Annotated in this window: 41 protein-coding genes and 1 pseudogene (2 of these 42 running past the window's edge); 28 read left to right on the plus strand and 14 right to left on the minus strand. The window is 49.8% G+C overall.

All coding sequences use genetic code 11. From position 1 onward, the window contains the following. The 7 genes from B0D95_RS16775 to B0D95_RS16810 form a co-directional block, all read left to right on the plus strand. Positions 1-1,795, plus strand: partial view of a TonB-dependent receptor gene (locus B0D95_RS16775; RefSeq protein WP_078044975.1) — the 3' portion only. It extends 1,475 nt beyond the left edge of the window; 1,795 of the gene's 3,270 nt are visible here — the last part of the coding sequence; its start codon lies beyond the left edge, outside the window; its stop codon occupies positions 1,793-1,795. A 165-nt stretch (positions 1,796-1,960) separates the two neighbouring features. Continuing rightward, the gene (locus B0D95_RS16780; protein WP_078044976.1) at positions 1,961-3,472 is read left to right on the plus strand and encodes a tryptophan halogenase family protein; all 1,512 of its coding nucleotides are present in this window, start codon (positions 1,961-1,963) and stop codon (positions 3,470-3,472) included. 34 nt (positions 3,473-3,506) lie between these two features. Beyond that, complete coding sequence (locus B0D95_RS16785; RefSeq protein WP_078044977.1) at positions 3,507-4,523, plus strand: cupin-like domain-containing protein; 1,017 nt, start codon at positions 3,507-3,509, stop codon at positions 4,521-4,523. 5 nt (positions 4,524-4,528) lie between these two features. Then, positions 4,529-6,025: a tryptophan halogenase family protein gene (locus tag B0D95_RS16790; protein ID WP_078044978.1), complete on the plus strand. Its 1,497-nt coding sequence runs from the start codon at positions 4,529-4,531 to the stop codon at positions 6,023-6,025. A 485-nt stretch (positions 6,026-6,510) separates the two neighbouring features. Then, entirely contained in the window at positions 6,511-7,050 is a 540-nt protein-coding gene (locus B0D95_RS16795; protein ID WP_244904607.1) for a glutathione peroxidase, read from the plus strand. 645 nt (positions 7,051-7,695) lie between these two features. Beyond that, a complete protein-coding gene (locus B0D95_RS16805) occupies positions 7,696-10,839 on the plus strand; it encodes a TonB-dependent receptor (RefSeq protein WP_078044980.1) in 3,144 nt (1,047 codons plus the stop codon). A gap of 53 nt (positions 10,840-10,892) precedes the next feature. Next, complete coding sequence (locus B0D95_RS16810; RefSeq protein ID WP_149867944.1) at positions 10,893-13,571, plus strand: hypothetical protein; 2,679 nt, start codon at positions 10,893-10,895, stop codon at positions 13,569-13,571. A gap of 515 nt (positions 13,572-14,086) precedes the next feature. Here B0D95_RS16810 and B0D95_RS16820 read toward each other — a convergent pair. Continuing rightward, positions 14,087-17,584 (minus strand): hypothetical protein, encoded by a 3,498-nt coding sequence (locus B0D95_RS16820; RefSeq protein WP_078044983.1) that lies wholly within the window; start codon positions 17,582-17,584, stop codon positions 14,087-14,089. 345 nt (positions 17,585-17,929) lie between these two features. On the opposite strand from B0D95_RS16820, the gene B0D95_RS16825 reads away from it, so the two are divergent. Further along, positions 17,930-19,123, plus strand: a complete 1,194-nt coding sequence (locus B0D95_RS16825) for a class I SAM-dependent rRNA methyltransferase (RefSeq protein WP_078044984.1) — start codon at positions 17,930-17,932, stop codon at positions 19,121-19,123. 23 nt (positions 19,124-19,146) lie between these two features. On the opposite strand, the gene B0D95_RS16830 is transcribed toward B0D95_RS16825, so the two are convergent. Beyond that, a complete protein-coding gene (locus tag B0D95_RS16830) occupies positions 19,147-19,803 on the minus strand; it encodes an HAD family phosphatase (protein ID WP_078045804.1) in 657 nt (218 codons plus the stop codon). 248 nt (positions 19,804-20,051) lie between these two features. On the opposite strand from B0D95_RS16830, the gene B0D95_RS16835 reads away from it, so the two are divergent. The 11 genes from B0D95_RS16835 to B0D95_RS16885 all read left to right on the plus strand — a co-directional run bounded on the left by B0D95_RS16835 (position 20,052) and on the right by B0D95_RS16885 (position 30,593). Next, complete coding sequence (locus B0D95_RS16835; protein WP_210403641.1) at positions 20,052-20,555, plus strand: RNA pyrophosphohydrolase; 504 nt, start codon at positions 20,052-20,054, stop codon at positions 20,553-20,555. A 38-nt stretch (positions 20,556-20,593) separates the two neighbouring features. After that, complete coding sequence (gene ptsP, locus B0D95_RS16840; protein WP_078044986.1) at positions 20,594-22,861, plus strand: phosphoenolpyruvate--protein phosphotransferase; 2,268 nt, start codon at positions 20,594-20,596, stop codon at positions 22,859-22,861. Between the two features lie 78 nt (positions 22,862-22,939). Further along, positions 22,940-23,743: a prolipoprotein diacylglyceryl transferase gene (gene lgt / locus B0D95_RS16845; RefSeq protein WP_078044987.1), complete on the plus strand. Its 804-nt coding sequence runs from the start codon at positions 22,940-22,942 to the stop codon at positions 23,741-23,743. A 24-nt stretch (positions 23,744-23,767) separates the two neighbouring features. Beyond that, a complete protein-coding gene (locus B0D95_RS16850) occupies positions 23,768-24,607 on the plus strand; it encodes a thymidylate synthase (protein ID WP_078044988.1) in 840 nt (279 codons plus the stop codon). Between the two features lie 57 nt (positions 24,608-24,664). Beyond that, complete coding sequence (locus B0D95_RS16855; protein WP_078044989.1) at positions 24,665-25,171, plus strand: dihydrofolate reductase; 507 nt, start codon at positions 24,665-24,667, stop codon at positions 25,169-25,171. A gap of 272 nt (positions 25,172-25,443) precedes the next feature. Then, complete coding sequence (locus B0D95_RS16860; RefSeq protein ID WP_078044990.1) at positions 25,444-26,226, plus strand: DUF3450 domain-containing protein; 783 nt, start codon at positions 25,444-25,446, stop codon at positions 26,224-26,226. Then, a complete protein-coding gene (locus B0D95_RS16865; RefSeq protein ID WP_078044991.1) occupies positions 26,223-27,590 on the plus strand; it encodes a MotA/TolQ/ExbB proton channel family protein in 1,368 nt (455 codons plus the stop codon). The genes B0D95_RS16860 and B0D95_RS16865 overlap by 4 nt, the downstream gene beginning before the upstream one ends. 10 nt (positions 27,591-27,600) lie before the next feature. Further along, positions 27,601-28,128: a MotA/TolQ/ExbB proton channel family protein gene (locus tag B0D95_RS16870; RefSeq protein ID WP_078044992.1), complete on the plus strand. Its 528-nt coding sequence runs from the start codon at positions 27,601-27,603 to the stop codon at positions 28,126-28,128. A 39-nt stretch (positions 28,129-28,167) separates the two neighbouring features. Beyond that, positions 28,168-28,572 carry a biopolymer transporter ExbD gene (locus tag B0D95_RS16875; RefSeq protein ID WP_078044993.1) on the plus strand — a complete coding sequence of 135 codons (405 nt, stop codon included), beginning with the start codon at positions 28,168-28,170 and terminating at the stop codon, positions 28,570-28,572. Between the two features lie 6 nt (positions 28,573-28,578). Beyond that, positions 28,579-29,205, plus strand: coding sequence for an energy transducer TonB (locus B0D95_RS16880; protein ID WP_078044994.1), 627 nt, complete (start codon positions 28,579-28,581; stop codon positions 29,203-29,205). 11 nt (positions 29,206-29,216) lie between these two features. Beyond that, positions 29,217-30,593 carry a lipopolysaccharide assembly protein LapB gene (locus tag B0D95_RS16885; RefSeq protein ID WP_078044995.1) on the plus strand — a complete coding sequence of 459 codons (1,377 nt, stop codon included), beginning with the start codon at positions 29,217-29,219 and terminating at the stop codon, positions 30,591-30,593. A gap of 102 nt (positions 30,594-30,695) precedes the next feature. On the opposite strand, the gene ilvD is transcribed toward B0D95_RS16885, so the two are convergent. From ilvD to B0D95_RS16910, 5 genes are all read right to left on the minus strand, one after another. Further along, positions 30,696-32,543 carry a dihydroxy-acid dehydratase gene (gene ilvD, locus B0D95_RS16890; RefSeq protein WP_078044996.1) on the minus strand — a complete coding sequence of 616 codons (1,848 nt, stop codon included), beginning with the start codon at positions 32,541-32,543 and terminating at the stop codon, positions 30,696-30,698. 223 nt (positions 32,544-32,766) lie between these two features. Continuing rightward, a complete protein-coding gene (argA, locus tag B0D95_RS16895; RefSeq protein WP_078044997.1) occupies positions 32,767-34,080 on the minus strand; it encodes an amino-acid N-acetyltransferase in 1,314 nt (437 codons plus the stop codon). A gap of 45 nt (positions 34,081-34,125) precedes the next feature. Beyond that, on the minus strand, positions 34,126-35,280 hold the full coding sequence (gene argE, locus B0D95_RS16900; RefSeq protein WP_078044998.1) for an acetylornithine deacetylase: 1,155 nt from the start codon (positions 35,278-35,280) through the stop codon (positions 34,126-34,128). Positions 35,281-35,417: 137 nt separating this feature from the next. Continuing rightward, positions 35,418-36,692 carry an inorganic phosphate transporter gene (locus B0D95_RS16905; protein WP_078044999.1) on the minus strand — a complete coding sequence of 425 codons (1,275 nt, stop codon included), beginning with the start codon at positions 36,690-36,692 and terminating at the stop codon, positions 35,418-35,420. Between the two features lie 23 nt (positions 36,693-36,715). Further along, entirely contained in the window at positions 36,716-37,393 is a 678-nt protein-coding gene (locus B0D95_RS16910; RefSeq protein WP_078045000.1) for a TIGR00153 family protein, read from the minus strand. Between the two features lie 300 nt (positions 37,394-37,693). Here B0D95_RS16910 and B0D95_RS16915 point away from each other — a divergent pair. Next, positions 37,694-39,456, plus strand: a pseudogene (locus tag B0D95_RS16915) (GspE/PulE family protein). Positions 39,457-39,543: 87 nt separating this feature from the next. Here B0D95_RS16915 and B0D95_RS16920 read toward each other — a convergent pair. Further along, on the minus strand, positions 39,544-40,326 hold the full coding sequence (locus tag B0D95_RS16920; RefSeq protein WP_078045001.1) for a sulfite exporter TauE/SafE family protein: 783 nt from the start codon (positions 40,324-40,326) through the stop codon (positions 39,544-39,546). Between the two features lie 310 nt (positions 40,327-40,636). Then, positions 40,637-41,161, minus strand: a complete 525-nt coding sequence (locus tag B0D95_RS16925; RefSeq protein WP_212590034.1) for a glycine zipper 2TM domain-containing protein — start codon at positions 41,159-41,161, stop codon at positions 40,637-40,639. A 226-nt stretch (positions 41,162-41,387) separates the two neighbouring features. Here B0D95_RS16925 and B0D95_RS16930 point away from each other — a divergent pair, with 226 nt between their 5' ends. Further along, on the plus strand, positions 41,388-42,320 hold the full coding sequence (locus B0D95_RS16930) for a glycosyltransferase family A protein (RefSeq protein ID WP_078045003.1): 933 nt from the start codon (positions 41,388-41,390) through the stop codon (positions 42,318-42,320). On the opposite strand, the gene B0D95_RS16935 is transcribed toward B0D95_RS16930, so the two are convergent. Continuing rightward, entirely contained in the window at positions 42,311-43,867 is a 1,557-nt protein-coding gene (locus B0D95_RS16935) for a hypothetical protein (protein WP_078045004.1), read from the minus strand. The two genes, B0D95_RS16930 and B0D95_RS16935, sit on opposite strands and share 10 nt — an antisense overlap. A 205-nt stretch (positions 43,868-44,072) precedes the next feature. On the opposite strand from B0D95_RS16935, the gene glnE reads away from it, so the two are divergent. From glnE to hldE, 7 genes are all read left to right on the plus strand, one after another. Next, a complete protein-coding gene (gene glnE / locus B0D95_RS16940; RefSeq protein WP_078045005.1) occupies positions 44,073-47,057 on the plus strand; it encodes a bifunctional [glutamate--ammonia ligase]-adenylyl-L-tyrosine phosphorylase/[glutamate--ammonia-ligase] adenylyltransferase in 2,985 nt (994 codons plus the stop codon). Between the two features lie 94 nt (positions 47,058-47,151). Continuing rightward, complete coding sequence (locus B0D95_RS16945; RefSeq protein ID WP_078045006.1) at positions 47,152-48,081, plus strand: branched-chain amino acid transaminase; 930 nt, start codon at positions 47,152-47,154, stop codon at positions 48,079-48,081. A gap of 21 nt (positions 48,082-48,102) precedes the next feature. Then, positions 48,103-49,245, plus strand: coding sequence for a lipopolysaccharide heptosyltransferase II (gene waaF, locus B0D95_RS16950; RefSeq protein WP_244904608.1), 1,143 nt, complete (start codon positions 48,103-48,105; stop codon positions 49,243-49,245). A 13-nt stretch (positions 49,246-49,258) separates the two neighbouring features. Beyond that, on the plus strand, positions 49,259-51,211 hold the full coding sequence (gene rfaP / locus B0D95_RS16955) for a lipopolysaccharide core heptose(I) kinase RfaP (protein WP_078045007.1): 1,953 nt from the start codon (positions 49,259-49,261) through the stop codon (positions 51,209-51,211). Continuing rightward, complete coding sequence (locus B0D95_RS21020; RefSeq protein ID WP_256386837.1) at positions 51,192-51,323, plus strand: hypothetical protein; 132 nt, start codon at positions 51,192-51,194, stop codon at positions 51,321-51,323. The genes rfaP and B0D95_RS21020 overlap by 20 nt, the downstream gene beginning before the upstream one ends. 17 nt (positions 51,324-51,340) lie before the next feature. Next, positions 51,341-53,116: a lipid A export permease/ATP-binding protein MsbA gene (gene msbA / locus B0D95_RS16960; RefSeq protein WP_078045008.1), complete on the plus strand. Its 1,776-nt coding sequence runs from the start codon at positions 51,341-51,343 to the stop codon at positions 53,114-53,116. A 78-nt stretch (positions 53,117-53,194) separates the two neighbouring features. Next, positions 53,195-54,619: a bifunctional D-glycero-beta-D-manno-heptose-7-phosphate kinase/D-glycero-beta-D-manno-heptose 1-phosphate adenylyltransferase HldE gene (gene hldE / locus B0D95_RS16965; RefSeq protein WP_078045009.1), complete on the plus strand. Its 1,425-nt coding sequence runs from the start codon at positions 53,195-53,197 to the stop codon at positions 54,617-54,619. Positions 54,620-54,713: 94 nt separating this feature from the next. Here hldE and B0D95_RS16970 read toward each other — a convergent pair whose 3' ends face one another. From B0D95_RS16970 to htpX, 4 genes are all read right to left on the minus strand, one after another. Next, positions 54,714-55,868 (minus strand): iron-containing alcohol dehydrogenase, encoded by a 1,155-nt coding sequence (locus B0D95_RS16970; protein WP_078045010.1) that lies wholly within the window; start codon positions 55,866-55,868, stop codon positions 54,714-54,716. 105 nt (positions 55,869-55,973) lie between these two features. Then, positions 55,974-56,303 carry a Rieske (2Fe-2S) protein gene (locus tag B0D95_RS16975; RefSeq protein ID WP_078045011.1) on the minus strand — a complete coding sequence of 110 codons (330 nt, stop codon included), beginning with the start codon at positions 56,301-56,303 and terminating at the stop codon, positions 55,974-55,976. Positions 56,304-56,322: 19 nt separating this feature from the next. Further along, positions 56,323-57,366, minus strand: a complete 1,044-nt coding sequence (locus B0D95_RS16980; RefSeq protein WP_078045012.1) for a S1C family serine protease — start codon at positions 57,364-57,366, stop codon at positions 56,323-56,325. Between the two features lie 16 nt (positions 57,367-57,382). Beyond that, positions 57,383-57,671 carry the end of a protease HtpX gene (htpX, locus tag B0D95_RS16985; protein ID WP_078045013.1) on the minus strand. The gene runs 587 nt beyond the window's last position, so 289 of the gene's 876 nt are visible here — the last part of the coding sequence; its start codon lies beyond the right edge, outside the window; it ends in the stop codon at positions 57,383-57,385.

The raw sequence follows: 57,671 nt of genomic DNA on the forward strand, positions 1-57,671 counted from the left end.
TCTCCCCACTATCGAGTACCTGAATACTACGGATTTTACCGGCTGGATCAATGAAAGCGCGCTGGAGCCGGAGGTGTTTATCGGTTCGGGTATGCAACAGGAAGAACTCAATAATGCTAAATCAGACAGCTTTAAAATTGATGTGGAATACGCGCTGGATGGCATTTTCACAGCAGTCAAGGGCGGTGTTTATTTCACCGATAAATCTCTGACCGTACGTGATACTGAGTATGCTGGCTGGTCACCCATTTCTACCGCTTGGGTCAATGATCAACGTTCTGCTTCAGCGGCGGTAAATCATCCTGAACTGTACGAAAGAATTGATTTCTCAGATTTCTATAACGGCGAAGTCCTGCGGGGTGATATACAGAGCTTCCTGTTCCCTAGCGTCGATTTGGTAAAAAACTACGCTCAATCCCTGCGCGATGGTTGTGCAGCTGGCTGGTCTACCGTGGGCGATTCTGCTGGTAATGCTGCGGATAAGAGCGGCGGCTGTGCCATTCCTTATGAAGATATGGAGGAGCGTAACGGCACTCATTTTGCGCCGTATGATATAAGTGAATCCGGTGAGAAGCGTACAGAGTTTTACCTGCGTGGTGATTTCGAGTTTGCGGATCTGGCCGTACCTATTAAAGGTAATGTTGGTCTTCGCTATGTTAACTATAAATTGGAATCTACCGGTTACACGGTGTTGCCGCCTGCAGGTAGTCGTGGCAGTGCACAAACGGCTGCATTCCTGCTAGCTCAATATCCGAGTGTTTATAACCTTGCTGGTGGTGAGTCGCAATTAAGCACGGTTGAGGGTACCGACTACGATACTGTTTTGCCGAGCTTGAACCTGACCTTTGGTATTACTGATGATCTAATCGTTCGCTTTGGTGCATCCCAAGGTTTGTATTACCCAAGTCTGTTGGATACTCGCAACCGGGTGATCCTTGGCATGGATGTTGATCCGCTGCTTCAAGATGAGTCTTTGCCGCAGGATGAAACCAGCAACCCGGTTATTGGTATCGAAAGTGTTTCTCTCACCGCTCAGGCCAGCAACCCCTTCCTGGAACCTGAAGAGTCGGTCAACTTCGATTTAACCACTGAATGGTATTTTGCTCAGGCGGGTTCGGTGAGTGTTGGCGTGTTCCATAAAGAATTGGATAACATCATCCGCAACAGACAATTCGATCTGAGTTTCACTCACGATGGTGCAGAGAATGTTGTTTCTGCCTATGGTCCGGCTAATACCGGTTCGGGTACGATCCGTGGTGTGGAGTTCTCCTACTCGCAGTTCTACGATATGTTGCCAGGAGCTTGGAGTGGTTTAGGTTTACAATTTAACTATACCTTTATTGACCAAAGTGGTCTGGAAGACCCTAATGGTGCGATAGCACCGGGCACTCGCTTTAACGCCGCTGGTGAGCAGATTATTGATGAGCGTAATACCTTCCGTGTATTCAGCGGTTTGCCGTTACAAGGTTACTCTGACGAAAACCTGAATATTGTTGGTATGTATGAATACAACGATATTTCATTCCGTCTTGCGTACACATGGCGCTCTGAGTACCTGTTGACGTTGCGCGAGTCTGAAGACTTCGCGCCTGTTTACGCCAAAGCAACAGGAATGATGGATGCGAGCCTGTACTACGCCATCAACGACACCTGGAAAGTTGGTATCGAAGGCAGCAACCTGCTTAATAATGATACCAAGACGCAATATCAGATGAATCAGGAAGGTTTAAGAACTGATGCGTTAAGCTTCACCACTGACCGTCGTTACGCCTTGAGTGTCCGAGCAACTTTCTAATAGTTGTTTCATTGAAATACGCTGATAGATATGTGTGAAAAAAACGCGCCGCAGTAATGCGGCGCGTTTTTTAGTGAAGTACTATTTTGTGATTTTCTCTTTAGTTAGATACAGCTAAACGACCATGACCGTACATGGTGAAGATTTTATGGATTCGATTTTACTATGCAAAATAATTTGAACTCTATTTGTATTGTCGGTGGTGGAACAGCAGGTTGGATGGCTGCTAGTTTGTTGTCTTCCTCGCTGCAAGGTACGGGTATAAAAATTACCGTTGTTGAATCACCAGACATTGCCATTATTGGCGTAGGTGAGTCTACTGTACCCTCAATTCTGGAGTTTTTGCGTGTTTGTCGAATTAACCTGAAAGAATTTGTTCAAGCTACATCGGCGAGTTTTAAACTGGGGATTCGCTTTGAAGATTGGCTAAAACCTGGTGAGCATTATTTTCATCCTTTTGGTCGAGTTGGGCAGGATCTGCATGGTTTTGAATTTTACCAGGCATGGTTAAAAACCTGTGCTGATGGACATGTATCGCGTTGGGTTGATCATTCACCTTGCGCAATCATGGCTGAAAATCATCGATTTATGTTGCGCCCTCCGCAGGAGCAAAATTGGGTGTTGCGTAACACTGGCCATGCGCTGCATTTTGATGCAGTTTTGGTTGCTCGCTATTTACGGGAGTTTTCATTAGCTCGTGGGGTAGAGCGAATTGAAGCAACGGTTGATAACGTGATTGTTGATGAGCGCCAATTTATCAGTGCGTTAGAACTAAATAACGGTACGACAATTACTAACGATTTTTTTGTGGATTGCACTGGTTTTAAAGGTCTTTTAATTGCGGAGGCCTTAAACGTTGGCTACGAGGACTGGACCCATTACTTACCCTGCAATCGTGCAATTGCTGTGCAAACCACTAATACCGGCGAGCCTTCACCCTTTACTACTGCTACCGCCCGTGAAGCGGGTTGGACCTGGAAAATTCCATTACAGCATCGCACCGGCAATGGCTATGTTTTTTCCGGCGAACACTGTTCTGATGAAAAGGCCATTGATACCTTGTTAAAAGCAGTTGATGGTGAATTGCTTATTGAACCGCGTGTGATTCCTTTTACCACTGGTCGCCGCAAAAAAGTCTGGCACAACAATTGTCTGTCGGTAGGGCTTGCCTCCGGCTTTTTGGAACCATTGGAATCAACTGCCATTCATTTGGTGTATAAAGTATTGCTGCGTTTTATTAGTCATTTCCCCGATAAAGATTTTGATCTGCGTGTTGAGCAAGCGTTTAACCAAAAGATCAATCTTGATTATCAAGAGGTACGCGACTTTATTATTTTGCATTATTGCACCACCAACCGTGATGATACTGAATTCTGGCGCTGGTGCCAGAATATGCCTATACCTGATTCATTGAATGAAAAAATCCACTTATTTCGTGAGCGCGGTGAGTTAGAACACAGCTATGGCCAATTTTTTAGTCAGGACAGTTGGTGTTCAATTCTAGAAGGCATGAATGTACGTCCAAAAAAATATCACCCATTAATGGATGGATTTGACAGTCAGGGGCTGGCAAAAACATTGCGAGAAAATGTGCAGGATATTTACTCAACCGTAATGCAAATGCCAAAACACGGCGATTTTATCCGGCAACACTGCGCAGCAAAAAAAGTGCTGTAAACGTTGGAACCTTTCCATACAGGTAACGAATGATATGACGGTCTATAAGCAGATCCCTGAATATCGCGGGCTTCAAGCGCAACAATTTTTCGAGCAAATTGCTGTTGAGCAAAGACCCGTGGTTATGCGTGGTTTTGCTCAGGATTGGCCATTAGTGGCAGCAGCAAAAAAAACGCCGCAAGATTTTGCTGCTTATCTGGTACGTTTTTACACCGGTAAAAAAGCCAGAATTTTTGTCGCACCTCCTGCCGCTAATAAACGCTTTTATTATAACGATGATATGACCGGTGTGAATTATCTTAGCGGTGAGGAGCGCGTGGATTTATTTTTAGGGCGTTTGCTGGAATTGATGGATAGGGAAATTTACCCTGCCATCTCTATGCAAAACTCTTTGCCCAGTGAGTTGCTTCCGGGATTGAGTGAGGAAAATAAGTCCAACTTTTTTCCTGATATTGAACCGCGTCTGTGGGTTGGTAATGAAGGTATTGTCAGTACCCACTATGATGGCTCTGACAATATCGCTTGCGTGGTTGCCGGGCGCAGGCGCTTTGTGTTGTTTCCACCGGAGCAGCTTGGCAATTTATATCCAGGCCCACTCAACTTTACGCCAGCAGGTGCGCCCACCAGTATGGTCAATTTGCATGAGCCGGACTTTGAACGTTATCCCCATTTCAAAACCGCACTGGATAATGCCTATTCGGCAGAACTGGAGCCGGGCGATGCCATTTTTATTCCCATGCTTTGGTGGCATCATGTGGAGTCACTGGAAAAAGTGAATGCATTGATGAACTACTGGTGGAATGGTTCTTCTGCGAAAGGAGCAACATCACCAAGTCCGATTGACAGTTTGAATATCGCCTTGTTGGCGATGCGTGATTTAACACCCAAGCAACGCAATGCCTGGCGCTGTATGTTTGACCATTATTTGTTTAATCAGGGTATAGATCCGACTTCTTATATTCCTGAGCATCAGCAGCATGTACTGGGAAAATTGTCGCCAGAGTATATCCGGGCGGCTAAAGATTCTTTTATCGAAAAATTAAAGAAATAATAGTTATGCAAAAGCCACAAAAAATAGTGATCGTCGGTGGTGGTACAGCAGGGTGGATGACTGCTAATTTATTAGCCGCTCGTTGGGGCGGTATAGAAATTGGTTTGCTGGAATCCAGTGACATCGGCATTATCGGTGTAGGCGAAGGTTCAACACCCCATTTAAAATTCTTTTTTGATGAGGTAGGCATTGAAGAATCAGAGTGGATGCCTCGTTGTAACGCGACCTATAAAAATGGTATTTCATTTGTAAATTGGTCATCCATTCCCGGATTCGAGAGTTATTTCCATCCATTTCCTGCACAAACAGATGACATTTTTACTGTCCCGGCTTTTTTAAGCAGCATTCATGCGCGTATGCAAGGCTATAACGTGAATGCGCATCCGGATTCTTATTTTTTAGAAACCTATATTACCCAAAAAAATCTTGGCCCTATCCCAACAGAGAATTTTCCTTTTGGTGTTGCCTACGGATACCATTTTGATTCGGGTTTGTTGGGGCAATATCTTGCTGAAAAAGCTGTCAGCAGGGGTGTCAAGCGTATTTTTGGCACGGTGACAGAAGTGCTAATGAATGAGTCGGGCGAGCTTTCATCGGTGCGTCTGGATGATGATAGCCAGTTGGCGGCTGACTTTTTTATCGATTGCTCCGGGTTTAAATCATTGCTTTTACAAAGTGCATTAAAAGTCACCTATAAAAGTTTTAAAGAAAATCTCTTTAATAATGCGGCGGTAGTAATGCCGACAGCAATGGCTGAAATCATACCTCCTGAAACTAAATCAACAGCTCTTTCAAATGGCTGGGCATGGAAAATTCCATTAACCAATCGCTTTGGCAATGGTTATGTGTACAGCGCCGATTACATTACGCCAGACCAGGCCGAAGCAGAACTCAGGCAACACTTGGGTATGCTCGATAGTGATGTTGCTGCCAGACACTTGCAGATGAAGGTAGGGCGAGTTGAAAAACATTGGGCAAAAAATTGTGTAGCTGTAGGCTTGTCCCAAGGATTTATTGAGCCATTAGAAGCAACTGCACTTGCCTTGTCGTTTAATACTGTTTCGGCGTTTATTAAATGTTACGAAAAAGGCGCATATACCAATCAATATGAAGATGAATTTAATAAAGAAATGAATGCACGATTTGATGGTGTGAGGGATTATATTGTTTGCCATTACAAAGCGAACCAGCGAAAAGATACGGATTATTGGAAAGATAATGCGGCCAATACACATTTGTCAGATGTGCTAAAACAAGTGCTCCATTTCTGGCAGGCGGGTGGTGATTTTGCAAAAAATATGTATGCCAATAATTTGATAGGTAGTTATCAACCAAAATCCTGGGCCTGTTTGCTTGCAGGTTATGGTGTTTTCCCTCCATTGCGCGCTAGTGAAAATGATGATCACTACAAGTCTCTACATGATATGGCGCAATTGGCAGATTTTATTCGCCGATGCGGACTGAATTTTAAAAAGCATAATGAATTACTTCGGTTAACGTAAATTAATTGTATTGGGTAATAAAGTACGCATCTTTAGTGTAGAAAATAATAACTACCCGATCTTTTTTATGAATACTCTTCTTTTTACCGTTCGACTTTCGGCGTTACCAAAAGTCATCATTGTCGCTACCAAAAACAGCTGCTAGTGTTTCATTGAGTGGTTTTATCTGGCGAATGTTTAACGCGAGCAAGGCGATGCAAAGCAATAACAAAAAACTGATACCGGTTATGTGTTCGATCAATATCATTATGTTAATGACGTTTTTCATCGCCCTTTGGTATGTATGACTCTATTTATAAACTTCCCGTGACTTGCCAGAGCTTGCTCTGGCTTTTTTGTATCCGAGGGTTTGTGCCCAAATGGGTGGGTGTGGAGAGGTTGCTGAGCGCGTAAGGATTGGTTAAACCAATTTTTACCTACTGGCGGTGGATCCAAAAAGGCTTACACTGCGTAAACCAACTACCACACAACACGAGGATTGATTTGTGAAAAGCCTGATGAAACCACTGATTGCACTTGCTGCCCTGACCTTGGCGCAAGTGACTTATGCGGCTTGCCCGGAGTATATGCAGGGCGAGTATCGCAAGTTGCACTCCAAAGAGATGGTGAATATTTGTGAGTTGATGGAAAACAAGACAGTACTGGTGGTGAATACTGCTAGCCACTGCGGTTTCACTTCTCAATTCAAAGGGTTGGAAGCGCTACACAAGAAATACCAGGCAAAAGGTTTGGTTGTCGTTGGGTTTGCCAGCGATGACTTCAAGCAGGAAGATGCCGATGAAGAAAAAGCGGCTGAAATCTGCTATCTCAATTACGGCGTGACTTTTACTATGTTGTCACCAACCGCAGTCACTGGCGACAAGGCCAATGCCCTGTTCAAAGCCTTGGCGGAGCAGAGTGAGCAGCCAAAGTGGAATTTCAACAAGTACTTGCTGGGTAAAGATGGCAAGGTCATAGAACACTTTGGCAGCATGACCAAGCCTGACTCGGCGAAGCTGGCAGCCGCTATAGATAAGGCGTTATAAGCTTTTTAACTGCACCGTCCTGACAAATGCCCGACAATGAGTGTGCACACTCTTGTCGGGCATTTGCTTTTCCTTTCCCAGAATCCAGTTCTTTATTGACAACCTTGTCATTCTATTGCGGTTCTTTTTGATGCTGTCGACGGTTACTCATTTGTTTCCCTTGTTGGTTACCCATCTCATTTAAAATGTTACCGATGGCAACAAAAATATTGGAATCGGTTACATTTTTATTGGCCAAATATTTGTCAGTAAAATTATTTTTATATTTTGTTTGCTTCGCTTGTATAGGTATTTGCAACGGATTTTTACGCAAAAAAAGTGATTTTTTAATAATTATTAGAGGCTTGTATCACTAGTAATAGATAAAAGCTGCGTGAATTTATCCCGAATCTTCAATTTCCAATTAAAAATACAGCCGTTTCAAAATGTAACCGTTAACATATTTGTGTTGAAACCGATTACATTTTATTCCATTATCATGTCTGCCAAAAGCTATAAATGTCCCCTGAGGTTAACTGGACGGGAGGCAAATAATAAAAGCGATATACCCATGAACCAAAATCCGCGTGATATCCCTATTCGCTTTGTTGTGACCAGCAGTGCACGTTTTTTAGATATACCAATAACAATATGAGGAAGTGAGCAATGATTAAACCCAATGGTTTTAACCCCAGAAGAAAAGCCCTGGTGCTAGCGATTAGCTGCGCACTGGGTGGCTTGTCGGCCACTGCACTGGCTCAACAGGCGCCCGCTGCCGACGAGAATCTGGAAGAAGTAATTGTAAAAGGTGTGCGTGCCTCACAGGCACAAGCGATTGATATCAAACGTAATTCAACCATGGTGGTGGACTCTATTGTGGCGGAAGATATCGGTAAGCTGCCTGATACCACCATTACCGATTCGTTACAGCGAGTGACAGGGGTACAGATTAAACGTGAAGCAGGTGAGGGTACCTCGCTCAATGTGCGCGGCATGCCACAGGTATTAACTACTCTGAATGGCGAGCAGTTCCTGAGTCCATGGAGTATCAACAAAGTAGAAGCTAACTTTTCTGATATTCCTGCAGGACTGATCTCTGGTGTGGATGTGTACAAGTCACAAGATGCTTCCATGTTGGCGGGTGGTATTTCCGGCGTTGTCGATCTTAAGACTTGGGATCCAAGCAAGTTGAATGAAGGTCTTACCGTTAAGGTTCGTCTGGAGGGCGCCACAGGTGAATACTCGGGGCGCGAATATGATGAAGATGGCAGCAAATCACGCCGTGCTCCTGACTACAATCTCGGTCTGGTTGCTGGTTTTAATAATGGTGATAATTTCTCGATCATTGGCTCACTTTATGCCGCTGAAAGCTATAACGCTAACTACTCCATGTGGGAAGGCCAAACCTTTGCATTTCTCGATCAGACCGGCGGAACACCTACCGATATGTACGATCTTGATGGCGATGGTGACCTGGTTAATGACTGGTATATCGTGCCCGAGCAATTTGCGGCGAGCAGTCAGTTTGTTGAGCGGGAGCGCTTTGGCGGTTCCTTAACCGGTGTATTTGATATCAATGATAACTGGAGCGTTCGCGGCGATATCTTCTATACAGAGATGGATAAATATGATCGCGGTGTATCGGCACAATTTAACGCCAAGCAAACGCCGGATGCGTGGAGTGTAAACAATACGCCGGCTAAGGATCCCTACGAGGGTACCTTTAATGCCCTTCAGCCTGGCTCGATTGTTTCTCCCGGTTCTGCTATTTCATTTGTCGATGCTCAGGGTAATCCACGAACTATTAACATCAACACGCTTCAGGTTGCCGAAGTGTGGGCGGCGGACTTTCAGTCGGTATCCAAAAATACCGTCGAAAAAACTGCCGCGTATAACACCAATTTTGAAGTGGCCTATACCGATCATGAGTCATTCGAGGCCAAATTCCGCGTCATTCATGCCAAGGCAGAAATGCAACAGCGCAAGGCCACTTTTCAGCAGGGAACGCCTGGCTGGCTGTGGGTAGATGACGATGGCATTCCCGGTAAGGACCCGGTGGATGGCTATCATATGACCGTTGATTACCGGGGTGATTACCCTAGCTTTTCTTATGAAGGCGATGTGGCTGATGCGAACTTCCTAAAGCAGTATCAAGGTTTTGCGGAAGGATTTAACACCGATGCAGAGCTGAATGTCGCACGTATTGATGTAAAGAGTATCTTCGATGCTTCTCATGTCGAGTCTATGGAAATGGGCGTACGCTACGGTAGCCGCGAAGCTAACTACAACAAGTTCTATTACGTCACGCCTACTGGACGTTATTCCAACTATAACGATCCGCGTGTGCCTGCAGACAAGCGTTACAAGCTCTTGCCGGGTAATGCAGTTTGGCAAAAATATCCCGACTGGTACAAATTTGTATTCTCTGAAACTGATGCCAATTTGATCGATGTCGGTGGTTTGGTTGACAATGGTTTTAGCGCTGCCGATACCAGTGTGTTCTACGATTTTGGTCCCATTAAGGGCTTTGAAAACGGTGTGGCAGCGTTGGCGCCAAGTAACTGGGATTCACCTTACGATTTCATGAATCGTCTATACCCAGGTACTCGCACAGTGAACGAGCCGGGTGAAACCTATGCAGTTACCGAAGACACCATGAACGCTTATGTGCAATTCAACTTTGCCAATGATGATGAAGGTCTGTTCGGTGTTCCCTATAACGCCAATCTTGGTTTGCAGGTAGCACATACTGCCCGTGAGGTAGGTAAAAGTGTTGTACCTGAGGTACTCGACTCATTTAACTCTATTGGTTATGACGACTGGCAGAAAATTGCCTACGTCTATGAAACCGATACGATCAATCACTCATATCTTGAGCTGCTTCCATCGATCAGCGTAAACCTGTTTCCGCGCGATGATGTGATTTTGCGTGCGAGTGCAGCGCGTACCATGACCAATAACGACATGGATACTATTGGCTCATCAATGGTGCTTTGGTATTCCCGTTGTGTGAAAACTGATGAGGACGGTAATCAGGTTCAGATTCTTGATCCTAATACCGGCGCATTGGTGGCTGACTATGTAGGTTGTGTAGGTGGGGGTAGCGATAAAGGCGATCCTTACATAAAACCTTGGATGGCCAATGTGTATAACCTGTCATCTGAATGGTACTTCGATGAATCTGCCATTTTAGGTTTGGGTATTTTCTATATCGATGTTGATACTGCCGTTCAGAATTATCAAGAGCAGCGTCACTTCCTGGATATGGATGGCATGGATCGCAATCAGTACGCGACTATTTGGTCAACCCGCAATACTGGTGCAGCTGATTTGTACGGCGTGGAATTTGGCTATAAGCAGCCATTCACTATGTTTGACAGCTGGTTCAATCGTACCGGTGTTGAGCTTAACTACACTTGGTCGCATTCAGAGTCGGAAGATATGGATATTGAAGGCAACCAATTACCATTGGTATCCAACTCGGAGCATCAAGCCAACCTGATTCTCTGGTACGACTACGAAGGTCTCAATGTGCGCTTGGCCTACAACTGGCGCAGTGAAGAGTACGCCGGTATGGCTGGCGTGAATAACGCAGCAGGCAACGCTTTCAATTTGGCTAATTGGATGGAGCCTGCTGGCTATGTGGACTTGTCCGTTTCCTACAACATTAATGATTACGTCAATGTGTTTGTAAACGGCACCAACCTGACCGGCCAAAGCCGTAAAGGCTATACCCAATATGAAAGCCAATTCCACAGTCTGTGGGTTCAGGAAACCCGCTATTCTGCTGGCGTGAATCTGACTTTCTAATTAATCGAGCGGCATAAAACGATAAACCCGTTTGAGGCGATTTGGAGAATTCTATGAGAACAAAAATGACGTTATTGGCATCGTTAATCGGTGCAAGTTTGTTAGTAGGTTGTGGCGGTGGCGATATGCTGAGTCGTTCCGATTCAGAAACCCACAAGCTCACACCAGAGGTGGTAGTAGAAGATCCGTTGGCGGCTCGCCCCTCGGAGAATGCCCCCGTGTTGCGTACCAATGAAACCAAAATCATGTGGACGGATGGCGAGCGTCATGTGTTACCGGTTGGCATCGAATTGGATTACGGTGCTGATTCGACTGAGCGCTTTGGTGCGGTGAGCGAAATTGCTAAGGTGTCAGCGGGTGCTATTCGCTTGGTACTGACACCGGAAACACCAGTGGCTAATCTGGAGGCGGCATTAAATCGTGCTGCTACCGAAGGTCTCTTCATTAACCTGACACTAAACGACCCAGCGCTCTATTGTAAGGATAGCGGCGCGGAGCTATTGCGCCTGACCAAGGAAACTTGGTTTGGTAAATTTCGTCCGATCATTGCACAGGATCAATACCAATCCATGCTGATGATCAGTATTGCGCGTGGTTGGGGGCCTAAAGAGGTTTTTGATCCTACCTCCTCTGGCTATCGCGAATACATGGATTACACCAAAACCCTGATCCGTGATTTCCGTAAAGCTGGGTTCAAGTTGCCACTGGTGGTCGAAGCCCCCGGTTGTGGTGAGGATTTCAATGCCTTTGACGCAAACCGCGTACGTGAATTGTTGGCGGCAGATACCGAGAAAAATCTCATTTTTGGTTTGGCTGCCAAAGGCAAAACCTATAACACCTCGACCAAAATCTCCAACGCCGTGAATGTTATTCGCGCCCAGCGTGCACCGGTGATTATCACTGAAGTGGGTGGTAGTGATGTGGTAGAGAAGGGTGCCAAAGTAGAGCAAGTGTTGGATGGCGCATTTGGCGATGTTGCGCTGTCTGTAAATCCACAATGGCAAGGGCCGGGTGATAAAATCGCTTACCTCTTTCCCTTTGCAGCGACGCAGAATCTACAAAACACACAGCTGAGTTTTGACATCAGCTTCGACGATGCCTATCTCAACGCGGATTATCTTGCAATGGAAGGGGCAGTCTCTATGGGCTACCAGCTTTACCTGCGTGATGTGAATGATAACTATGCAAGTATCAAAGGGGATGAGGTGAAAAACGCATCCTCTGGCTGGAATAGCATTACTTACAAAATTGGCGCGAGCATGCCTACTGCTGGTTTTGTGTCTGACGGTTTTGACATGACCCAAGTGGTAGCAGTCGGTGTGGAGATTGCTGCTCAGGACAAGCCATCCTCAGTAGCTGGTCCTATCAAGTTTGATAACTTTAAGCTGATTGAGGGTACTGGGCCGGCAGTGGTTTATGCCAGCGATTTTAGTGCTGGTGTTGATGGGTGGAAAAACTCCCAATGGCAAGGCAAAACAGCCTCCATTGACGTGGTTGATGGTGAAGCTACAAAAGCGCTTTCACTTGTGCCGCAAGATGATCAGTTTGAAATTACACGCACTGGTTTGGTTGTAGATCTGACGCAACCATTTACGATGACCGCACGCATTTATATTCCTGCTTCCATTACCAATTTTGGTATGGGGATTTTTGCAGCTAACTCAACCAATTGGGCTGGCGGTGGTTGGGGTGGCGCTTGGAATCTTATTCCTGGCCAGTGGAATGATTATTCCTTTACTCCTGACGAAGCGACGCTGGCGTCGTTTGCAGCTTCTGGTGGCAATGGTTTAGGTATTCAGTTTAGTCAGTTCGCAGCAGGTCAAATTAAAGGCGATGCTATTCTGATTGAAAACTTGCAGATAGTCAGTGCAGCTGGTTCTGGCGCAACGGAAACTGAATTTGGTGTTCAATACCGTTCAGACTTCAGTAGTAGTGCAGATGGCTGGGGCAATACCGCTTGGCCGGACGATAATGGTGTTCCATCGTCACCTGTGCTTACTCCCTCGAATGGCGAGCTTGTTGTGGCGTCATCAAAAGATGGTGCTGAACGCATCAGCTTGCAAAAAAATAACCTGACGTCATTGGATTCATTGAATTTGGGCGAAGGTTTTAAAGTTACCGTGAATGTGTTTATCCCCGAGTCGCTGCGCAATACTGAGTTCAACTTTCAGATGTTCTTCCAGGATGCTAATTGGAGTCACCACAACTCACCAATCGATATGACGGGTGATGAGCTAACCTATGGCGAGTGGATGGCTATCAGTGTTGAGCCTGAGTTCCCCGAGGGCTTCGATATGACCGGAACCCCTAAATTTGTGGGCATTGATATGTTTGCGCGTAAAGGTGCAGGTGGCTTTAAAACAACAGATGAGGTCATCATTGGCAGCATTCTGTTTGAGGGGCAGGTGCCAGTAGAGCCGGAAGAAGTGGTTTTGGGCGCGGTAGATTTTAATCGTTCACAAGACGTTATGGTTGATTTTGTTGTTGGTGCTATCACCGAAGCGCAAGCGTTGATTGTTGCTCCGGAAGTGGTAAGTGATCCATTTGGTTGGTTTGCCTCTACGTGGTTTGCGGCAAGCCCTGAAGATGCTGCTTACGATTTGGTGACCGACCTTAAAGATGCATCAACGTTAACCGAGCGTGGAGAGTTGATTACAAATACTCCCGGTGGTTTAGCTGAAATGCGCAGTCTATTGGTGCCAGAAAAGCCAGCCGATGCTGCTGCAAAATAATACAAGCTTATTGTGCTTGTCGTAGCTATCCAAAAAAGCTTGGGCGATTTATTTGCCCAAGCTTTTTTTATTTGTATGGGCATAGATTTGAGTCTTGTGAAGTTTTAATGTAAATGCTATTTGACTCTCGACCCTGTAATTCCACAGTAACAACCCCTCGATCTGTTCGGGACTTGCTGCGATTGGCAGTTTGGTGAAGATTATTTTCAAATACGTATAAGGCTTCATGAATTCACCTTGAATTTATTTTGCTTGTAGCTAGCTCTCAAGCGCACAGGCATCCCGCTTGATATTGCAAATAAAGTCATTCGCGAACCATTGTGGTTATAGTTGCTGTTGCATTAAAGAAATTTAGTCACTGTCGTATCAACAAGATTATGCAAAACGTGGCAAGGCTGCTTGGTGTGTAGGTCTTACTGAAATGTTTTGTGCTAAATGACTGTGGTGGGTATGTGAAATTGAGGTGCAATAAAAAAGCCCCGAGGTTAGTCGGGGCTTTAGTGAGGTGCCAGGAGTTAGATTGCAGTAACTATAGTTGTGTAGGCTTTCTTGGCGCCATTTGGTGTTATTACTTCAATTTGGAACTGTCCAGATGCCGGTGTTCCTGAATCCCCTTTAACAACTACATCAAAAGTTGTTGGCCCAAGAATGTTAAGTGGCACGATAACTTCTGTTGGGCTTAATGTAGCAGATGCGCCTTCCAGATTGTCTGTAATTAACGTTACTTCAGTGCCGCCAGGCAGGCTGTTACCGTTTGCATCAACTAGTATCACTGTAAAAGTTTCTATTTGGTTGGCTGCAACAACAACATTTGCTGGCTGGCCAATTAATCGATTGCCTACAGAAGCTGCTTCGCTACGCCCCAGTACTAGGGTCAAATCTTGACGTACAGTAACGCTGTTGCGAGTACAGGTTGCTCCAGTAGCTGGGCACAGGGCTCCATCATAAATGCCGTTACCTTCTGTTCTCAGGCCATCTTTGATTAATGTGTTATTTGGGCCAAAAACGTCAACAAATACTTCACCAAGATCATAAAGACCATTTTGATTGCCGTCTAAGTAAGCTTCCCCCAAATCATCACAGGAGTCTGTCGGATCAACCAGCGTTGGTGTTGGGGCATTGAGGTTGCAACTAGTACCGCTGGTAGAGAATATGTCGCCAGCATCGTAGATGCCATTGCTATTGGCATCAATAAAGCTCTCGTTGCCTAATGCGGTGGCCAAAATAGTGACTCTACCTGTTGCAGGTCTGGGGCTTTGATTGCGCCATTTTACGGTACATGCGCTAGCCTCATTCGTTGTACAGGAGCTCTGGATGGATCCTCCTGATGTGGTAAAGCTCACTGAAGTCCCTTCAGGTACGGGGTTGTTAAATGCGTCGGCCATGCGAATAGTTACGTCGACTTCAAAACCTTCGGTGTAAACGGGAGGGTTATATTGCGATGCAGAAATCGACATGCTGTCCTGATCTGGAATGCCCGTTGACACAACTAGCCCAGAGGATTGTGTAGAGATTGTATCTCCATTAGATGTTTCAGTGGATGCTGTTACGCGAACAGTAGTTGTAATAGTGCCAGCTTGAACGCGAGCTACTACAGTGCCATTTATAGCGCTGATAGCACTGACTTGCTGTGTGCATGTGCCTCCACTTGCCAAGCAAACCCCACCGACGTTATTGTTTAGGGTCAATGTTACTGGAACGCCTGCAAGTGGAAGTCCATCTGGTCCATTGATGATAAATACTACATTAGAGGTTTCTTGTCCTCCGGCTCCTTTGAGGCTAATTTGTCCTGGGGTTGCACTATCAAACACAATATTTTGTGCAGAGACCTCAGTAATTGTCAGGGTTGTTGTTGCAGTGCTAACGATAAGGCTGGGTAGGGTAGATGTTGCAGTGACTTCATCGGTCCCCATACATCCGGCGGCGGTATAGATAACTGTGGCGCGGCCAGTTTGAGTGGTGATGCTAGTGATTTCTTCGCCGCTTCCGTTGGTAAGCTTGGCTGTTCCTGCACGGATACATGCAGAGGTAAATGCAACCTCGGCGCTTCCTGTGGTCAGGTTGCCGTCGCCATCAACAAGGTTGACAGACAAGCTTGTAGTTCCGCTTGGCGGTAATACTGCATCGCCAATTCCTACATCAATTTTACCTGCGGTAAAGGCTTGACTTAAGCCTTTACCGATATAGCGTGCCGCAGTGTTCTCCAATGGTTTTTGCACCAAGCGAGTGCTGAAGCTATAAGCTGGTCCTTTGGGCGAGGTAATAACAATGTTGAAGCTGCCCGTTGGGCGTTTGGTTTCGCTTGCTTTGAGTGTGACAGTAAACGTTGTTGGGTTCAGTGTGCTTGGAACGGCACCGCTCATGCTTTGATTAATGGTCACATCGCTGGCAGTGCTGGTATTGAGTGATACCGTCGTGCCTACTGGCATTGCATTACCGTTAATATCGGCAAGTGTCACATTGAATGAGGTTGTTTCATTGGCGCCCATCTCAATAAACTCTGGCTGCCCTAACAGGCGGCCATTTTGGGTCATAGGGCGTTCGCTTGACATGGAGAGAATAATGTCCTGACGAATATTGACGGGTGACTTGGTGCATCCTTCGCCTTCTACTGCACATAGGACGCCGTTATAGATTCCGTTTTCGGTGTCATGGCGACCGTTGATATTGAAGTCAACTATTTTTTCACCAGCGTTATATTCGCCGTCTTCGTTGGCATCAAGGTAGGCTTCTCCCAAGTCGTCGCAAGGCTCATCATTACCGCCTGGTGTTGCCTCGGCTGTTGAAAGTGGAACGTTTGGATTGCAGTTGCCACCATTATTAAAGGTATTAAAAATATCCTTACCAAATGTGTACACACCATCACCATCAACATCTTCGAAGCTCTCATTGCCCACTGTTGTGGCCAAGATGGTTACCCGTCCATTTGAGGGTCTTGGAGTTGTACTTTTCCAGGTCACTACACAGGTGCCGTTAGTGGTTGTGCAGTTAGGGTCTATGGTGCCACCCTCAGTAATAAACTGAACGGATGTGCCATCTGGCGGAGGGTTGTTATCTGCATCGGCGAGATAAACAGAGATACTGACGGTTTCGCCATTGTAATCCCAGCCTGGCGGATTAAAGCGTGAGGCAGAGATGGACATACTGTTTTGATCCGGCATGCCTGTGCCGATAGAGAGTTTATTTGAGCGAGCTGTTACGCCAGAAGTTGTTTCTGTGGCGATTATTTCAACAGCAGTTGGAATTGTTCCTGCTTGCACTACTGTGGATGCATGGCCGGTGCTGTCAGTTGTTGCTGAGGCGGCGGTCAATGCAATTCCGCCTACCTGTGTGCTCAGCGCAAAGTTGAGCGGAATATTCTTGATAGGTGCACCGGCATTACCTAATACCAAAAAGCGTACTACGGAGGTTTGTGCGCCACCGCTATCTTTAAGGAAGATTTTATCTGGCGTAGCGTCAACAAAGCGAATGGATTGAACTGTATCTTGCGCTACCACAATGGTAACGCGCGCTACCTTGGCGGTTGTACCAATTACAGCTGTTGCTGTTACTTCGTCGTTGCCAACACAGCCTTTGGCGGTATAGGTGATTCTGGCTTGGCCTATATCGGTAGATACTTTATTTGTGGTGGTTGCACCGGATGTCAGTGTGGCTTCACCTGCGGCTAAACAGCGCGAGTTGAAGGTCACTTCGATGGGGGCGGTGACAAGTGTGTTGGTGCTGCTGACAATGCTTACCGACAGGTTTGTTGCAGCACCTGCTGCCAACTCAGCTGTGGTGTGGCTGGTGGCGATTTCGCCGGAAACAAAGGTGCTTCCATCTCCTCGCCCAATATCAGCAGGTGAGACGGTATCAATGCTACTGGCTGCGCCTGAACTCAATTGTCCTGCACTGCTAGTGGCGGAAGAGCTTGGTCTTGGATCTAGCGGGGAGCTGCCGCCGCCGCCGCAGGCGGAAAGTAACAGGCTTAGAAACGCTGCACTGACGATCGTCGTTGTTTTTAGGGTTTGCATGGTGTCTTCCTAGGTTACCGACCGCGCTGGATTGCAGTTCAGGCGGATGCAGGTAGTGAATTCAATGATATAAATGGCATAAACAATCAGCGCTAAGCTCTTGAGCCTATTGACACTTATCGCCACAGCTTACGTTAGCCTATATCCCTATAATGATAAAGTCCCGCATGTTCAAAAAATGGGCTGGCTGGCGCATATATCCTGATATTTGTGCGTTTCTTAGCATTTTGCGGAGGTTATATTGCTTGCCGCCAAGCATTTTGTTCCTAGTGCCTTTTTATTTCTGTGAGTTGGTCGCACAAGGCTTATAATCGCGCCACTTTATTTTGTCTGATGAGCCATATCATGAATTTGCCTGTTCTTATATTGAAGCCCCAAGCGGATCGCCGGTTGAAACTGGGTCATTTGTGGATTTATAGCAACGAAGTGGATGTTGAGAAAACGCCGCTCAAAGCCTTTGCGATGGGGGAGCAGGCACTGGTGACTACATCGGGCGGCAAGTCCTTGGGGATTGCATTGATCAATCCGAATGGACTGATTTGTGGGCGCTTGGTGAGTCGCGATGAAAAGTACCCGCTGAATAAATCCCTGTTGGTGCACCGTATCAAGCAATCATTGGCGTTGCGTGAATTGGCATTTGCCGAACCTTATTACCGCTTGATATACGGCGACGCCGATTTGTTGCCAGGATTGGTGGTTGACCGTTTTGGCGATTATCTGGTGGTGCAGATTGCCGGTGCCGGCATGGAGTTGGTAAAGGATGAGATAGTTGAAGCGCTGGTACAGGTGCTGAAGCCGCAGGGGATTTTGCTGAGCAATGAGCACAGTGCACGCAGCCTGGAAGGTTTGTCGGAATATACCGAGGTTGCCTACGGCGAGGTGCCTGAGTCGGTTGAATTGGTAGAAAACGGTACGCGTTTTATGGCGCCGGTGCGCGGCGGTCAAAAAACCGGTTGGTTTTACGATCACCGTATGAACCGTGCGCTGCTGCAGCAGTATGTGCAGGGCAAGCGTGTGCTGGATGTGTTTTCCTATATTGGCGGTTGGGGTGTGCAGGCTGCTGTGGCAGGGGCGAGCGAAGTCTTCTGTGTGGATGCATCCGAAGCGGCCACTGATGCGGTGTTGGAAAATGCCCAGTTGAATGGCGTCGCTGATAAGGTGGCCGCTATTCAGGGCAAGGCGATTGATGTGCTGAAAGAACTTATCGCTTCCGAGGAGCGCTTTGATGTGGTGGTGCTTGATCCTCCGGCCTTTATTAAGAAGCGCAAGGATCAAAAAGCCGGTGAGGCTGCCTATCGCCATATTAATGAGTTGGGTATGCGCCTGCTGGGGCGCGATGGCTTGCTGGTGTCGGCTTCCTGCTCAATGCATTTGGGTAAAGATACGCTACTGGAAATCGTGCGTGCGTCAGGTCGTCATCTTGATCGTCACGTGCAGATTATTGGTCAGGGCGGCCAAGGGCCGGACCACCCCATTCACCCAGCCATTCCCGAAACCGATTACCTCAAGGCTGTGTTTGCCCGGGTTTATCTCGCTTAATCTTTTCTCTGATCAAACCTGCGCTAGTCGCGCAGGCTGATGATGTTCCAGTTGCGCTCATTAGCGATAGCACTGAGGCGCTCATCCGGGTCTACGGCTACCGGGTTGTCCACCAGCTCCAGCAGCGGAAGGTCGTTGATGGAGTCGCTATAAAAGTAAGCGCCGGTGAGTGAGTGATGGTGGTGTTTGAGCCATTCTTGCAGGTTGGTGATCTTGCCCGCTTGAAAACAGGGTGTGCCGGTAAAGTTGCCGGTATGGCGACCCTCAATCACTTCCGGATCGGTTGCCAGTATGTCATCGACCCCCAGGCGTTGGGCGATTGGGCGTGTAATGAAGCCATTGGTGGCTGTGATAATTAGCAGGTGATCGCCCTGTTCGCGATGTTGGCGCAACAGTGCTTCTGCTTTGGGGAGCATCAAAGGCTCGACGTGTTTTTGCATAAACTCTGCGTGAAGTGCGCGCAGCTCGTCTTGCGTGAAGTGCGTAAGTGGCGCCAATGAAAACGTCAGATAGGCGCGTATATCCAGCGTTCCGTTTTTGTAATCCTGATAGAAGCGTTCATTGGCGATGCGATAGACCTCGGCATCAACCAATTGCTTCTCTACCAAAAAGACGCCCCAGCTGTAATCGCTGTCGCCTGCAATCAGGGTGTTGTCGAGATCAAAAATAGCCAGTGCCACAGCGAAAATCCTCATATCAATCAGTGCGAAGCTTGCATCGGCAGCAAAGGCGATCAAGCGGGGCGCTAGAATAGCGGCACAGCGTGGTGTGCTCAATGCCAAAACCATTTCACCGATTCAGGGTTGCGGCTTTGGGTAGGCCTGATATAGTGCGGAAAACGCTGTTTTGTGGAACATGGCTGCCGCTTCTGTGTGCGCTTGGTCGGATGTTACACCAGCAAAACCTTTTTATATGGATGATTCCCCCCGTGATAGATTCCGACGGATTTCGCCCCAATGTGGGCATCATTCTGACCAACGATCAGGGCCAGTTGCTGTGGGCCCGCCGCGTGGGCGGCCACGATGCATGGCAGTTTCCCCAAGGTGGCATTAACCCCAATGAAACCCCCGAGCAGGCGCTTTATCGCGAGCTTCACGAAGAGGTGGGCCTGCGCCGCGAGGATGTTGAAATCCTGGCTTGTACGCGCGGCTGGTTGCGCTATCGCTTACCGCACCGCTTGGTGCGACACAATTCTGTGCCACTGTGCGTCGGCCAAAAACAAAAATGGTTTTTGTTGCGCTTGCGCAGCGACGACAACAAGGTCAGTCTGAACAACGGTGGGCGCGCCGAGTTTGATGACTGGCGCTGGGTTAGTTATTGGTATCCCTTGGGTAAAGTGGTCTCTTTTAAACGCGATGTTTACCGCAGAGCCCTTAAAGAACTGTCATTATTCCATTCGCTTCATGAAGATCGCCGCAATCGCGCGCGCTAACCCGAATCACCTTTTACCAGGTTCAACCCAGACTCTTTATGCTGAATTCACTTAGATCCATTGTTCAGGAAGTAAACGCGGCGCGCGATATGAAATCGGCGCTGGCGATTATTGTGTCGCGGGTCAAAGAGGTGATGAAAACCCAGGTGTGCTCCGTCTACCTGCGTGATAGTAAGGGTGATTATGTATTGATGGCGACTGATGGTCTGAATGCCAATTCGGTCGGCAAGGTGCGTTTGGCGGCGGGTGAAGGCTTGGTTGGGCGTGTTGTGGTGCGTGAAGAGCCGATTAACCTGGAGCACGCTGAAGCTCACCCAAGCTATCAATACTTCCCGGAAACGGGGGAGGAGCGCTACAGCAGTTTTCTGGGCGTGCCCATTATCCACCACCGCAAAGTCTTGGGTGTATTGGTGGTTCAGCAGGTAGAGCAGCGCCGCTTCGATGAGGGCGAAGAAGCTTTTCTGGTCACTATGTCGGCGCAGTTGGCGGGGGTTATCGCTCATGCCGAGGCGACAGGTGGCGTAGTTCCTCCGGGTGCCAAAGCATCGCAAGCCAAGTTTCTCGGTGTGTCAGGTGCATCCGGTATTGCGATAGGTGAGGCGGTCGTTCTGACACCCACCGCCGATTTGCGCTCGGTACCCTATCAGGCCTGTAAAGACGTTGAGGCCGAAATCGCCTTTTTCCAGCGCAGCCTGCTGGCAGTGCGCGAAGATATTAAATCCCTTGGCGAGCAATTGCGCGCGCGTATCAATCGTGAAGAGCAAGCCTTATTTGATGCCTATCTGGCCATGCTGGATGATGCCTCGCTTGCCCGTGAAGTCATGGATCGTATCCGCAAGGGGGCCAGCGCGCCCTATGCCTGGAGCGAGGTGATCCTTGAGCATGAAACCATCTTTAATAGTATGAATGACCCCTATTTGCGCGAGCGGGCGACCGATGTGCGCGACCTGGGGCGTCGGGTGCTGGCCTATTTACAGGAATCCAATCAGAAAGCGCGTGTATACCCTGATAAAACCATCTTGATCGGCGAGGAATTAACCGCCTCTATGCTGGGTGAGATTCCCAAGGAAAAGCTGGCTGGGCTGGTATCCGTACTTGGCTCATCAAACTCCCATGTCGCCATTTTGGCGCGGGCGATGGATATTCCCACCGTGATGGGGGCGGTAGACTTGCCCTATTCGCAAATCAATGGCCGGCCAATCATTGTGGATGGTTACAAAGGGGCGGTGTATTGCGACCCCAATGCGCAACTGCGCAAGCACTACAAAGCGATTTACCTGGAGGAGCAGGCTCTTGTTAAGGGCTTGGAAGCACTCAAAAACCTGCCCTGCGAGACCCAGGATCGCTATCGCTTGCCTCTGCATGTCAATACCGGATTGATGGCTGATGTGGTGCGTTCGCTGGAGCGTGGTGCAGAGGGTGTCGGTCTTTATCGCACGGAAGTGCCATTCCTATTGCGCGATCGCTTCCCCAGCGAGGAAGAGCAGCGCGCGATTTATCGCGAGCAGTTGGAAGCATTTGCGCCTCATTCAGTCACCATGCGTACACTCGATATCGGTGGCGACAAGGCCCTGCCGTATTTCCCGATTCAGGAAGATAATCCCTTTCTGGGGTGGCGCGGCATTCGTGTAACCCTCGATCACCCGGAGATATTTCTGGCGCAGATTCGCGCCATGATCAAGGCCAGCGAAGGGCTGGATAACCTGCGCATCCTGCTGCCCATGATCACCAATATGCAGGAGGTAGATGCCTCCCGTGCGCTGATTCGGCGTGTGTATAAAGAGCTGCTGGAAGAGGGGTTTAAGGTTCGTTTACCGCAGGTTGGGGTGATGATTGAAGTTCCGGCGGCGGTGTATCTGGCGCCCGAGTTGTCGCGCCGTGTCGACTTCTTATCCGTCGGCAGTAATGACCTCACGCAATACTTGCTGGCGGTGGATCGCAACAATGCACAGGTGGCCGATCTCTATCAGGCATTTCATCCGGCAGTGCTGCGCGCTTTGCAGTACATTGTCTATGCGGCACATGATGCAGGCATCAGTGTCAGTATTTGCGGTGAATTGGCGGGTGACCCTGGCGCCGCGATTTTGTTGATGGCCATGGGGTTTGATGTTTTGTCCATGAATGCCACCAACCTCCCCAAGGTGAAATCTGTTATCCGCGGTATTACCTTTGATCGAGCCAAACAGTTGTTGGCAGAGGTAATGAGCATGTCGAATGGCGATCAAATTCGCGATCACATTGCACGCGAACTGCGCGATACAGGCTTGACTCGCCTGATTCGCCCGGTTACTTCCGATAGCAATTGAATGTAAACGCTATCGTTTTGTCATAAATCCGCGTCATAATCCCCGGCCTTACGTCGGACGAGTCAGGTTTAACTGTTTATGCTGCAATACCCCGATATAGATCCCATCGCGTTTTCCATAGGTTCATTCAGTGTTCATTGGTACGGCATTATGTACCTGCTGGCATTCGTCAGCGCCTGGTTGGTTGCCATGCACCGCGCCAAGCAGCCAGATGCACTGATCACCAAGGCGCAAGTAGAAAACTTGATTACATATGGCGCGTTTGGTGTCATTCTCGGCGGCCGTTTCGGCTATGTTGTATTTTACAATTTTGATTACTGGTTGACCGACCCACTGTGGTTATTCCGCGTGTGGGAGGGCGGCATGTCATTCCATGGCGGTCTTATTGGTGTGATCGTCGCTATGTTGATTTATGCCAAGCGCATCGGTCGACCATTTGTTGGCCTGATGGATTTTGTAGCACCCATGGTTCCGCTCGGTTTGGGCTTTGGGCGCTTGGGCAATTTCATCGGTCAGGAATTGTGGGGACGTGTCACTGATGTGCCGTGGGCGGTAGTGTTTCCCAAGGCAATGGATCCTGAAGGAGTGGCGCGTCACCCAAGCCAGCTTTATCAGGCTGGTCTTGAAGGGCTGGTATTGTTTGTTATTGTTTTTTGGTTCTCTGCCAAACCGCGCCCGCGTGGCGCAGTATCGGGAATTTTTTTAGTGGCTTATGCCACCTTTCGCTTCGCCATCGAATTTGTGCGCGAGCCGGATCGCGGGGTGGCGCTGGTTGGTTGGATGACGCGCGGCCAGTTGCTCTGCGTGCCGATGTTTCTGGTAGGGATCGGTCTGCTTGTCTACGCCTGCATGGCGAGCAACAAGGGCAGTAAAGTCGAATAATTGAGTATGTTTACAGGTTATTGAATGAAGCAGTATCTTGATTTAATGCGCGATGTTGTTGAAAACGGCGTCACGCGCGGCGATAGAACCGGCACTGGCACCCGCTCCGTTTTTGGTCGGCAGTTGCGTTTCGACTTGAGCAAAGGGTTTCCTTTGGTAACGACAAAAACAGTTCACCTGAAGAGTGTAATTGTTGAGTTGTTATGGTTTTTGCAAGGGCGTACTGATGTTAACTGGCTCAAGGAGCGCGGTTGCAATATCTGGAATGAATGGGCCACGGAAAACGGTGACTTGGGGCCGGTCTATGGCAAACAGTGGCGCAGTTGGGTGTGTCCGGATGGCTCGACAATTGATCAAATATCCCAGGTTATTGCCCAGATCAAGAAAAATCCCTACTCGCGTCGCCTTATTGTCAGTGCCTGGAACCCGGCAGATTTGCCTGATGAATCCATGAGCCCGCAGCAAAATGTAGAGCAGGGGCGCATGGCTTTGGCGGCCTGCCATACTCTGTTCCAGTTTTATGTTGCTGATGGCAAATTGTCGTGTCAGTTGTATCAGCGCAGTGCAGACTTGTTTTTGGGGGTGCCCTTCAACATCGCCAGTTATGCGTTGCTAACACACATGATTGCGCAGCAATGTGATTTGGAAGTAGGTGATTTTGTTCACACCTTTGGCGATTGCCATCTTTATAACAATCATATTTCTGACGACATAGTTTACGAACAATTAACACGCATTCCCAAAAAGTTGCCTACACTAAGAATCTCGCGTCGCCCCGAATCCATTTTCGGGTACGAATTACAGGATTTTGAGTTTGAAGGCTATGACCCTCATCCTCGTATAGTCGCGCCTATTGCCGTTTAATTGGTCGTTGTAGGTTGTTGGCAATGTAAAGTTTTAATAAAAAGGCGAAGGCTCTGCATGAAATTAGCCATTATTGTGGCGGCAGCAAAAAATGGTGTCATTGGTATAAAAAATCGTCTGCCATGGCACCTCCCGCAAGATCTGAAATATTTCAAATCAGTGACCATGGGTAAGCCTGTAATCATGGGGAGAAAAACCTATGAATCCATTGGTAGGCCATTGCCTGGGCGCTTGAACATTGTTGTTACCCGTGATCAATCATGGAACGCATCGGCTGATTTGGTGGTCGTACATAGCCTGACTGCTGCGCTTGATGCTGCCAGTCAGCGTGTGGCAGAAACTGGCGCTACCGAGGCGGTCGTCATTGGTGGTGCGGAAATCTACCGCGAGGCACTGCCTCTAGCGGACAAAATTTATCTCACGGAAGTGAGTGTTGAGCCGGAAGGGGATGCGTTTTTTGTATTGCCTGGCGGCGATCAATGGGATCTTGAATCATCAACACCGGGTGAGGAATCTGCAGTGATACCCCACAGGTTTTTGGTATATCAACGGCGCACTCAATAGTCTGCTTTTGATTATTTTGTGTTTCGTTTGTGTGTGTTTTAGTTGTTTTTTGCTTTTGTGTTACCGGTGCACTTATTGGAATGAGTAATGTGTTACCGCTTTGATACATAAATACACACGTAGAAGGTATAAGGATAAATCATTGGAAGTAGGTCATGTCGCTTATTACAATGCCGCCGTTCTTAGCCGCCTCGAAGAGGCTACGTGGATAACGCGTCTGTGGCAGCCTGTTGCCGCAAACTCACTTGATTGAACACCCAGTTGGGGGGATTATGAAAAAGCAGCGATTGAAAGCGGTGGCAATGACCACGATGCTTTCTGCCGGCGCGCTAATGGGTAGCGTAGCCATGGCAGATCAAACTCTGGATGCCGTACTTAAGGCGGGTCAGGCCAAAACCACTTTGGCGCAAGACTCCCAAAAACGCATCGACAGATTGGCTCAGGAAACTGACGATCTGACACAAGAATTCAAACAACAAAACAAGTTGATTGACGATCTTCGTGTGTTTAACGCCCAAATGGAAAAGCAAGTTGCCAAGCAGCTCGTCGTTGTTCAGGAACTTGACCAATCAGTCGAAAAAGTGACTGTTATCGAACGTCAAATCCAGCCCCTCGTATTCCGTATGCTAGACAGTCTGGAGCAATTTGTGAGTCTCGATAAGCCATTCCAAGTGGAAGAGCGTAAAGAGCGCGTCGCAATGTTGCGTGCAAATCAGGATCGCGCAGATATCTCTGTATCTGAAAAATTCCGTCAAGTGCTTGAGGCTTACAAAATTGAATCTGCTTACGGCAGTACAATTGAAGCTTACAAGGGTACCTTGCCTGTTGATGGTCAAGACCGTGAAGTAAATATCCTTCGTGTTGGCCGTATTTCATTGATGTATCAAACAACTGATGCAAAACAATGCGGTACCTGGGATGCCTCTCAAGGTCAGTGGGTTTCTCTGGATGGTTCATACAACTCATCCATTCTTAAGGGGCTTCGTATTGCGCGCAATCAAGCATCTAAAGATATTATGACTATGACTGTTCAGGCACCGGAGGCAGCACAATGAAAATGAAGTTTGTAAAAAGCTGTCTGATGCTTGCTGTTGCTGGCCTGTTGGGTAGCAGCTTTGCAATGGCACAAGAAAAAGCGCAAACGCTTGACCAATTGTTGGAAATGGTCAAAAAATCCCAAATCAGTGAATCAGCTGAGCACAAGCAACGTGAAGCTGAATTCGCTCGCGATAAAGCGAATCAAGCTAATTTGCTTGCTCAAGCTAAAGCAACTCGTCAAGCGGAAGAAGCACGTTCTGCTGCGCTCGAGAAAAAGTACCAAGAGCAAGATCTGTTAGTTGCCGCTAAGAAGACGCAACTGAATGAGCGTTTGGGCTCCATGAAAGAGCTTTTCGGTCATTTGACTTCTACCGCTGGTGACCTGCGCGCCACATTGGATACTTCTATCGTAAGTGCACAGTACCCAAATCGTGGTGAGTTCCTTGATGCATTGATCGAGAAGATGAACAGCAATACTCAGTTGCCGGATATCGAAGAAATCGAGCGTCTGTGGTACGAAGTTCAGCGTGAGATGGTTGAAACTGGCCGCGTTGTTAAATTCAACACTACCGTTATCAAGCCAAATGGTGAGCAAGCGCAGCAAGAGGTTGTTCGCGTTGGTGTTTACAACCTGGTTTCAAATGGTATGTACCTGACATTTGATGGTGCAAAAATTCAAGAGTTGCCTCGTCAGCCAGGTGATCATTTGGCTGGTGCAAAAGCATTGCAAAATGCAACATCAGGTATGGTTGACTTCGGCGTGGATCCAACCGGTCCAGCTGGCGGCCAACTCCTGACTGCATTGATCGACACTCCAACCTTCTTGGAGCGCGTTGACCAAGGCGGTAAGGTTGGTTATGTAATTGTTGCTGTGGGTTTCATCGGTGTATTCCTTGGTTTATGGCGCATGCTGGTACTGTTCGCAATGACTGCAAAAGTGAAGGCTCAATTGAAGTCTGATAAGCCAAACGCAAACAACCCATTGGGTCGTGTTTTGAAAGTTGCTGAAGAGAACAAAAATGTTGATACCGAAACTCTAGAGCTCAAGCTTGAAGAAGCTGTTCTTAAAGAGCGTCCATCAATCGAAAGTGGCTTGGCTGTATTGAAGATTATTGCTGCTGTTGCACCGCTGTTGGGTCTGTTGGGTACAGTTACCGGTATGATCGAAACCTTCCAGGCAATCACCATTTTCGGTGCTGGCGATCCTAAGAACATGGCTGGCGGTATTTCTGCCGCATTGGTTACTACAGTACAAGGTCTTGTGGTTGCTATCCCTGTTGTGTTGATGCACACCTTGGTTAACGGTCGTGCTAAGGCAGTTATTCAAGTATTGGATGAACAAACCACCGGCATTATTGCTGAAAACTCTGAGCGTAAGTAGGAGATAACACATGCAGGCTTTAACGGACGCTTTTGCAGCCATTGGAGCCTTTATGGATCAGGGCGGCCCACTGATGTATTTCATCGCCGCCCTTACCTTTGCAATGTGGACTCTCGTGTTTGAGCGTGTGGTCTACTTTAAAGGTGGTCTGAAAGGTGAAGTCCAACAGGCTTTGAATAGTTGGGAGCAACGCAAAGAGCGTAAGTCCTGGAATGCACATCAAATTCGTGCAGCGATGGTTTCGCGTATGTCAGCGAAAATTAACAAAAACATGGACATGATTACCACATTAATTGCTCTGTGCCCCCTGATGGGATTGCTCGGAACAGTAACGGGCATGATTGAAGTGTTTAGTGTTCTCTCTCTGACTGGCGGTGGTGATGCCAAATCGATGGCGGGTGGCGTATCGAAAGCAACAATTCCTACAATGGCTGGCATGGTTGCAGCATTGTCTGGGCTGTTTGCGAATACATATCTTGCCCGAATTGCTGAGCGTGAAGACCGCTTGTTTGCTGACCATTTGACAATGGATCACTAAGTGATGCTGCAGTATTAACCTGTAATTAAGAGATGTCTCATGAGCAGGAACAACGCAAAACCTGAAGAAGAACCGCAGGCAATCGATCTCACGCCTATGCTTGACGTCGTGTTCATTATGCTGATTTTCTTCATTGTTACGGCAACATTCATTAAAGAAGCGGGCAAAGAGGTTACAAGACCTGATGCCGTTACTGGTGATTCGAAGCCTAACGCTAGTATTCTGATTGCTATTGGTGGCGACAACGAAATTTGGATCGATAAGAAACAAGTTGATCCACGTGGCGTTGTTAAAGTTATTGAGCGTATGCGCGCAGACAATCCTAATGGTTCAGTTTCAATTCAAGCGGATACCAAAGCTAAGATTGAATTCGTATTGGAGGTCGCTAATGCTGCGCGTGAAGCTGGCATTACCGATGTGTCTGTCTCTACTGAAGAGAAATAGGTTGCTATGAACTTCGCAAAAGTAGGTATAGCAGGGCTTTTGGGGGTGGTGACCACCCTCTTGCTCTTATTTTTGATGTATCAACTGGTTAATAATGATTTGGGTGAAATGTCACAGAAAAAATCTGTGAAAATTCCTGATATCAATATGCCTGATACAAAAATCGAAACCCGTTTTGAAGATGCAAAGCCTGAGAAACCAGAGGCTCCCGAAACGCCCCCGGATCTTCCAGAGCCAGAGTTTGAGGCGCCTACCGTATCGGGTGAAGCCTTAAACATGAGTGCACCTATTGCGAAAGCGGGCATTGATGTTGGTGCAGGATCTTTGGCCTTTAGTGAAGGTGAATACTTGCCTATCGTTAAGGTTCCACCTGAATATCCCAGCACGGCGTTGTCTCGTGGAATCGAAGGTTTCTGTACGGTTGTTTACACCGTTACTGAGACTGGAGCCACACGTGATCCTGAGCCGATTGCTGATCAGTGCGTCACTAAAGACGGCAAGCCTACAACAGTATTTAACCGTGCATCTGTTCGAGCTGCGCTTAAGTTTAAGTACAAGCCAAAAGTTGTTGATGGTAAGCCGGTTGAAGTGCCTGGTGTGAAGAACCGCTTCACCTATACGATGCAGAAATAAGGGGTAATGAAATGAGACAAGTAATTCCTGCCGTTTCAATTGCTCTTAGTAGAACGCTGCTGGCAACTGCGATTGCTCTTGCGCCTGTTGTGATAAACAACGCAGCTAATGTGTTTGCACCGGGTGCTATTGAAATTGGCGTTGCTCATGCTCAAGTTAAGGCTAAAAACAAATATGCCTCTGCTGATCAGCGTAAGTTTCCTAATGTGACTGAGTCTTTCGGTAAGAAAATTACTGAAGCGGCCAACTATTTGCAGCCTCAAGATGAATCTGTGAAGCCCGACCCGCGTCGTGCGATGCAATTGCTGAATGAGATGGCAGCTAACTCTGCCAAGGCTAATGCTTACGAGTTGGTTTTGCTGAACCAGTACACGGGTTATGCTCACTTAGGTGCCGAGAACTATGCTAAGGCCATTGAAAGCTTTAACAAAATGCTCGCCCAATCGCCCAATATGCCTCTGGCTACTGAAGCATCGACAATTCGTATTGTTGGGCAGCTTTATTCCCAGTTGGATAACCCGAAAAAAGCATTAGAAACTTTGCTTAAGTGGACCGACTATGCTGATTCATTAAAGCCAGAAGACTCTTATATGTTTTCAACGCTTTATTACCAGCTTGAAGATAACAACAACGCATTATTGAATATCAATGAGGCAGTTAAGAATCAGGAAGCAGCAGGTAAGATCCCTGCGGAATCCTGGTATATTCTTCAGCGTGGTTTGTACTTCGACAAAGAAGATTACAAAAGCGGCTTGGTCGTTCTTGAGAAGTTGATTAAGTACTATCCGAAAGCTCAATATTGGAAGCAGCTGTCTCAAGTTTATCGTATGATGGATCGTACTAACGATGCATTGTATGCACTTGAAACCTGTTATTTGATGGACGGTTTGACGGCCGAGAAAGATTTAATCAATTTGGCGTATTCATTCCTTGAAGCTGAGGTGCCTTACAAGGCTGCCAAGGTGCTGCGTAAAGGTATTTATACCGATAAAAGTATTGAACCCACTGCAAAAAATTTGAAGTTGCTTGCAGATGCTTATCGTTTGTCGCAAAACTCTAAAGAGTCTTTGGCTGAATACGAAAAGGCAGCGCAAAAATCAACTGATGGTGAGTTGATTATTGGTTTGGCTCAGGCTTACTTGGCTAATGATAAGTTCAAAGAGGCTTCCAAGTGGGGTCGCGATGCACTTAAGAAAGGTGGTATCAAGCGTGTTGATCATGCCAATATCACCGTTGCTCAAGCAGAGTTCGAGTTGAAAAACTTCGATGAAGCTATCAAGTTCTTTAAGGAAGCTGCAAAAGATGCGCGCAGTTCCAAACTCGCAAATCAATGGGTAGCCTTCTCTGAGCGTGAAAAAGCAAGATTGCAAGCCTTGGCTCAGCAGTAATGTAGAGTCTTCTTGTCTGTCATAAAAAAGCCAGCTTTCGCTGGCTTTTTTATTTTTTGCCTCTGGTGTTTACGGGGTGCCTCTTGCGAGGCACCTGAATAATTAATAATCCAATTTACTCAGATCGCGTACGGCACCTTTATCAGCGCTGGTGGCCAGCATCGCATAGGCTTTCAATGACGCGCTCACTTTGCGTGGACGAACTTCGCTTGGCTTCCAGGCCAATGGGCCTTTGGCGTTTTCGGCGGCGCGGCGCGCATCCAGTTCGGCATCGGTTAACACTACGTTGATACTGCGGTTGGGAATGTCGATACGAATAATATCGCCAGTTTGTACTAAACCAATTGCACCACCTGAGGCTGCTTCTGGTGAAACGTGACCGATGGATAAACCGGAGGTTCCGCCTGAGAAGCGGCCATCTGTCAGAAGTGCACAGGCTTTGCCCAGACCTTTGGATTTGAGGTAGCTGGTGGGGTAGAGCATTTCTTGCATACCCGGGCCACCTTTAGGGCCTTCGTAACGGATAACGACTACATCGCCTTCTTTTACTTTGCCATCGAGAATATCGGCCACGGCTTTGTCCTGGCTTTCAACCACATAGGCTTTGCCTTCAAATACCCAAATGCTTTCGTCCACACCGGACGTTTTTACTACGCAGCCATCGAGGGCGATGTTGCCTTTGAGTACGGCTAAGCCACCTTCTTTGCTGTAGGCATTTTTCACTGAGCGGATGCAGCCTTCAGCGCGGTCGCCATCCAGTGTCGGCCAGCGAGTTGCCTGGCTAAACGCCACTTGGGTCGGGATGCCGGCAGGGCCCGCTTTGTAGAAAGTTGCTACGGCTTCTGATGACGTAGTGATGATGTCCCACTTATCCAGTGCTTCCTGGAAAGTATTGCTGTGCACCGTCGGCAATTGGTTGTGCAGCAGGCCACCTCGATTCAGCTCCGCCAGAATACCCATTACGCCACCGGCGCGGTGCACGTCTTCCATGTGGTATTTCGGGGTGTTAGGCGCAACCTTACACAGTTGTGGCACTTTGCGACTCATGCGATCCACGTCAAACATGGTAAACGGTACTTCGCCTTCCTGTGCTGCAGCTAGCAGGTGCAGGATGGTATTGGTTGATCCGCCCATGGCGATATCGAGTGCCATAGCATTTTCAAACGCTTCAAAGGTGGCGATAGAGCGCGGTAGTACACGCGCATCGTCTTGCTCGTAGTAGCGTTTGGTGATTTCCACAATACGGCGACCAGCTTCCAAAAACAGTTGCTCGCGGTCAGCGTGGGTTGCCAGCAGTGAGCCATTGCCGGGCAGGGATAAGCCCAGCGCTTCGGTTAAACAGTTCATCGAGTTGGCGGTAAACATGCCTGAGCAGGAGCCGCAGGTGGGGCAGGCGGAGCGCTCGTATTCATTCACTTTTTCGTCGCTGGCGTTGTCATCTACCGCAATCACCATCGCATCAACCAAATCGAGTTTGTGCTCGGACAGTTTGGTTTTGCCGGCTTCCATCGGGCCGCCGGATACAAAGATAACCGGGATATTCAGGCGCATCGCGGCCATCAACATACCGGGGGTGATTTTGTCGCAATTGGAGATACACACAATCGCATCCGCGCAGTGGGCGTTAACCATATATTCCACGGAATCGGCGATGATGTCGCGTGATGGCAAGCTGTAGAGCATACCGTCATGACCCATGGCGATGCCGTCATCTACTGCAATGGTATTGAACTCTTTTGCGACGCCGCCGGCTTTTTCGATTTCGCGCGCAACCAACTGGCCGAGGTCTTTCAGGTGCACATGGCCGGGAACGAATTGGGTAAAGGAGTTGGCGATGGCAATGATGGGCTTATCAAAGTCGCCGTCCTTCATGCCAGTGGCGCGCCAGAGTGCGCGAGCACCAGCCATATTGCGGCCGGAGGTGGTGGTTTTGGAGCGATAAATAGGCATAGCAGATGACCTCGTGGAGCCTGTTGCAGGCGGCTAACAGCGGTGACAATCGAGTTATTGAGCGAATAAAAACAGGGGACAAAGCATAGCAGAATTGCTGTCTATCGGCATGTTGATCTTGAGTTGACCATGGCGCCGTATAGGCCTGTTTTGCAGTGACGAAGGCCGGTGAAAAGGGGCGCAACAGCGAGAGATCTGTCGTGCCCCTGATATTGGGTTGTGATTAAAGTGTCTTGATAAAGATTTTGGAGTTGCGCTGGTAGTTGTACAGCAACTGCCGTTGCACGGGCAGGTCTTCCAGTTTTCCCTGCACAAAACCCTGTTCGATAAACCAGTGTGCCGTTTGGGTGGTGAGTAAAAATAGCTGCTTGATGTGCAGCTTACGCGCTTGAATTTCCATCTGTTGCAGCAGGGTTGCCGCACGCCCTCCGTTGCGATAATCGGGGTGGGTTGCTACGCAGGATAGCTCTGCCATATCGCCATAGGGGTAAAGGGCGGCGCAGGCGATGATGGTGCCGTCCTTATCCATGACATGAAACTGATTGATTTCAGTTTCCAGCAGTTCCCGCGAGCGCCGCACCAGAATACCTTGTTCTTCTAACGGGCGAATCAGCTCCAGAATACCGGCGACATCGTCAATGCTGGCAACGCGCAACTGCTCATATTGGCCGGAGTAGATCATGGTGCCCAAGCCGTCACGGGTGAATAGCTCGGTCAGCAGGGCGCCATCGGTCTCGTAGCTGATTAACTGTGCGCGCTGAACGCCTTGCAGGCAACTCAGGTAGCAGGCGCTCACGGCTTGCTGTAGGTCAGCGCCAATGGTTGCTCCACGTGTTGCCAGATAGTCTTTGCATTCGGGCAGGGACAGTTGGCGAATCAGGCTGCCTTCGCTATCGCTCAACCCGTTACCGGCGACAAATGCGAGTAGCTTGTCGGCTTTGATTGCGCTGGCGACGTGGGTGGCGACATCACTGAAGGAGAGATTGAAAATCTCACCGGTTGGCGAATAGGCCAGTGGCGAGAGCAGGACAACAGCGCCGGAATCCAGGGCGGCATTGAGTGATTTGGTATGTACTTTGCGCACTTTGCCGGTGTGTTGAAGGTCTACGCCGTCGATCACGCCGTGGGGCATAGCGACAACGAAGTTGCCGCTGATGACCTGCATGTCGGCGTCTTGCATGGGCGAGTTGGGCAGGCTGGTGGAAAGCGCGGCTTCCACAATCGTGCGCGCTTCGCCAATGGCCTGAATCACCAAGCTCAGGCTGTCGCTGTCGGTGATGCGCAGGTTATTGTGAAAATGGCTGAAAGTGTCTGCAACTTGCAAGCGATCTTCAATTTGCGGGCGCGCGCCATGTACCAATACCAGGCGGACATCCAGGCTGCACAGCAGTGCGATGTCGTGCACTATGTTGTGAAAATTGGCATGGGTAATCGCTTCGCCGGGCAACATCAACACAAAGGTTTTATCGCTGTGTCTATTGATGTAAGGCGTCGAGTGACGAAACCATTTAACGTAATCCTGAGTGTTTGCGGGCACCGTAGTTCTCTTTATCAGCAAGAAATGTCAGTTAGTGTTTGGGGTTTAGCAGCAAAAGCGCTCGATTAATCCACGCAGCAATTTTACTGCCGGCTCAATTTGGTTGAGCGGTATAAATTCATCCGGTTGATGCGCCTGATCAATGGAGCCGGGGCCTATTACCACCGTTTGCATACCCAACTGCTGCATGAACGGCGCTTCTGTGGCGAAGGCGACGCTATCACTGGCGTTGCCTGTGAGCTCCGCACAGGCTTTGACCAACTCGCTGTGTTCGTCCTCGCCGAAGGGATCTACCCCTTCGAAGAGCGAGGAGAGCACTATATCGGTGCCGCTGGTTTCAGCGATAGGGGTAAGACGCTGTTGGATGGCGGCGCGCAGCGCATCGTTATCCATGCCGGGCAGCAAGCGTAAATCAAAATGTAATTCACATTCACCGCAAATGCGATTGGCGCCATCACCGCCGTGGATACAGCCCAGATTCAACGTGGGTGTTTGTACAGCGAATGCGGGATTGCGGTACTTCAGTTGTAGCTCGCTGCGCAGCCCCATGAGTTCGTTCATTACCTGATTCATGGCTTCCAGTGCATTTTTGCCCAGAGCTGGATTGGATGAGTGCCCGCTGTGACCGCGTACGCGTATGGCCTCCATCATAATGCCTTTGTGGGCGCGAATCGGGGTCAGGTTGGTGGGCTCACCAATAACGGCATAGCGCGGTGACAAGCCGCCAAGGCCATCCCGTGCCAGCGCGCGGGCGCCACTCATGCTGCTTTCTTCATCAGCAGTGGCGAGCACAATGAGTGGGTGTTTCAACTGGCGGCCAAGGTAAGGTTGTACCGCTGCCATAATCACCGGGAAAAACCCTTTCATGTCGGTGGCGCCCAGGCCGTAAAGCCTGCCGTCTTTTTCCGTCAGTGTGAAGGGATCAGACTGCCAGCGATCAGCATCGTAAGGCACGGTATCGCTGTGGCCGGCCAGTACCAAGCCGCCATCACCCTGACCGAGGGTAGCGATCAGGTTTACCTTGCCCGGTTGCGCCAGGGGCAGGATGCGGGTGTTGAAGCCCAGCGCAGAAAAGTCATTGGCGAGCTGATCAATGACCGCCTGGTTGGACATATCCCATTGGGGGACAGCGCAGCTCACCGAGGGCAGAGCGACAAGCTTGTGAAGCTGATATTGATAGCGTTTGAGGTCGACAGTCATGATCTACTCGCAGTAAAACAGTCGGGCTGTTATCGGTGATTGCGCCCAAAAATGCAAGCCTGCAGGGCTAATCAGCGGGCAATAAAAAACCCGAGCCGGTTTCCCGGCTCGGGTTCCTGGGGGGCATCAGCCGATGATTAGCTGAATACACCTTTGAAGAAAAAGAAGTAGAGGATCGATAAGCCTGCCCCGGCGGGAAGGGTGATTACCCAGGAGGCGAAAATCCCGCCGATCACACGTAAGTTCAGCGCGCCAATGCCGCGAGCCAAACCAACACCCAGCACGGCGCCCACCAGTGTGTGAGTGGTTGAGATGGGCATACCAATCCCGGAGGCGATTACCACTGTGGCGGCAGCGGCCATTTCGGCGGCAAAACCACGGCTTGGTGTGAGTTCTGTAATCTTTTTACCGATGGTTTGCATGACCTTATAACCATAGGTTGCCAAGCCAACCACTATGCCTACACCGCCAAGTAATAGAACCCATGGGGCGACAGCTGCTTTGGCGCCGACTTCGCCAGACTGAATAACACTGATAACCGCGGCCATAGGGCCGACAGCATTGGCAACATCGTTGGAGCCATGAGCAAATGCCATAGAGCAGGCGGTAAAAATCATTAAAACGCCAAATACGCGCTCTACGCTGGAGAAGCGATTGTTTTTGTCAGCACTTTTATCCTGACTGATGCGGCTTAACAGGTAGGTACCTATTGCTGCGACGACCAGACCAATCGCCACGGCGATCATAACGGACTGGAGGAAACTGAATTCGACATGGTGGGACTTAAGTACATATTTCAGCCCTTTAAGCAGGGTGACCATGGATAAAAAGAAACCCACGGCAAACATATAGAAAGGGATATAGCGCTTGGCATTAGCAAAGGGATCTTCAGTATCCAGGATTAAATACTGCACTGAACGAAAGATCCAGAATGACAGAATGCCTGCTGCCAGCGGCGATGTGACCCAACTGGCAACAATTCCCCATACCTGATTCCACTGCACCGCATCAGCCGAGATACCGACTGCCGCAAAGCCAATAATGGCGCCCACGATAGAGTGAGTGGTTGATACCGGCCAGCCTAAAATACTGGCAATTAACAGCCAACTACCTGCTGCCAGAAGCGAGGCCAGCATGCCAAAAACGAATAAATCCGGGTGCTGGGTCATTACATCCAGCTCAACAATACCACTGCGGATAGTTTCAGTGACTTCGCCACCGGCCAGATAGGCCCCTGCAAATTCAAATACCATTGCAATACAAATGGCTTGCTTCATGGTAAGTGCGCGTGAGCCAACCGAGGTACCCATGGCGTTGGATACATCGTTGGCACCTATGCCCCAGGCCATAAACAGGCCAAAAGCACAGGCTAGAATAAACAGCACATGGCCGTATTCAGCAAATAAAGTCATCGTGGATTCCCCAAGGTAAAGGATTAATGCGCCAGCAGCAGCTGTAAACGGCCGCCCACATCGTGTGCGCGGTTGGCGATATCACCCACCCAGTCGATGATGTTGTAAAGAAACATCACATCCACAGGGGGTAGCTGGGCTTCGAGGGCAAAGAGTGAGGTGCGCACACCAATTTCCAATTGGTCTGCCTTTTCCTCCAGAATGTCCAATTCCTTGATCATATTTTCTACAACGGTCAGCTCGCGGCCACTGAAGCCGGTCTCGAGCAGCTCGTCCAATTCATTGATCGCAGTGAGTGCTTGTTCTGCGGCAGCAACGCTTGAGCGCACAAACTCATTCATCTGCACTTTCATGCTGTCAGGAATGGTCATGCGGCGGCCCATGATGATCCCGGCAATGTCTTTGGCGCGGTTGGGAATGCGATCCTGCATGGTCAGCAGTTCGAGCAGGTCGGTGCGTGGCACCGGCAAGAACAGGCTTTTGGGCAGGTGCAGGCGCAGGTGCTTTTTGATCTCGTCCGCGTCGTTTTCAAACCTCACCACCTGTTGCTGGATGGTGCTGGCGAGGGGCCAGTCGTTACTGGTGACGGCATCAAAAAACGGGACAAGCTCGGCCGCTGCTTTAACAGCCAGCGCCATGTGCTCTTGCATGGGTTTGATGGGCGAGCGGCCAAACAGGTTCGACAAGTTTGCAAAAGGCATGGTTATCCCCTCGGGTTAAAAGTGTGCGCAGTATAAAAACATCATCCGCCAAGGTCACGCAGCTTTATTACTTATTTATGACAAAGTTGTGATGCTTTTTAGTGGGACTTTTGCTAGGCGCCAATATGGGGTGTTGGCGGCGAGAGCTGGGCGAGGCAGCAATGACGGGCTTGTTGAGCCTAGTCGGTTCTGGCCAAAACGCCAGCCTGTGGTGTTGTGGGCAGACTGCTGACGGGAGAGCCGCTACAATCAGTGCAGGTTTTCTAGCGAAACGTCTCTTTATTCACAGGAATAACATCAATGGTGCTGGATCGGGTATTGGATTTGCGCGGCTTGATCAATGATCTGGTCGTGGATGGACGCATGGCGCAGGTAGATGCCAATGTATTGCTTGGCGCTTCGCGCACCCGCGAGCAGGCCATCATGCATCCCCTGGCCTATGTGGCCAGCCAAAATCTGGAAGATTTGCAGCGTCCCGGCAAAACCCTGGATGGCGATACCCTCAGCGAATGGCTGGCCAATAAGGCGCGCCTGCCATTATTTCATATAGACCCAATGAAAATTGATGTGGCCAAGTGTACGGAGGTGATTGGTTACGCCTTCGCCAAGCGCCACGGGATTTTGTGCGTGAAGGTGGAGCCGGATCATGTGGTTATCGCCTGTACCCAACCGTTTATGGGGGGTGGGAGCCGCAGGTTGAGCACGTGGCGCGCCGTACGGTAAAGCGTGTTGTGGCCAATCCGGCCGATATCGAACGCTTTATGGTGGAGTTTTATACCTTGGCGCGCTCGGTGTCTGGTGCCAGTGGCGCCACAGCCGCGTCGGCGATTACCAACTTTGAACAGTTGGTTGAGTTGGGTAAAGCCAGCGATCCGGATGCCAATGACCAGCATATCGTCAAGATTGTGGACTGGCTGCTGCAATACGCTTATGACCAGCGCGCCAGTGATATTCATATTGAGCCGCGCCGCGATGTGGGCCGCATCCGCTTTCGCATTGATGGGGTGCTGCACTATGTCTATGAATTACCTGCCAATGTCGCCACGGCGGTCACCAGTCGCTTCAAGGTGCTGGCGCGGATGGATATCGCCGAAAAGCGCAAGCCGCAGGATGGCCGAATCAAAACCCGCCGCAGTGACGGCAGTGAAATCGAACTGCGTATGTCCACCTTGCCAACGGCGTTTGGTGAAAAGCTGGTGATGCGTATTTTCGACCCGGAAGTGCTGCTGCGCAGCTTTACGGATCTGGGGCTGGTGGGCGATGACTATGCGCGCTGGTATTCCATGCTGACCCGGCCGAACGGTATTTTGCTGGTCACTGGCCCGACCGGTTCCGGCAAAACCACAACACTTTACTCGTCGCTGCGGCAGGTCGCGACCGATGAGGTGAATGTCAGCACCATTGAAGACCCGATCGAAATGGTGGAGGAGCGTTTTAACCAGACCCAGGTGCATCACAAAATCGGGCTGGATTTTGCCGCCGGTATCCGCAGCCTGATGCGGCAAGACCCGGATATCATCATGGTGGGCGAGATCCGCGACTTGGAAACCGCACAAATGGCGGTGCAGGCTGCACTTACCGGCCACTTGGTGCTATCAACTGTACACACCAATGATGCGCCTTCAACCATCGCTCGCTTGCTGGATCTGGGGATTCCCTCATACCTGATCAATGCCACGTTGCTGGGGGTGATGGCGCAGCGCCTGGTGCGCACCCTCTGCCCGCATTGCAAGGAGGAGGGGCATATAACCAGCGAGCATTGGCAGGAACTGGTCTCGCCTTGGAAGGTGAATGTGCCTGCCAAGGTCTATCGTCCGGTGGGTTGTCTGGAGTGCCGCAATACCGGCTATCTGGGGCGCCAAGGGCTGTATGAAATCCTGACCTTGTCGGAAAGCCTCAAGGAAAAAGTGGTGCCCGACTGCAACCTGCAAGACTTGCGTCGTTTGGCGATGAAAGAGGGGATGCGCACCCTGCGCTTGTCCGGTGCCCAAAAAGTCGCGGCTGGTTTGACGACAATGGAAGAGGTGCTGCGCGTGGCGCCACCGCCGGAGAAGGCGAGCTAGCCAGGGGGCATAGAATGTTGTGACACATAAAAAATGGCGACCCGAGAGTCGCCATTTTTTATGTCCTTCGCACTAATCTGTCGCTAATCAGAACAGCAATTTAAAGCCAACAAATACCAGCATAATCGCCAGCGCCGGGCGCAAATAATGGTCGGCCACGCGGTGTGCCAAATGGCTGCCCAGATAAATACCGGGCAGTGACCCTATCAACAAGTTGGCGAGTAATCCCCAATCCACATTGCCCAATCCGGCGTGGCCCATGCCGGCCACTAATGTCAGCGGCACGGCGTGTGCGATTTCCGTGCCCACCAAGCGCACCGTGGGCAGCAGCGGGTAGAGCATAAACAGCGCGACTGTGCCAAGGGCGCCAGCACCAATCGAGGTGATGGTCACAACCGCACCCAGAATAATCCCGGTCACCACGGTGGCGATCATCTGCTGCTGGCGGCTCATACGGGTGATCCAGGCGTCGTTTTTACGGCTGTAATCAAAAATTTTGCGTTTAAATAAAATGGCAATCGCGGTCAGGATCAGCGCATAGCCCAGAGTGGTGCGGATGATGCTGTTGAGCGTATCCGTATCCATGCGCAAACTGTGCAGTGCCCAGAGTGTCAGCGCTGCCGCTGGCAAGCTGCCCAGTGCCAGTTCGCCGGTAATTTTCCAGTCGATATTCTTCTTTTTGTGGTGGACGTGAATGCCGCCCGCTTTAGTAATGGCTGCGTAGAGCAAATCAGTACCCACGGCATTGGCCGGGCTAACACCGAAATACAACAGAATCGGGGTCATCAGCGAACCGCCGCCCACGCCCGTCATGCCGACAATAAAACCCACCACCAGTCCGGCGATAACGTATCCGATATGAAAATCCATAAAACTCCGCGCGCAAACTGATCAAAAACGAGCAGTTTCTTGGCTTAAGTGTTGAAAAATAAACAGGGCGCGCAGGCTAACAGGCCAAGGGAAGTGCTGCTAATAATCATTAGTTTGGTTCTTATATCGTAAAGTTTTAAAAAGTGTAGTAGTGAGGAGATGGATATTCTTTTAGTTATGAGCAGTGCATGTGAAAACGCTGGGAAAGTGCTGAGAGCTGAGAGCTGAGAGCTGAGAGCTGAGAGAGTGCAGTGATATTTCTGCTGCCGTAGTAACGGCAAGCGAAGCGCACATCCTTGTGCCCTGGTGATTAATGGTTAGCTTGATTCAGCACCAATTTTCCGTTCTCCACCGGGATACGTGAGCCCGGGTCATAGTCCAGGCGCAGGGAGGACTCCTTGTCCTGCAAGCGGTAGGTGACATCGTAGCCGGTGATGTCCTCGCGTGAGTCGTAAACAGTTTTGCAGCGTTGCTCAACGGTGGTGTAGGTATCTTTTTGCTGCATATTGGCCTGTACCTTGTCACCCGCGTAACCACCGGCGACAGCACCCGCTACGGTGGCGACTTTTTTACCGTTGCCGCCACCGACCTGATTGCCCAGCGCGCCACCCACGACTGCACCAATGACCTTGCCGGCAATACGGTTGGTGTCTTTGGCTGGTTTTTGATGTACCACGGTTTCTTCGCGGCACTCTTCACGGGGAATCTTGGTGGTTTTGGTCACGGGCACCGCGCTCAGCACTTCCGCATAAGCCGGTTCCTTTAACCATTGGTAGCTAGCGATAGCACCACCGGTGGTCGCTATACCCACACCCAATAGTGTTCCGATAATCATGGATTTGTTCATTGTTCATCTCCTGCAGTAATGCTCATTTTCTTGAGCGATGCGCCAGTTTAAGCAGGGCTTTTCTTAACATCAGCTTAATGATTTTTGAGTGATTGCCAGTCTGAGAAACCGCTAACATTTGGGCTGTGGTACGGTTTGCAATATCCGTTGCAGCTAAGATCTGATAATAAATGATATAATATAAAAATTTTTTAGGCCTCTGCGGGTGATCTTTATGTCTAGCTGTTTTTTTTCAATTGTTATCCCTGCATACAATTACGCGCAATTTCTGGAGAGGGCTATACGCTCCGTGCTGGATCAACAATTTCACGACTGTGAGATTATCGTTATAAATGATGGCTCAACAGATAATACAGATGCTCTGATGAAAGAGATTTTAAAGGAGTGTGATCCAAAGCTTCGCTATATAAGTCAAGAAAATAGGGGGTTATCTGCAGTTAGAAACCTAGGTGTTATGCATAGCAACGGCGCTTATTTGATTTTTTTGGATGCAGATGATGCGCTGTTGCCTGATTCTTTAGAGAGAACCTATGAGTATCTTGTAGATCATCCACAAACGGATCTATTGATTTGCGACTATTTGGCGCAAATGCCTGATGGAAGAGAAAAGCTTCGCTCCAATAATTTATTAAATGATAAAAAGAAAGATTGGTTTTATTATTACATTGGCAACACCATGGCGATGGCAAATGGTGCAACAATTATTCGTCGTACAGTTTTTGATGAGATTCGTTATTGTGAAGATTTGCGCCAAGCAGAAGATATCCCAGTCTTTGGGCAAATACTCGCCAATTTTCATTGTGCACTTTTTTTAAGACCAATACTTCGGAATTTTAAACATATCGAAAGTATGAGGAACCAAATAAATTTTACCCCCAATATTGCTTATCAATTAACAAATCTATTATTTGATCCAGAAAAATTACCTAGTTCATTAATGAAATATAAGGCTGACTTTTTGGCGTATCAGTATTTTCAGCTTTTTCGGAGTTATGAAAAAGCAATGCAATATAAATTAGCTATACAGTGTTATCGCGAGTCGCTTAAAGCTAGTCCTTGGTCGTTTTTCAATCTGGGGCGCCATATTAAGTATATTCGATGTGTGTTTAAGTTCTTGTTTGGCTCATTGGTGGTGAGTCAACGATAGGGGTTGCAGCTCACTACCTGCTCTATTTGAGGGGTTTCATTTTTGAAGATGACTGTCACGCTTTTCCCGCGCTTAAAAGTTTTGATTTCGTGAAACACTCCTTCTTGAACTAAATGCATGGTGTCTTGCTGCAATGATTTTTGTTTGGTCTGGATAACAAGGTAGGCATATGCTTTTAGCTTGTCTGTGGATGCCAAACTAATACGTAAATCTCTATCAATAAGGCAAGTCACTCCCTCTCTTAGTCGGCCGCTGTAATGCAGTAGTCTGTTATCGCTCAGTGCGACAGGTGTATGTGGGGTGGTGTTTTGCTTGAGCCATTCGCCGGCAGATATCAAATTGGTTGGTGGTGGATTCTTGGTCGTCACAATGTCAACCATTAACACTATTGCTATGAACACAAGCCCGGATTTTATCCATGCACTAGCATTTGGCCATATTGACTCAGTCCAATCACTAATAGGCTGGCTAATTAGTAATAGTATGAGAAGAGCAGTTAAAACTGTGTATCGCTCAATCATAAATTGCTGCGCCAATACAAACGTGGTTAGCATGGCCAGATTGATGGCGATCGCCCAGAGTGCAATTTTGTTTTCGTCGGTCCATTCAATGTTCGCATTTTTTCTTATCGCAATGAAAGTGAAAACAAGATAGGGCCAGCTAACGGCCAGCAACAGGGTGTGAATTAGGTGCGCAATCAATCCAACATTTAAAATAAAGGGGGCATATTCTTTGCTGAAAGGGTTGAGCACATAGGTGGCCATATTCTCCTGAGCAGTTTTTAGGCTGTATAAGCTGTTGGTGAATGCCTCTGTCGAGGGTATTTTTTTTAGCAGCGTTTCAAGTGCTGCGTCATTGATCAATAAAAACACACAAGCAGCAATAAGTGCGCAAATGTAGATGCTGGTACAGGTGAGCCAACTTTTTAAGCGCGCTGAGAGAGTGAAGTTGCCAACCCAAAAAAGGCAAAGCGGTAGCCCAATAATCCATGCAATTGCTTCGGATCGAAACATAAATGCCGCAGCTATTGCCAGCTGCCATTGCAGTGCATGACTGGTTTTTTGTGTGCGTATGAATTGAAAAAAATAAAGCAAAGCCAATAAGCTGAAAAGCCAATATCCGACATCGCGGATAATCATTTCCCGATAACCGTTGAATGCTGGAAGTAATAATGAAGCTAGCGCTGCGATCAATAGACCATGGCGGTTGTTTGTTGCGGTCGTATAAAGCTTTAAGAATACAGCAGGGATAACTGCGTAGAAGATGGAGTTGATCAAATAAAAAGAATTTTCGATGCTTATGTTAAGCGTTTTTGAGAGTAAAGCCCCTAATATTGCGTAAGCTGGCCACCCATAAATTTGAAGTGTGGCAGATAGTCCGCCCTGCAAGAAGGCTTCAGCAGTCGAGAGATAGACAATCGCGTCTCTGTTGATTACCGAACCTTGGATATTGGCTACCGAGAAGGCAGCACTGATACTAATCAGCAGTAAGTAGAGGAGTTTTTCGTTATTTAAAAGGTTGCCAATCTGGAGGTCGGTACTTTTCATGGGCTGACTCTGTTGTTCGAGTTGGTGTGCTGCTATCGAATTTTGCGCGGCAATTATACTGATTTACATGCTAACAGGGCTTTTTTCATGGTGATTATATCCGTTGTGCGACTTTGTATCAGCTGCGCTAAGTCAGTGTCGTCCGCACAGAAACTGCTATTATTCTCTGCATCAATAAATAGCTGTGTCGATGAGTCCTGTCTTTATGTTGAATTTTTCCGGAATTCCCTCCGAGTTACATGCCCCCGCCCAGCGTTACTGGGAACAGTTTGAAGCTGCCATCCTCAGTCAAACGCTGTCTCACCCTCGGGATTTGTTGCCGCCCACTATCAGCGTCGATACGTTTTTCCAGCAATTGACTCGTGCGTTTGTCGCAAGCGAATTCATCGCCAAAACCTGTGCCCAGCGTCCGGCTTATTTATTGGAACTGATTGAATCCGGTGCCTTGTTTGAGGCGCAGACTGACGCGCATCTGGATGCATTTACCGCTGCAGTGAATGCCTGTAATACCGACGCGGAATTGGATACCTGCCTGCGCCGCCAGCGGCAGATGGCGATGATCCGTATTATCTGGCGCGACCTGAATCGCATTGAAGGTATGCGCGAAGTGACAGCGGAATTGTCGCGCTTTGCCGACCGGGTGATTCAAACGACGGCGGAATGTCACTATCGCTCGCTGGAAAAAATGTACGGCACGCCTATCGGTCGCGAGTCTGGTATAGCGCAGCCATTTATGGTGCTGGGTATGGGTAAGCTGGGCGCGGGTGAATTAAATATTTCTTCGGATATCGACCTGATTTTTACCTTCCCCGAAGGGGGCGAAACCAATCATGCCAGCCGTGCGATCAGCAACCAGGAGTTTTTTATCAAGCTCGGGCAGCGGCTGATTAAAAGTCTGGACACAGTCACCGCCGATGGTTTTGTGTTCCGGGTGGATATGCGTTTGCGCCCACACGGCCAGAGCGGTGCGCTGGCCATGAGTTTTGTGGGCATGGAGGATTACTACCAAACCCAAGGGCGCGAGTGGGAACGCTACGCCATGATCAAGGCGCGCACTGTGGCCATGGCTGGCGGTGAGCAGCAGGCCGAGGCGCGCCAATTGCTGGGCAAAATGCTGCAGCCCTTTACCTATCGCCAATACATTGATTTCAGTGCGATTGAATCCCTGCGCGAAATGAAAGGGTTAATTGCGCGGCAGGTGCAGCGCAAGGGGATGAATCTGGACGTGAAGCTGGGCGAGGGCGGCATCCGTGAAGTGGAGTTTGTGGTTCAGGTATTCCAATTGATTCGCGGCGGTCGCGATGCTCGCCTGCGCAAGCGCAAAGTGCCGGTGCTTTTACCCTTTTTGGAGCAGGAAAATTATTTACCGCCGGGTGCGGGTTCGGCATTGCTTGAAGCCTATATTTTTCTGCGCAATACCGAGCATGCCATTCAGGGCTATCAGGATAAGCAAACCCAATCCCTGCCGATTGATCCTGTAGGGCAGTTGCGTTTGGCTTGGGTGATGGGGTTTGACACCTGGGACAGTTTCTTTGAAACGCTCAGCCGCTATCGCCACTGCGTTAATGCGGAATTCAAAGCCGTTATCGCTGCTCCCGATGAAGAGGATTCCATCGATCAAAAAGCCCTGACCTTTTGGATGGGGTTGTGGGAGGGAAGTTTGCAGGGCGAGGATGCCATTCATGCGCTGGAGGCGCAGGACATTGAAGGCGCTGCGGCGCTGGTGAAAAACCTGGCAGACCTGCGTGAAAGCCGTGCGGTTTTATCCATGCAGGCCAGTGGGCGCACCCGTCTGGAGGCGTTTATCCCGCGTTTATTGCACATGCTGGTGCAGGAAGCGCTGCAAGGTAAGTTACCGCTTACTGTTGCGGAAACCTTTGCGCGTATTGAACCCTTGATTGAAGCTATTGCACGGCGCAGCGCCTATTTGGTGCTATTAGTCGAGAACCCAACGGCCATTCACCAGTTGGTGATGCTCTGCGCCGCCAGCCCCTGGATTGCCGATCAACTGGCGCAATACCCGGCGCTATTGGATGAGCTGCTCACCCCGGAAAGCCTCTATGCGCCGCCGGATAAAATGTCGCTGCGCGATGAGTTGCGTCGCGATGTGCTGCGCCTGAGCTGGGATGATCTTGAGGGGCACATGGAAGCGCTACGCTATTTCCGCTCTGCCCATGCCCTGCGCGTGGCCGCCAGCGAAGTGACCGGCGCCCTGCCGCTGATGAAGGTGAGTGACTACCTTACCTTCATCGCCGAGGTGGTGCTGGAGCATGTGCTGCAGTTGAGTTGGGAGCACTTGGTGGAGCGCCATGGGCGCCCCCGTCGCAGCGACGGTTCGGTCGATGCAACACCGGATTTTGTGATTATCGGCTACGGTAAATTGGGCGGCATTGAGCTGGGGCACGGTTCGGATCTGGATCTGGTGTTTATCCACAACACCGATAGCAACCTGAGCACCGATGGCGAGCGCGCTATCGACAACATTACGTTTTATACCCGCCTCGGCCAGCGCATTATCCATGTGCTCAACACCTACACGCCCTCGGGCAAGCTCTATGAAGTGGATATGCGCCTGCGGCCGTCCGGCAACTCGGGGTTGTTGGTGTCATCGCTCGCCGCGTTTGAAAAATACCAGGCCAATGAAGCCTGGACTTGGGAGCATCAGGCGTTGGTTCGGGCGCGGGTAGTGGCGGGAGATGAACGGCTCGCCGAACAGTTTGAACAGGTGCGCGAGCGCATTCTTACCCGTGAGCGGGATCTGGCTGCATTGCGCGTCGATGTACGCGACATGCGCCGCAAGATGCGCGAGCAATTGGGCTCCGAGTCCAAATCCAAAAATAGCGCCTTAAATACGGCCAAAACACCGGTTTTATTTAATTTGAAACAGGATGCGGGTGGTATCGTGGATATTGAATTTATGGTTCAATACGCGGCCTTGGCCTGGGCATCTAAAGCGCCCGGGATCATCCGGTACACGGACAACATTCGCATACTCGGATCACTGGAAGAGGCAGGCTTACTCGATGCCCAATCCGTGGCCCACCTGATCGCGGCTTACAAGGCATACCGATCCACCGGGCACCGCCTCGCGCTACAGCGTCAAGAGGCGGTACTAGAAGGCGACAATCACTTCCTGACCGAGCGAGCGCAAGTCACAGCCTTGTGGCAGCAACTGATCGATCACGACTGATTTATCGCCCGAATACTCAGTGGTGCGCGGCTGCGGCTGCGCCTGACAATCCCGAACACACAGACCTGTTTTTAACACAGAATTTGGAGTTGCTATGTCTTTTGCCGATCGCGACGGCGTTATATGGCTCGATGGTGAACTCATTCCCTGGCGCGATGCCAAGGTTCACGTTTTAACCCACACTTTGCACTACGGCATGGGCGTATTTGAAGGTGTGCGGGCTTACAACAGTGCAAGCATGGGCACCAGTATTTTCCGTCTGCAAGAACACACGGATCGCCTGTTCCGCTCCGCGCACATCATGCGTATGAAAATGCCATTCACCAAAGATGTGGTGAATGATGCGCACAAACAAGTTGTCCGTGAAAACAACCTTGCCGAAGCTTACCTGCGCCCCATGGCATTTTACGGTTCTGAAGGCATGGGCCTGCGCGCTGACAATTTGAAAGTGCATGTGATGGTTGCCGCTTGGCACTGGCCGTCTTACATGTCACCAGAAGCGCGCGATCAAGGTATCCGCATTCGCACCTCCAGCTACACACGCCATCACGTGAATATTTCCATGTGTAAAGCGAAGGCCAACGGTCACTACATCAACTCACTTCTGGCGTTGCAAGAAGCGCTGGACAGTGGTTGTGAAGAAGCGTTGTTGCTTGATGCAGAAGGTTATGTGGCAGAAGGTAGCGGCGAGAACTTTTTCCTGGTGCGCGACGGCATTATCTATACGCCGGAGCTGACCTCCTGCCTTGATGGCATCACCCGCAATACTATTTTCCAATTGGCCGCCGATTGCGGCTACACCATCAAAGAAAAGCGCATCACCCGCGATGAAGTGTACATTGCCGATGAAGCTTTCTTTACCGGTACTGCGGCAGAGGTATTGCCGATCCGCGAATTGGATGGCCGTATTATTGGTGAAGGTCGCCGCGGTCCCATCACCACCCGTTTGCAAGACTTGTATTTCAAGTCCGTGCGCGGCGAATTGCCTGAGCACACCAACTGGTTGGCGCCGGTTGCAAAATAACCGCCACAATAACGGAGCCAAATGGCTCCGTTATTGTTTTCCCTCTCCGCACCTGCCCAAATGCCTATGCCTCTTGTGTCGCCTATGAATGAAATGGAATTTCCTGTCGAGCTGAAAACCATCCAAAAAATTTTGGTAATTGGCCCTGCATGGATCGGCGATATGATGATGGCGCAGACCCTGTTCAAATTGCTGAAAATGCGTAATCCACAGGTGCAAATTGATGTGCTCGCCTCCAGCTGGACGCGACAATTAATCGCCTGTATGCCAGAAGTAAATCAGGTTATCGATATGCCCCTGGGGCACGGCAAGTTGGGTTTGGGCGCGCGGCGTGCGCTGGGTAAATCGTTGGCGGCGAGTGGTTATGAGCAGGCGATAGTGTTGCCCAATTCACTGAAGTCCGCGTTTATTCCTTTTTTTGCCCGCATACCTCTACGTACCGGCTGGCGTGGTGAATATCGCTATGGCCTATTAAACGATGTGCGCGTACTGGATAAAAAACGCTACCCGCTCATGGTTCAGCGCTATGCCGCTCTCGCCCTGCCTAAAGGGACTGAGCCGCTGCAGACGTTTCCATTTCCCTCGCTGCAAGTGAATCAACACCAGCGCCCACAATTGTTAACAAAATTTGCGTTGCAGCTGGATCGCCCCTTATTGATAATTTGTCCAGGCGCGGAATATGGCCCTGCCAAACGTTGGCCGGAACATTATTTTGCAGAAGTGGCCGATAAAAAAATTCGCGCCGGTTGGCAGGTGTGGCTCATGGGGTCGGCAAAGGACAACGAAGTCACCGACGCAATTCGTAATCTGTTGCTTGATGAAGAGCGTCACCACTGTTTCAACCTGGCGGGCAGTACATCCCTGGGTGAGGCTATTGAATTGATTGCCTGCGCAGATGCGGTGTTGAGTAATGATTCGGGGTTGATGCATATCGCCGCTGCCCTGCAAAAACCATTAGCAGTGATTTACGGCTCCACCTCGCCCGAACACACGCCGCCGCTGTCGGCTAGCGTTAGCATCATCAGCACTCAGATTGAATGTTCACCGTGTTTTGAACGCGAGTGTCCAAAAGTGCATCACAAGTGTCTGCGCGACTTAATGCCGCATCAGGTATTGGTGGCGCTCGACAAATTGCTCGCCGAGCCTGTTCACATCAGCCGGTAAACGGAATTTATTAATGAAGTTAGCCTTGGTGATTTTTCGCTATTTTCCGTTTGGTGGATTGCAGCGCGATATGTTGGCGATTGCGCAAGCAGCACAAGCGCGCGGACATCAGGTCACCATTTTTTGTGGTGAATGGCAGGGGGATAAAGCTCCCGGTATCGATGTTGTCGAAATAAAAGCACACGGTCTTTTTAATATTGCAGGTGTTAAAAAGTTTGTTAATGCTTTTCAAAAACAGTTCGTAGCTTCGCAATTTGATTTGTTAGTTGGCTTTAACAAAATGCCTGGGCTCGATGTGTATTATTGTGGCGACTCCTGTTTCGCTAAAAAAGCCTATGAAGAGCGTGGCTTACTCTATCGTTTAACGCCGCGTGCCAAGCTTTATTTGCATTATGAAACTGCTGTTTATTCACATCTCAGCAACACACATATTCTGGAGGTGTCCGCCGCAGAGCGCCCCGTATTTGCCAAGTATTATGCAACACTTGATGTACGGCAGACACTCTTGCCTCCTGGTGTCGATCGTCAGCTAATAGGCTCGTGTGTGAGCCGCGTTTCTGCACGACAAAAAATTCGCAAGGAGCTATCGCTTGCCGATAACGATCACTTAATTCTTTGTGTTGGGTCGGGCTTTAAAACCAAGGGGCTGGATCGTAGCCTACGTAGTTTTGCTGTGTTTCGCAAAAATAATCCGCGTGCGCTTCTGGTTGTGGTTGGCAATGGAGACCCGCGTCCTTTTCGGGCTCTGGTGAAGTCGCTTGGTTTGAGTGATGCTGTGAAATTTTTAGGCGGGCGTCGCGATATGGCAGATATTTATGCCGCTGGCGATTTGCTCCTGCACCCTGCCTATAAAGAAGTGACTGGTAATGTCATTCTGGAGGCTATGCTCTCCGCTATTCCCGTTCTGGTCACACCTGTATGTGGTTATGCCCATTATGCTGTTGATCATGCAATGGGTGAACTGCTGTTAGCGCCGGACGATGCGCAAACAGTAGCGGTACAAATGGAAAAGCTGTTAGCAGTTGACCCTCATGATTGGCAGTCCAAGGCGGAGCGTTTTGCCTGTGAGAGTGATATTTTTTCGCGCCCTGATTGCGCTGTGAATGAAATAGAGCGTATAGCGTATGCACCCGGGCCAACACCCTTGGTGCAATCGGCAGCGGCAAGTGAATGGGTATTGTGTGATGAGATGATTGAGGCTTGGCAACACAAGGATGTGTTTGCGTTGGTTGAGTCACTTTCGGGCCCTATTGCGCGTGAAATGCCTGATCGACAAACGTTGCGCTTTGAATTGAATGGGCAGGGTTATTATCGAAAATGGCATCGCGGTGTTGGTTGGCGCGAGGTTATCAAAAACCTGATCTGTTTCCGCCTGCCAATATTGGGTGCAAAAAATGAGTGGGAGGCGCTCACCAAATTGCGGGCGCTGGCTATCCCCAGTTTGATGGCGGTAGCCTATGGGTGGAGAGGCTCAAGTCCTGCGAGCCAACAGTCCTTCATAGTCACTCGTGAACTTGACGGTGTTGTGCAACTGGATCACTACTTTGAACAGCATTCAGTCGCGATTAATACCCGGAGGCTTATCCTTCACCGGCTTGCCGTGATGGCACGTGAGCTTCATGGAGCAGGGATTAATCATCGCGACTTTTATCTTTGCCATTTTATGCTCAAACCTGCTTCACTGGGGATGGGTAATCAACCGGATATTTATTTAATCGATTTACACCGAGCCCAGTGCCGTGTGCGAGTGCCGCTGCGCTGGCAAATCAAAGACTTGGCTGCGCTTTATTATTCCACATTGAATCTCGGTTTTAGTCGTCGCGATATATTGCGCTTTTTGATGGTGTATTTTGATTGCCCGATGCGTGAAATTCTGGAGCAAAAGCCTTTGTTGCTTAAGCAGATCCAGAGTCGGGCATTAAAAATCTATTGGCGTGACTTTGGTCATGCGCCAACTGTCTATTGATGCCAAGTGGTTTCTCTACTGGGTGCCTGCGGCCTTGCTGGCTGCGCTCTTGATGAACGGATACCAGCGCGAGCCAGAGTCAGTGACCCTTGCTCCCGCCGTGGCACATTAATATTGATTGGATAATTTATGTCGACTGAACCCCACAAAATACCCGCAGCAGGTGAAGCTTCCGCCTGGCAGATCTACCAGCGCCTGCTGCGCTATCTCAAACCCTATGTGTTTCTATTCGGTGTGAGTGTGGTGGGTTACATCATTTATGCGGGAGCGAATGTGATGTACTCAAAAGTGATGGAACAGTTGGTCGTGGCGATTGAATCGGAAGATCCTACGGCGCGCTGGTTTGTGCCTCTGTTGATTGTGGGCGCGACGTTGATGCGCGGTCTGGGGATGTTTATCGGTGGTTATTTCATGGCGAAGGTGGCCTTCAACGTTGTGAATGACCTGCGTGTGCAGGTGTTTAACCATATGACACGCCTTCCGGTCAGTGCGTTTGATGAGCGCCCCAGTGGCCATATGATTTCACTGATTACCTACAACATTAACGGCGTCACTGTGGCGGCTACCGATGCGCTTAAAAAAGGGATTCGCGAAGGCGCGACCGCGATTGGTTTATTGGGTTATTTGTTTTATCTCGATTGGAAATTGACATTGTTGTTTCTATCAGTGGCGCCGATCATGGGGTTGTTGGTGACTAAAGTGGCAAGGCGATTGCGTCGCCTGAGTAGCAAGGTGCAAGACTCGGTGGGTGACATTACCCAGGTATCGAGTGAGATGATCAATGGCTATCAAGTGATGCGCACCTTTGGTGGTGAGGCTTATGAGCAGGATCGTTTTGTCCAGGCGAGTAAAAAGAATTATTTGCAGAACATGAAAATTATTGTGACCAGCGCGGCCAATGCACCAGTGATGCATGTGTTGATTGCGGTCGCTATGAGCTTGTTGATTTATGCGGCCTTAAGTTTTATGCAAATGGATAGCACCGCAGCATTCATTGGTTACATCACCGCTGTTGGGTTGATTGTTAATCCGATTCGTCAATTGGGTGAAGTGGCGCCCATGATTATTAAGGGCGTGGCCGCCGCCGACAGCGTCTTTAAACTGCTGGATACCCCTCCCGAAAAAGACACCGGTACTTATGAAGTCGCGCGTGTTAAGGGGGATGTACATTTTAATAACCTGACCTTTAGTTATGCCAACCAAGAGCGGCCTGCGTTGCATGATGTGAACTTGTCTGTGCGCGCTGGCGAGGTTGTTGCACTGGTGGGTAAGTCGGGCAGTGGTAAATCCACACTGGTGAGTTTGCTCAATCGTTTTCATGACGCCAGTGACGGTGAGATTCTCATCGATGGCGTTCTGGTCGGCGATTATCGCCTCGATAATTTGCGCAGCCATATTGCACTGGTCAATCAGCATGTCACGCTGTTTAACGATACCATCGCAGGCAATATTGCCTACGGCAGTTTGCAGTCGCGCGATATGGACAGCATTCGTGCCGCTGCCGAGGCCGCTTACGCCACTGAATTTATCGACGCGCTGCCAGATGGCTTTGACACTATGATTGGCGAGTCCGGTGCACGCTTGTCCGGCGGTCAGCGCCAGCGTTTGGCAATTGCTCGTGCGCTGTTGAAAGATGCACCGATTCTGATTCTGGATGAAGCGACCTCAGCACTGGACAATGAATCGGAGCACTATATTCAAGCGGCTCTGGAGCGCGTAATGAAGGGGCGAACGACGTTTGTGATTGCCCATCGCTTGTCGACGATTGAAAAAGCGGATCGGATTATCGTGATGGAACAGGGTGAAATTGTGGAGCAAGGAACCCATGCCGAGCTGTTGGCGCAGCAAGGCCACTACGCGCGGTTGCACGCCAAAGCGTTTAGTGAACAGGACGACGCTCATTGACAAGGCGTGTCAATGAGTACAAAAAGGTGAATGACTGGATGTGGTTTTTTAATGGAAATTATCTCGGTAGGAACGACTATGCATATAACAATGCCCCATTTTGAGAATGCACGTGTATTGGTGGTGGGCGATGTAATGCTGGATCGCTATTGGCATGGCATGAGCACCCGTATTTCTCCGGAAGCACCTGTGCCGGTGGTCAATGTCAATCAAACAGAAGATCGCCCCGGTGGTGCGGCTAACGTTGCCTTGAACATGAGTGCGCTCGGGTGTCGGGTGTCGCTGGTGGGAGTGATTGGCGATGATGAAGCAGGGCAGATTCTGCAGCGCAGCCTCACGGCGGCCAAGGTTCGGACAGATCTCCAAATTTCCGCGACCAAACCCACGGTTACCAAGCTGCGTGTGATCAGCCATCACCAGCAATTATTGCGGATGGATTTTGAAGACAAATACGCCCCGGAAGATAGCAGCGACTTTATCGCCAAAGTCAGCCAGCTAATTGCAGATGTGGATGTGCTGGTACTGTCCGATTACGCCAAAGGCAGTTTGCACAACTGTCAGGCATTGATCCAACTGGCACATAACGCCGGTGTGCCGGTGTTAGTTGACCCTAAAGGTGATGACTTTACCCGCTATCGGGGAGCGGATGTTATCACCCCTAATTTCCATGAGTTTGAGGCGATTGTAGGAGCCTGCGCCAGTGAAGAGGCCATTGTCGCCTGTGGTGAAACACTGATGGCTGGTCTTGAGTTGCAGGCATTGCTGGTGACGCGTGGCGAGCATGGCTTGAGCCTCTTGCGTCCCGGTCAACCCGAATTACATTTACCGGCGCGCGGCCGTGAAGTATTTGATGTGACTGGCGCGGGCGATACGGTTATCGCCACCCTGGCGGCGGCATTGGCCTCCGGGCAACCACTGCCAGAAGCGACGGCATTAGCGAATATTGCAGCGGGCATAGTGGTGGGTAAATTGGGGACAGCGATTGTCAGTGCCGCCGAATTACGCCGCGCTATTATTGCCGATCAGGGCGCGCAAAGCGGTGTCGTGACCGAAGAACAATTGCTTCTGGCGATAGAAGATGCCCGCGCAGCGGGTGAGCGAGTGGTCTTTACCAACGGCTGCTTCGATATTATTCACGCCGGCCATGTTGGTTATTTGGAAGAGGCTCGCAAACAGGGGGACCGTCTGATTGTCGCGGTTAACTCGGACGCCTCTATCCGTAAGCTAAAAGGCACCGGGCGCCCGATCAACCCGCTTGATCGCCGCATGGCTGTATTGGCTGGTCTGGAAGCTGTCGATTGGGTCGTTCCCTTTGAGGAAGATACCCCCGAGCGATTGTTGCGCCGCGTTAAGCCTGATGTGCTGGTGAAGGGCGGCGACTATCGCGAAGACCAGGTGGTTGGTGCCTCGCTGGTCAGGGCGCACGGTGGCGATGTACGTGTGTTGGGGTTCGTGGAAAACTGCTCCACGACCTCCATTGTGAATAAAATCCTGCACCGGTAGTGGGCTGGTGCTACAAGCCCCAGTGAGAGCCCATTAAAAAACCCCGCACAAGCATCTTGTACGGGGTTTTTTAATGGGGGGGGCTAGTTAGTCTTTATGCCGCCAACTCCAGAATTTCACGGGAGGCTTCGGGAGTGATAGCGCCATGTTCACCCAGCGCCAGCAGGTTGTGTTTGACCAGCATATCCACCAGTTTGGGGATGGATTCACGCCCTACACCATAACCGCTGAGGCTAGTGGGGGTGCCCATTTGTTCAAAGAAACCGCGCGTCGCGGCGATAGCGGCATCGATTAATGCCTCTTCATCGCTCTGGTTCAGGTTCCATACCCGGCGGCCGTATTGCAGCAGCTTTTCCCGTTTATGGGCGCGTTGATGCTGCATCAGGGCGGGCAGAACCACAGCCAGGGTTTGGGCGTGATCCAGACCGTGCATAGCAGTGAGTTCGTGACCAATCATATGGGTGGCCCAGTCTTGCGGTACGCCTACGCCGATCAACCCATTGAGCGCCATAGTCGCTGCCCACATGACATTGGCGCGCACCGCGTAATTGGTGGGTTCAGCGAGTGAACGTGGGCCTTCCTCGATCAGTGTCATTAACAAGCCTTCCGCAAAACGGTCCTGCACCTTGGCGCCCACAGGGTAAGTCAGGTATTGCTCCATGATGTGTACAAAGGCATCCACCGCACCATTGGCGATTTGGCGCGGCGGGAGGCTGTAGGTGGTGGTGGGGTCAAGAATCGCAAATTGCGGATAAACCAGAGGGCTGCCGAATGAGAGCTTCTCCTGGGTTGCCGCTTTGGTGATCACGGAATTGCCATTGCTTTCGGTGCCGGTGGCGGGCAGGGTCAATATGCAGCCAATTGGCAGGGCACTGGTGAACGGCGCGTGTTTGGCCAGGATATCCCAAGGCTCGCCATCAAAATTCACCGCCGCTGCAATCAGTTTGGTGCCATCAATCACGCTTCCGCCACCCACTGGCAGCAGAAAATCAATCTTCTCTTGTTTAACCAGCGCCACCGCTTGCATCAGGGTTTCATAATGCGGGTTGGGTTCGATGCCGCTGAATTCAAACCAGGTCTTGCCTTCCAGCGCTTTTACCACTTGCTCATAGACACCGTTCTTTTTGATGGAGCCGCCGCCATAGGTCACCAGAATACGTGCATTGGCGGGAATCAAGTTGGCAATTTCTTTGATTTGGCCTTCGCCAAAAACAATTTTGGTCGGGTTGGAAAATGTAAAGTTTTGCATGAGCATTCTCTCCTGTGAGATTGATCGGTTGATTGGCGCAGGCTCCGATGAGTCGCGCGGGCTAATACGCAGATCTGAACAATAAGGTGAAGGTAATCGTGAGATTCAGTCGCCAATAAGCAACAGTTGATTCGCGTCTATGCGGAACGGCACGGCTTCCAGTTTGCGCCCTGCGCAAGGGCCCGCTACGCATTTACCAGAGTCGATAACAAACAGTGCGCCGTGGTTAGCGCACTGGATCATGGTGCCGCTGCTGTCCAGAAACTGGTGCTCAACCCACTCCAGCGGAATCCCTAAATGTGGGCAAGTGTTGCGGTACGCCACTACCTTACCCTTATGTTTCACTATCAATAACTTGAGTTCGCGGTGCTGAAAGCCCCTGCTACCGCCTTCGGGTATATCGTCTAGCGAGCACAGGGGAATCAGTGATGTCACAACAATAGCTCTGGGTTAATTACTGGGGCGCGGTCAGGCGCAGTTTATGGGTGAGCAGCTTGCCATCGCGAGCTACGCTGACAGTGACCTGATCACCTGGTTTGTAGTGTTCCAGCGCGCTGAGCAACTGGTCATCGTTGGTGACGGGATAGTCCTCAATCGCGACTATGACGTCCCCCAAACTGATTTGTCCCCAACTATTGCGTTTGGCGCCTTGCAGCCCCGCTTTGGCGGCGGCGGAGTTGGGTTCTACCCGCAGAATCGGTACCCCCTGGATCCCGATTTGCTGGGCCCAGTGGTCAGGGGCGACGGCAACCCCCAGAACCGGTCGGACAATACGGCCGTGTTTGATCAGCTCGGGCACTACTTCTTTCACCGTATTGACCGGAATCGCAAAACCAATGCCTGCGCTGGCGCCGCTGGGGCTGTAAATCATGGTATTCACCCCAATCAGCTTGCCTTCGGAACTCAGCAGCGGGCCGCCTGAATTGCCGGGATTAATGGCGGCATCGGTTTGAATTACATTGGTAATTTTGCGTTGGTTGGGCGATTCAATTTCACGCCCCAATGCACTCACCACACCGGTGGTCAAGGTGGCATCCAACCCAAAGGGATTGCCAATGGCCAGCACTTTGCGACCAACGCGCAAGTCTGAGGAGTCACCCAAAGGCAGTGCTTTTAACTGTTGTGCGGGGGCTTTGATGCGGAGTACGGCCAAATCCCGCTCGGGCGCCAAGCCGACAACCTCGGCAGGCCAATTGGTTTGATCTTGCAGGGTGATAGTGATTTGGCGTGCACCCTCCACCACATGGTAGTTGGTGACTATGTAGCCGCGCTCGTCCCACACAAAACCGGTACCTGAACCGCGTGGGACTGTGACTAAATCGAAGGAATAAGGGTTGCGCGCCAGCTGTTGATTGGTGACAAACACGACACTCGGGCGAGCGGCGTCGAATACCTCCATACTGTTGCGTTCATCGTCGGTAGAGAAAGCATTGGCGACAGCGCTCAAGGCGCTGGCGCCACTCATTAATACAACAAGTAGCCAGCGCCAGAGTGTCATGCCGTTATCCCCTTACTCAGGCCGCGTCACGCAGGGCTTGGATACGGGCTTCCAGCGGTGGGTGGCTGGCAAACAGGCTGCGCATACCACCACTGATACCAAAGGCGCGCATGCTGCTTGGCATTTGGCTTTCTGCACCGGCGCCGCTTTCGGCTTGCAAGCGTTGCAGGGCGCGAATCATAGCGCCGCGATCTGCCAGCGTCGCGCCGGCGTGGTCAGCGCGGAATTCGCGGTAGCGCGAGAAGGCCGCCACAATCATGGACGCTAATATGCCCAGTACGATTTCTGCGACCAAAGTAGCGATC

This window comes from Cellvibrio sp. PSBB023, from assembly GCF_002007605.1.
Classification (GTDB): domain Bacteria; phylum Pseudomonadota; class Gammaproteobacteria; order Pseudomonadales; family Cellvibrionaceae; genus Cellvibrio.

Excerpts from the sequence above, each read along its gene's own strand:
- B0D95_RS16780 (WP_078044976.1), top strand. The coding sequence starts at position 1,961 with ATGCAAAATAATTTGAACTCTATTTGTATTGTCGGTGGTGGAACAGCA.
- B0D95_RS16785 (WP_078044977.1), top strand. The coding sequence starts at position 3,507 with ATGACGGTCTATAAGCAGATCCCTGAATATCGCGGGCTTCAAGCGCAA.
- B0D95_RS16790 (WP_078044978.1), top strand. The coding sequence starts at position 4,529 with ATGCAAAAGCCACAAAAAATAGTGATCGTCGGTGGTGGTACAGCAGGG.
- B0D95_RS16805 (WP_078044980.1), top strand. The coding sequence starts at position 7,696 with ATGATTAAACCCAATGGTTTTAACCCCAGAAGAAAAGCCCTGGTGCTA.
- B0D95_RS16810 (WP_149867944.1), top strand. The coding sequence starts at position 10,893 with ATGAGAACAAAAATGACGTTATTGGCATCGTTAATCGGTGCAAGTTTG.
- B0D95_RS16820 (WP_078044983.1), bottom strand. The coding sequence starts at position 17,584 with ATGCAAACCCTAAAAACAACGACGATCGTCAGTGCAGCGTTTCTAAGC.
- B0D95_RS16825 (WP_078044984.1), top strand. The coding sequence starts at position 17,930 with ATGAATTTGCCTGTTCTTATATTGAAGCCCCAAGCGGATCGCCGGTTG.
- ptsP (WP_078044986.1), top strand. The coding sequence starts at position 20,594 with ATGCTGAATTCACTTAGATCCATTGTTCAGGAAGTAAACGCGGCGCGC.
- lgt (WP_078044987.1), top strand. The coding sequence starts at position 22,940 with ATGCTGCAATACCCCGATATAGATCCCATCGCGTTTTCCATAGGTTCA.
- B0D95_RS16850 (WP_078044988.1), top strand. The coding sequence starts at position 23,768 with ATGAAGCAGTATCTTGATTTAATGCGCGATGTTGTTGAAAACGGCGTC.
- B0D95_RS16855 (WP_078044989.1), top strand. The coding sequence starts at position 24,665 with ATGAAATTAGCCATTATTGTGGCGGCAGCAAAAAATGGTGTCATTGGT.
- B0D95_RS16860 (WP_078044990.1), top strand. The coding sequence starts at position 25,444 with ATGAAAAAGCAGCGATTGAAAGCGGTGGCAATGACCACGATGCTTTCT.
- B0D95_RS16865 (WP_078044991.1), top strand. The coding sequence starts at position 26,223 with ATGAAAATGAAGTTTGTAAAAAGCTGTCTGATGCTTGCTGTTGCTGGC.
- B0D95_RS16870 (WP_078044992.1), top strand. The coding sequence starts at position 27,601 with ATGCAGGCTTTAACGGACGCTTTTGCAGCCATTGGAGCCTTTATGGAT.
- B0D95_RS16875 (WP_078044993.1), top strand. The coding sequence starts at position 28,168 with ATGAGCAGGAACAACGCAAAACCTGAAGAAGAACCGCAGGCAATCGAT.
- B0D95_RS16880 (WP_078044994.1), top strand. The coding sequence starts at position 28,579 with ATGAACTTCGCAAAAGTAGGTATAGCAGGGCTTTTGGGGGTGGTGACC.
- B0D95_RS16885 (WP_078044995.1), top strand. The coding sequence starts at position 29,217 with ATGAGACAAGTAATTCCTGCCGTTTCAATTGCTCTTAGTAGAACGCTG.
- ilvD (WP_078044996.1), bottom strand. The coding sequence starts at position 32,543 with ATGCCTATTTATCGCTCCAAAACCACCACCTCCGGCCGCAATATGGCT.
- argE (WP_078044998.1), bottom strand. The coding sequence starts at position 35,280 with ATGACTGTCGACCTCAAACGCTATCAATATCAGCTTCACAAGCTTGTC.
- B0D95_RS16905 (WP_078044999.1), bottom strand. The coding sequence starts at position 36,692 with ATGACTTTATTTGCTGAATACGGCCATGTGCTGTTTATTCTAGCCTGT.
- B0D95_RS16910 (WP_078045000.1), bottom strand. The coding sequence starts at position 37,393 with ATGCCTTTTGCAAACTTGTCGAACCTGTTTGGCCGCTCGCCCATCAAA.
- B0D95_RS16920 (WP_078045001.1), bottom strand. The coding sequence starts at position 40,326 with ATGGATTTTCATATCGGATACGTTATCGCCGGACTGGTGGTGGGTTTT.
- B0D95_RS16925 (WP_212590034.1), bottom strand. The coding sequence starts at position 41,161 with ATGATTATCGGAACACTATTGGGTGTGGGTATAGCGACCACCGGTGGT.
- B0D95_RS16930 (WP_078045003.1), top strand. The coding sequence starts at position 41,388 with ATGTCTAGCTGTTTTTTTTCAATTGTTATCCCTGCATACAATTACGCG.
- B0D95_RS16935 (WP_078045004.1), bottom strand. The coding sequence starts at position 43,867 with ATGAAAAGTACCGACCTCCAGATTGGCAACCTTTTAAATAACGAAAAA.
- glnE (WP_078045005.1), top strand. The coding sequence starts at position 44,073 with ATGTTGAATTTTTCCGGAATTCCCTCCGAGTTACATGCCCCCGCCCAG.
- B0D95_RS16945 (WP_078045006.1), top strand. The coding sequence starts at position 47,152 with ATGTCTTTTGCCGATCGCGACGGCGTTATATGGCTCGATGGTGAACTC.
- waaF (WP_244904608.1), top strand. The coding sequence starts at position 48,103 with ATGGCTCCGTTATTGTTTTCCCTCTCCGCACCTGCCCAAATGCCTATG.
- rfaP (WP_078045007.1), top strand. The coding sequence starts at position 49,259 with ATGAAGTTAGCCTTGGTGATTTTTCGCTATTTTCCGTTTGGTGGATTG.
- B0D95_RS21020 (WP_256386837.1), top strand. The coding sequence starts at position 51,192 with ATGCGCCAACTGTCTATTGATGCCAAGTGGTTTCTCTACTGGGTGCCT.
- msbA (WP_078045008.1), top strand. The coding sequence starts at position 51,341 with ATGTCGACTGAACCCCACAAAATACCCGCAGCAGGTGAAGCTTCCGCC.
- hldE (WP_078045009.1), top strand. The coding sequence starts at position 53,195 with ATGCATATAACAATGCCCCATTTTGAGAATGCACGTGTATTGGTGGTG.
- B0D95_RS16970 (WP_078045010.1), bottom strand. The coding sequence starts at position 55,868 with ATGCAAAACTTTACATTTTCCAACCCGACCAAAATTGTTTTTGGCGAA.
- B0D95_RS16980 (WP_078045012.1), bottom strand. The coding sequence starts at position 57,366 with ATGACACTCTGGCGCTGGCTACTTGTTGTATTAATGAGTGGCGCCAGC.